We start from the raw sequence: 56,889 nt of genomic DNA on the forward strand, positions 1-56,889 counted from the left end.
TCCCGGCGAACCTGGATGCCGATACCTTCGATCTGCATTGAGGGCCAATCGCGGGGCAAGTCGCATCGGCGCACCGCCGCTCCCACGATTCTGTGGGAGCGGGCTTGCCCCGCGATGCTTTCAGGCTTCAGTACACATCTCGCCGATACCGGCCGTCCTCGATCAACTGCTGCACGACAGCCTCGCCCAGCATCCCCTGCAACGCTGCGTCCACCCCGGCCGCCATACCTTGCAGGCTGCCGCAGACATACACGCAAGCGCCATCCTCGACCCAGCGCTTGAACTCGGCGGCCTGCTGCAACAGCACGTCCTGCACATAGATCTTTTCCGCCTGGTCCCGCGAAAACGCCAGGTCCAGCCGTTGCAGGTCGCCGCTTTCCACCCAGCCCTGCAGCTCCTCGCCGCAAAGCAGGTCGTGTGCCCGGTTGCGTTCACCGAACAGTAGCCAGTTGCGTTGTTCGCCCTCGGCAATACGGGCCTTGAGCAGGCTGCGCAGACCGGCCAGGCCGGTGCCATTGCCGATCATTACCAAGGGCGCCGACTCGGCGGGCAAATGGAAACCGCTATTGCGACGCAGGCGTGCGCTGACGCTGCCTTCCAGCGGCAGGTATTCGGTCAGCCAGCCGGAGCCCAGGCCCAGGTTGCCATCGGCGTGGCGCTCCTGGCGCACGATCAGCTCCAGCACGCCATCGCTGGCGATGGAAGCAATCGAGTATTCACGGGCAGTCAGCGGGATCAGGGCATCGACCAGTGCCTGGGCATGCAGGCCGATCAGGTGTTCGCGGCTGACCGGCAACTGGCGGCTGGCCAGGCCCTGCGCCAAGGTTTCCTGCAGGCCATCGAGCTGCACCGAGCTGCGTGGATCGAGGCCCAGGCCGGCCAGGAAGGCATCGACGCGGGGCTGGCCGTTGCGCGGCAGGATCTCGATCAGGTCACCGGCTTCCCAGGTTGCGGGCGCTTCTGCCTGCAGGCCCAGCAGGTACACCGGCGCCCCCTGGCTGCCGGGGTTGAGCTGTTCGCGGCGCGACAGGCGCCAGTTGCCGAAGCTTGGCGGCTGCCAGGCGGCAACCGGGCGGGCGCCGGTCAGTTGCGTCAGTTCCTGTTGCCACAACTGCAGGGCGACGGGGTCGGCGTTGTCCACCTCCACCGGGCTGAAGGCGCAGCTGGCGCCACGTTCGCCGAGCCAGGCCTGGAGCCGGCGGGCGAAGCCGCAGAAGTGCGGGTACTGGCGGTCGCCCAAGGCCAGCAGGGCGTAGTCCAGGTGCTCCAGCGGCCAGGCTTGGCCCAGAACCTTGCGCTCGAAGCCACGGGCGCTGTCCGGGGCCTCGCCGTCGCCGAAGGTGCTGACCACGAACAGCGCGCGGTTGGCCTGGCGCAATTCGGTCTCGCCCAGTTCGGCCAGCGGGCGTACCTGCACCGGCAAGCCGGCGGCTTGCAGTTGGCCGGCGCTCTGCCAGGCCAGCTGTTCGGCGAAGCCGCTCTGGCTGGCGAAACCGATCAGCCAGCGGTCGCCGTCATTCGACTGCGGGGCCACCGCGCCACGTGTGGCGCGGACCTGGCGCTTCTTGCGCCGACGGTCGAGGTACAGCAGCCAGCCGGTGACGAAGAACAGCGGCATGGTCAGGCTGGCGAGGGTGACGATGATCCGCCCCGGCAGGCCGAAGTAGCTGCCCACGTGCAGGGCGTAGACGCTCTGCAGCAACTGGGCCTTGAACGACTTGTCGGTATAGCGCTCGTGACGCTTGACCTGGCCGCTGGCCGGGTCGAGGGTGAGGGTGTTGAGGGCGCGCTCGTGGTCGGCGCCCTGCAGCAGGTAGAACAGGGTCGCCGGTTGCCCGCCGGCCGGTGGCAGGCGCAGGTTGTAGGTGGACAGGCCGGGGCCTGCGGCGGCCTTGAGGTTGGTCCAGATGGCATCGTAATCGACAACAAGAGGCGGGGCGTTCTTGTCCACCTTGGGCGGGCCATGGCGACCGCCGCGGCCTTCGCCACGCTTCTGCTCGCCGGCTGCGGGCTGGTCGGCCAGCAGCCGGTTCAGGCCTTCGCGGTACCACTCGTAGGACCAGAACAGCCCGGTCAGGGCGAACAGCAGGTAGAACAGCAGGCACCAGGTGCCGAACACCGCGTGCAGGTCCCAGTTGAAGGCACGGCCTTTCTTCGCCCAGTCCAACGTCAGCCAGGTCCGCCAGTTCAGAGCCTTGCGCGGCCAGCGCAGGTACAGCCCGGACAGGCAGAAGAATATAAGCATCAGGGTGCAGGCGCCGGTGATCTGCCGGCCTGTGTCGCCCATGGCCAGGAACCGGTGCAGGTTGAGCATGAGGTTGAAGAAGCCCAGGCCGGCGACGTCACCCTTGAGCTCGCCGGTGTACGGGTCGGCATAGCGTAGCGCGCCACGGCGCTCGCCGGGGGCGGGGGTGAAGAAGATTCGCGCGGCGTTGCCCTCGCGGGTGTCGACCCAGAGCATGGAGACCTTGTCGCCTTGCGCGGCCTCGACCCGGCGGACCAGCTCGGCCGGTGGCAGCACACCTTCCTGGCGTACCTCGACCTTGAGTACCTCGGCGTTGAATGCGCGCAGCAGTTCTTCCTGGAACGACCAGATCGCGCCGGTCACGCCCATCAGCGCCAGCACCAGGCCGGCGGTGATGCCAAAGAACCAGTGCAATTGGAACAGCGTCTTCTTCACCACATCGATCACCTTGTATTGCCGCCAGGAACTGCGCGGCGTGCATTATGCCTTGATACGCAAAAGCCCCGTTCAAGCGAATGAACGGGGCCCGGGGTGCGGCTGTTTAGAAGTGCACGCTGGTGGTCAGCAACGCCGTGCGCCCCGCCGCCTGGTTGGCGAAGTGGGTGGAGTACGCCTTGTCGTAGTAGACCTCGTTGGTGAGGTTCTGCACGTTCAGCTGCAGGTCGATGTTCTTGGTCAGCTTGTAGGCGGCCATGGCGTCGTAGCGTACGTAGCTGTCGACCATGGTGGTGTTGGCCACGCTGCCGTAGACGTCATCGACATAGAAGGCGCCGCCACCGACGGTCAGCTTCGGCGTCAGCTGGTAGGTGGTCCACAGGCTGGCGCTGTTGTTCGGCGTGTTGGGCAACTGGTTGCCGTCGTTCGCCTTGCCCAGTGGGCCGCCGTCGATCTGGCGGGCCTGCATGTAGGTGTAGCCAGCGAACACCTGCCACTTGTCGGTCAGTTTGCCGCTGGCCGACAGCTCGATGCCTTGCACACGGGTTTCACCGACGTTCTCGTAGGTGTTGGTGTTGACCTGGACCCGGGCATTTTCCTTCTCGGTGCGGAACAGCGCGGCGGCCAGGGACAGGCGCTGGTCGAGCAGGTCCCACTTGGTGCCGAGCTCGTAGTTGGTGGTCTCTTCCGGCTCCATGTCACTGCCCAGCAGGTTGCCGGAACGGTCGGTGGTGTTGCCCAGCGGGTTGCCTTCGGTACCCTCGCCGAGCATGGCGCCAGGCGGCGTGGCGGAGGTGGCGTAGGACACGTAGATGCTGCCGTTGTCCGCCGGTTTCCACACCAGGCCCAGCTGGCCGGTGACGAACTCGCTGGTGTCCGAGCCTTTGGCGGGTACGCCCTTGCTGCTCACCGTGGTGCTGCCGTCGGCGTTGTAGCCACGGTAGTCGGTGTCGAAGTGGTCATAGCGCAGGCCCATGTTCAGCAGCCACTGCGGGGTCAGCTCCAGGGTGTCGAACACGTAGAGCGCGCGGGTCTTGCTGCTGGTCCTGGTGCCGGCGTAGTTGCGCGCGACGGTGCCGACCCAGTTGTCGTCCGGGTTCGGGTTGTCCAGCGAGGTGCAGCTGCCGCCACTGCCTGGGCCGGTACAGGTGAGCTTGCTGTTGGGGGTGACGGTGTAGCTCTGGCGGTCGGACTCTTCCTTGGTGAACTCGACGCCGGTGGAGAAGCTGTTCTTCAGGCCGCCCAGGTAGAACTCGCCGAACAGGTCGGTCTGGTTGGTGGTGGTGGCGGTGTTGCCCACACGGGTGTTGGCGCGACGCCAGACGCCGTTGTTGTTGACGTTGCCGGCGCTGTCGTCAGGCTGGGTCAGCACGTAGTCCTGCATGCTGTTGCCGTGGCGCAGGGTGTTCTTGATGGTCAGCGTGTCGGACAGGTCGTGCTCGATGGCGAAGGTCGCGATATCGACACGGGTCTTGCGGAAGTCGCGTCCGGTCAGACCGTAGAAGTTGTCGCTGTCACCACCGTCGACCGGTTTGTCCGGATGCGCCGAAGTCCGTGCGGTGCTGCCTGCGCGCGGCACGCTGTAGGGGATGCCGGAGTCCGGCAGGTCGTCGCTTTCGAGGTGGTAGTAGTCGAGGTTGACGCGGGTCGGCGTACCCAGGCCGAAGGCCAGCGAGGGGGCGATGCCCCAGCGGTCGTAGTTGACCTTGTCGCGGCCGGCGACGTTGCTTTCGTGGGTCATCAGGTTCAGGCGCCCGGCAACGCTGTCGCTGAACTGGTAGTTGCCGTCGAAGGTGTAGCGTTGGGTCTGGTCGCTGCCCCAGGTCCAGGCGCCGTCCAGCGAGTTGCCCAGGTGCGCGCGCTTGCTCACCAGGTTGATGGTGCCGCCCGCGGCGCCACGGCCACCGATCGCCGAGTTCGGGCCCTTGGCCACTTCCACCGATTCCACCGCGAAGATTTCCCGGGTCTGGGCACCGGTGTCGCGCACGCCGTCCAGGTAGGTGTCGCCCTGAGCATCGAAGCCACGGATGAAGGGGCGGTCGCCTTGCGGGTTGCCGCCTTCACCGGCACCGAAGGTGATCCCCGGCACGGTGCGCAGGGCATCCTGCAGGGACATGGCGTTGGTGTCCTTGATCACCTGCTGTGGGATCACGGTGACCGACCGTGGGGTGTCCACCAGCGGCGCGGTGTACTTCTGCGACGAGGCCTTGTCGACCTTGTACTCGGTGCTTGCCTGTTCGGCCTTGCCATTGACGCTGGTGGCGTCGAGGGTGATGGCGTTATTGGCGGCCGGGTCGGCGGCATAGGCCGAGGTGGCGGTGATCGCCATGCCGATGGCGGAGGCGAGCAGACGTGGTGAACTCACAGCAGATGGCACGTGACGCATTGTTGTAGACCTTCCCCAAGGTATGAAGGCCGCGGAGCATAATGTAAGTGATTGTAACGAACAATTGAGAAGCGTTTACATTCGCCATAAATTTACATTCTTTACAATTTTGCCTTACGGTTTTTACGGTCTCATCCGTCGTGCGATGGAGAAAGGGGCTTGTGGTAGGTAAAAGGGAATCAATATCATTGGCGTCCCTTTCAGTCATACCTGGTGCCGCCGCATGCTGCTTCATATTCCCGGGCTGTTCGACGCCGACGAGATCTCGCGCATCCGCGAGGCCCTGGAGCAGGCCGACTGGGCCGATGGCAAGATCACCGCGGGGTACCAGTCGGCCAAGGCCAAGCACAACCTGCAGTTGCCCGAGGGCCATGCGCTGGCCAAGGAGATCGGTGGCGCACTGATCGAGCGGCTGTGGCGCAACCCGTTGTTCATGTCGGCGGCGCTGCCGCACAAGGTGTTCCCGCCGCTGATCAACTGTTACCGCGAAGGGGGCAATTTCGATTTCCACATCGACAACGCCCTGCGCCAGCCCAAGGGCAGCCCGGAGCGGGTGCGCACCGACCTGTCCTCGACGCTGTTCCTCAGCGACCCGGACAGCTACGACGGTGGCGAACTGGTGATCCAGGACACCTATGGCGTGCGCGAGGTCAAGCTGGCCGCGGGCGACATGGTGCTGTATCCCGGCACCAGCCTGCACAAGGTCAATCCGGTCACTCGCGGGGCGCGCTATGCGGCGTTCTTCTGGACCCAGAGCCTGGTGCGCGAGGACAGCCAGCGCACCCTGCTGTTCGAGATGGACAACGCGGTTCGCCAGCTTACCGCCGATGTGCCCGGGCATCCGTCGCTGCTGCAACTGACCGGCACCTATCACAACCTGCTGCGCCGCTGGGCCGAGGTCTGAGCCGTGTCCTATCAGTTGCGACGTGAGGATGTGGTGGATGTGGCCGGGTTGCAGGCGATGCTCGAACACAGCCCGGGCCAGGCCGCCCAGGCGATCCTGGCAGCGGCGGGGCAGGGAGTGGTCGAGGCGCAGTCGTTGCTCGGGCAGATCCTGCTCGATGGGCGCGGTATCGAAGAGGATGCCAGCGTGGCCCGTCGTTGGTTCGCCATCGCCGCCCAGGGCGGCAGCGCCATGGCCCACAACATGCTTGGCCGGTGCCTGGAGCACGGCTGGGGTGGCGAGGCGGATCTCGCACAGGCGGCCATTCACTATGCCCGTGCGGCCGACGCCGGCCTGGACTGGGGCATGTACAACCTGGCCAACCTCCTGGCCACCGGGCGCGGGGTGCCGGCCGACCAGGCCCAGGCGTTGATGTGCTACGAGAAGGCCGCGCAGCTGGGGCATGCCAAGTCGATGAACCTGTATGGGCGCTACCTGGAGCAGGGGATTGCCACCGCGCCGAGTCCTGCCCGGGCGGTGCGCTGGTATCGGCGTTCGGCCGAGGCCGGGGATTTTCGCGGGATGTTCAGCCTGGCGCTGGTGCTGGTCGAGCGCGGGGAAATCGGGGAGGCCGGGCCTTGGCTGGAGCGAGCCAGGGTCGAGGGCAACCTGAATTTCCTGCGCAGTGCGCTGGTGACGTTGCAGGGGGCGGGGCCGGCGCTGATGGCCCATGCGGCGCGCTATGCCGAGGAGATCGAACAGCGCGCTACTTGAGTATGTCTGTTCCGGTCATATCGCGAGTCAAACCCGCTCCCACGGGTATTCACCACGGGCGTGGGAGCGGCCTCGCCCCGCGATAGAATTGAAAACGGGGCCTTGCGGCCCCGTTGTGTATTACAGGTAGTAGGCTTTCAGCGGCGGGAAGCCGTTGAACTCCACCGCGCTGTAGCTGGTGGTGTAGGCACCGGTGGATAGCCAGTACAGGCGGTCGCCAATCGCCAGGTTCAGCGGCAGGCCGTACTTGTAGTTCTCGTACATGATGTCGGCGCTGTCGCAGGTCGGGCCGGCGATCACCACTTCCTCGGTCTCGCCTTTCTTCTCGGTCCAGATCGGGAACTTGATCGCCTCGTCCATGGTTTCGATCAGGCCGGAGAACTTGCCCACGTCGGTGTAGATCCAGCGCTCGACCGCGGTGCGCGACTTGCGCGCCACCAGCACCACTTCACTGACCAGGATGCCGGCGTTGGCGATCAGCGAGCGGCCAGGCTCGAGGATGATTTCCGGCAGGTCGTCGCCGAAGTCTTCCTTGAGGAAGCGGATGATCTCCTCGGCGTAGGTCTCGAGGCTGTTGGTGCGGGTGATGTAGTTGGCCGGGAAGCCGCCGCCCATGTTGATCAGCTTCAGCTCGATGCCGTCTTCTTCCTTCAGGCGCTCGAAGATCACCTTGACCTTGGCGATGGCCGCGTCCCACACGCTGATGTCGCGCTGCTGGGAGCCTACGTGGAAGGAGATGCCATAGGGCACCAGGCCCAGGTCGCGGGCGAGGATCAGCAGGTCCATGGCCATGTCGGTCTGGCAGCCGAATTTGCGCGACAGCGGCCAGTCGGCGGTGGTGGAGCCTTCGGTGAGGATACGCACGTAGACTTTCGAGCCCGGCGCGGCCTTGGCGATGTTGCGCAGGTCGGCTTCGGAGTCGGTGGCGTACAGGCGCACGCCTTTCTCGAAGAAGTAGCGGATGTCCTTGGACTTCTTGATGGTGTTGCCGTAGCTGATGCGGTCGGGGCTGACGCCACGGCCCAGCACCTTGTCCAGCTCGTAGATCGAGGCGATGTCGAAGCTCGAGCCTTTCTCCTTGAGCAGGTCGATGATCTCGACCGCCGGGTTGGCCTTGACCGCGTAGTAGACCTTGGCGAACTCGAAACCGGCGCGCAGGTCGTCATAGGCCTGGCTGATCATCTGGGTATCGATGAGTACGAAAGGGGTTTCCTGCTTGTCGGCGAACGCCTTCATCTTCTGGAAGGTGTCACGCGCAAAGTAGTCTTCGACCTGGATCGACATGCTCAAGGGCTCCATGGGCAAACTGAAAAGATAAGTGGCAGCAAACTGAACGTCCTCCGTATCCCCACTTTGGTTCGCCTACTTCCCAAGGCATGTCGCCGAAAGCAAAAAGGTCAACCGTGCCGGGAAAGGGCGGCGGGTGACCTTGCTGTCTCGTCGTCAGTACTTGAGCCGGATGGATCGTTTCCAGCATGGACGTTCGGCGCGCACTTTAGGACGTGAAAACCGCAAGATCAACAGGCAGGTCCGGGGTGTTCGTCGTGTATCGATGCCCCACCGCTGCAATAACCGACCGATGCGTGGCGTGGATGTTCCGGAAAAGGCCACAAGCGTTAAAAATTGTGGAATAGGTGGCGATCTGGTCGCGAACGGCTGATAGCTGGGTTCTTTGCATGTTGGCTGGCTTTCGCTGCGAAAGAGCCGAAGAATCGGCAGAAGACCGTTTGTCGGGGTTGTGTGGTGAACGGGGTTTTTCCGGAGAGTGTTCATATTTATGGCCACGGCGCGACGCCCGTCATTTTTTTCGAAATCGCCATAAATTTTTTGTTACCGACACCGGAAACCACCCTTGGTCGGCTTAGGCATGGGCCGATTGCCGTCCTTGATGAGAAACATTACTATTCGCGACCTCATCTGCCTCCCTGACGACCCCGAACGTGTCCGGACACAAAGGCTTCCTCGACCACTACCATGAGCTGATCGGCACCTGGACGCGCAAGCTGCGCAGTCGTCAGCAGGCCGAGGATCTCACCCACGACGCCTTTGTCCGGGTTCTGGAAAACCCGAACGAACAGGTCGAGCAGCCGCGTGCCTACCTGCACCAGACCGCCCGCAACATCGCCGTCGATGGCTTTCGCCGCGAGGACCGTCGCCAGGCACTTGAACTGGAGGCGTTCGCCGACGGCGCCGCCAATGGTTCCGACCCGGAGGCCTACGTGCATGCCCTGGAACTGGCCGACAGCGTCGAGCGGGCGCTGGCCGAGCTGCCGCTCAACTGCCGGCGGGTGTTCATCTGGCAGAAGCTCGAGGGCCTGACCCAGGCCGAGATCGCCGAGCGCATGGGTTTGACCAAGAACATGGTCGAAAAGTATATGATCCGCACGCTCCGACATCTGCGTGAGCACCTGGATGTGTCGGCCAGATGAGTCAGGAGACCCCATTGATCAGACAGCACGCGCCCGACCCTGTGGGCGAGCAGGCGGCCAGCTGGTTCGCCCGGACCCAGGAGGCGCCGCATGACAGCGCCGTGCAGCAGGCCTTGCAGGCATGGCTGGCACAGCACCCACGCCATCGCGAGGAGTACCAGCGCCTGGTACAGCTGTGGCGCGCCGCCGATTTCATCCCTCGACAACGCCTCGAAGCGCTGTGCCAGCCCGAGCCGGTGCGCCAGCTTCCACGCCGCCGTCTGCTGCGCCAGGCCTTGGCGGCCGGTGTGGCGGTGGCCGCGCTAGGGCTGGGCTGGACAGGTTGGCAGTACCAGCAGCTCAACCATCAGGACACGTTGACTACGGCCCTGGGCGAGCGGCGTCAGGTCGAACTGCCGGACGGATCACGACTGGAACTCAACAGTGCCACCCAGGTGCAGGTGATGTTCTCTTCGGGGCAACGCCATGTACGCCTGGGGGCGGGCGAGGCGATGTTCATAGTTGCCCACGACAGTGGCCGGCCTTTCGTGGTGAGCACCGCACAGGGTGAAGTCACCGTCACCGGCACCCGCTTCGATGTGCGCCAAGAGCCGAACGGCACTCGCGTGGCCGTGGAGCAGGGTTCGGTGCGGGTGCAGGGCGCGGCCGAGTCGCTGGCGCTGCTCGGTGCCGGGCAGGGTTCGCACATCGACGCCCAGGGCAAGGTCGCCGCGCCCTATGCAGTCGACGCCAATGCCGTGACCGCCTGGCGCCAGGGCAAGCTGGTGTTCGACAACGCGCCATTGAGCGAGGTGGTGGCGGAAGTCTCCCGCTACCGCGCCCAGCCGTTGCATGTGGCACCCGGCAAGGCCGCCGCGCTGCGCCTGTCGAGCACCTTCAGCACCGATGACCCGGACGCGCTGCTGCGGGCGCTGCCGAGCATCCTGCCGGTGCAGGTGAAGACCCGTCCGGATGGCTCCAGCGAAATTGTTCTGAAATAAATTCAGGTTTTTTTCCGTTCGTTCGTCTTCCCCGCCAGCTGCAACTGCCAAGCATTTCCATTTGCATGCGGTTGGCGTTTATCCCGACTCTCAGGACCCCTCGAAGACGTGAACAACAATAAGCCCCTTCTCCACCTGCGCCGCCTGGCGCTGGCCCTGGCGGTCAGCGCCGCCGCCGGCAACAGCTACGCCGACAGCATCCAGATCCAGGCCCAGCCATTGGCGGGCGCTCTCAAGCAGCTGGGCCAGCAGACCCACCTGCAACTGTTCTTCAGCCCCGAACTGGTGGACGGCAAGCAGGCTCCGGCGGTGTCCGGCAACCTGGCGCCGGAGCAGGCCCTGCAGCAACTGCTGCAAGGCAGCGGGCTGACCTTCGAGCAGTCCGCGGACACCGTGGTGGTCAAGCCGGTCCAGGCCGCCGGCAGCCTGACCACCGGCAGCCTGGAGCTGGCGCCCACCGATGTGAAGGTGGTCGGTGACTGGTTGGGCGACGCCCAGCAGAGCGTGGTGCAGAACCACCCCGGCGCCCGTACCGTGGTGCGCCGCGAAGCGATGGTGGAGAAGGGCACGATGAACGTGCGCGATGCCCTGCGCGGCATCCCCGGCGTGCAGGTGCAGGACTCCAACGGCACCGGCGGCAGCGACCTGTCGCTGAACGTCGGCGTGCGCGGCCTTACCTCGCGCCTGTCGCCGCGCTCGACCGTGCTGATCGACGGCATCCCGGCGGCCTTCGCCCCTTACGGCCAGCCGCAGCTGTCGATGGCGCCGATCTCCTCGGGCAACCTCGACAGCATCGATGTGGTGCGCGGCGCCGGTTCCGTGCGCTATGGCCCGCAGAACGTCGGCGGGGTGATCAACTTCGTGACCCGGGCGATTCCCGAGAAGGCCACCGGCGAGTTGTCCACCACCCTGGAGACTTCCCGCCATGGCGGCTGGAAGCACACCGAGTCGGCCTTCGTCGGCGGCACCGCCGACAACGGCATGGGCGTGGCGTTGCTGTACACCGGCGTGAACGGTGACGGCTACCGCAGCAGCAACAACGACAACGATATCGACGACGTGATGCTCAAGACCCACTGGGCGCCGACCGATGTCGACGAGTTCTGGCTCAACTTCCACTACTACGACGGCCGGGCCGACATGCCCGGCGGGCTGACCCAGGCCCAGTACGATCACGACCCCTACCAGTCGGTGCGTGACTACGACTACTTCAGTGGCCGGCGCAAGGATGTCTCGTTCAAGTGGTTGCGGCAGATCGACGACGCCACCCAGTTCGAGGTGCTGACCTACTACACCGACAGTTTCCGTGGCAGCGCCATCGCCGCGCGCGACATGAAGACCCTGTCGTCGTACCCGCGCAACTACCACACCTTTGCCATCGAGCCACGCCTGTCGCGGATCTTCTTTGTCGGCCCGACCACCCAGGAAGTCAGTGTCGGCTATCGCTACCTCAAGGAAGCCATGCGCGAGCAGTCCACGCGCCTGGCCCTGGTCGACAACGTGCCCACCGTCACCCCGACCTCCGACGGCCATGTGTTCCAGGACCGCAGCGGCGGCACCGAGGCCAGCGCCTACTACATCGACGACAAGATCGACGTCGGCAACTGGACCATCACCCCAGGCATCCGCTTCGAGCACATCAATACCGACTGGCGCGATCGCCCGGTGCTGGACGCCAACTACCGCCCTGTGCCGGAGAAGAATCGCAGCATCACCAGCAACGAACCGCTGCCGGCGCTGAGCGTGATGTACCACATGTCCGACGCCTGGAAGCTGTTCGCCAACTACGAGACCTCGTTCGGCAGCCTGCAGTACTTCCAGCTGGGTCAGGGCGGTACCGGCAACAACACGGCCAACGGCCTGGAGCCGGAGAAAGCCAAGACCTACGAAGTGGGTACGCGCTACGACAACGGCGGTTTCGCCGGTGAGCTGACCGCGTTCTACATCGACTTCGACGACGAGCTGCAGTACATCAGCAACGACATCGGCTGGACCAACCTGGGGGCGACCAAGCACCAGGGCATCGAGGCCTCGGTGCGCTATGACCTGGCCGGACTCGATCCGCGCCTGGAAGGCCTGTCGGTCAATGGTGGCTACACCTACACCCGCGCCACCTATGAAGGTGAGATTCCCGGCTTCAAGGGCCGCGACCTGCCGTTCTACTCGCGCCAGGTGGCCACCGCCGGGCTGCGTTACGCCGTCAACCGCTGGACCTGGAACCTGGATGCCTATGCCCAATCCAAGCAGCGCGCGCCGGGAACCGGTATGAACGCCAACGGCAGCTTCAACGGTAACTACATCACCGAGCCGAGTGCCGACGGGCAGTATGGCGATATTCCGGGGTACGTGACCTGGCATGCCCGTGGCGGCTATGACTTCGGGCCGCAGCTGTCGAACCTGAAGCTGGCGGCGGGGGTGAAGAACCTCTTCGACAAGCAGTACTTCACCCGCTCCAGCGACAACAACGCCGGGATCTATGTGGGTGAGCCGCGCACGTTTTATGTGCAGGCCAGTGTAGGGTTCTGATAGCGGTGCCACCTTGATCGCGGGGCAAGTCGCATCGGCGCACCGCCGCTCCCACGCCAGATACCGACTGGTGGACTGGCGTGGGAGCGGCGGTGCGCCGATGCGACTTGCCCCGCGATGGGTTGGCTCAGGAAATCGCTGCCTCAGCCGGCGACACGATACTGGTCTTGCCACCCCGCGACCTGCCCGAGCTCAGGTACGCCGCAATCGACTCCTGCGTCACCTCCCCCAAAAACATCCCTTCGGCATCCAGCACCGGCAACCACGCCCGGTTGAACTCGTACATCCGCGACAGCAGGATGCGCAGATGCTCGTCATGCGCCGCAGTGGCATTGAACGGCCGCAGGAAATCCCCGCACGTCCCTTGCTGGCGGTGCATGTCGCGCCGACGCACATAGCCCAGCGCCTTGTTCTGCCCATCGGTGACCACCACGTAGCGCCGGTCATGCTCGTCCAGCAGTTCCAGCGCGTCGCTCACCGGCGTTTGCGGGCTCACCGACGGCGCGTTGTCCGCGGCATCCTCGGCGCGCACCAGCAGCAGGCGCTTGAGCGTGCTGTCCTGGCCGACGAAGTTGCTGACGAAATCGTCCACCGGATGGGCCAGCAAGGTGTCCGGGTGATCCAGCTGCAGTAGCTTGCCGGCGCGGAAGATGGCGATCTTGTCGCCCAGCTTGATGGCCTCGTCGATGTCGTGGCTGACCATGATCACCGTCTTGTTCAGCGCCCGCTGCATCTCGAAGAACTCGTTCTGGATCATTTCGCGGTTGATCGGGTCGACCGCGCCGAACGGCTCGTCCATCAGCAGCACCGGCGCCTCGGCGGCCAGGGCGCGGATCACGCCGATGCGCTGCTGCTGGCCGCCGGAGAGCTCGCGTGGGTAGCGCTGCAGGTACTGCTTGGGTTCGAGCTTGATCATGTGCATCAGCTCGCGGGCGCGGTCGTGGCAGCGTTGCTTGTCCCAGCCGAGCAGGCGTGGGACCACGGTGATGTTCTCCTCGATGGTCATGTTGGGGAACAGGCCGATCTGCTGGATCACGTAGCCGATATGGCGGCGCAGGGTCACTTCGTCCAGCGCGCTGGTGTCCTCGCCATTGATGAACACCTGGCCGCAGGTCGGGGTGATCAGGCGGTTGATCATCTTCAGCGTGGTGCTCTTGCCGCAGCCCGACGGGCCGAGGAATACGCAGATTTCACCCTCGTTGACGGTGAGGCTGACCGCGTCGACGGCTTTGACGTCCTTGCCGTTGACGTTGAAGGTCTTGCTGAGGTTCTTCAGTTCGATCATGGGCGCAGTCCTTCCGGAGTCAGGGCACGTTGCAGGGTTTGCAGGAACAGGTCGGCGATGATCGCCAGCAGGCTGACCAGCACGGCGCCAACCAGCAGCATCGACATGTCGCTGCGGCTGATGGCGGTGAGGATGAGCACGCCCAGGCCACCGGCGCCGATGGTCGCGGCGATGGTCATCACGCCGATGTTCATCACCACGGCGGTGCGCACGCCGGCCAGGATCACCGGCACGGCGATGGGCAGCTCGACCATGCGCAGGCGCTGGCCGAAGGTCATGCCAATGCCGCGGGCGGCCTCGCGGATGCCCGGCTCGACGTTGGTCAGGGCCAGGTAGGTGTTGCGCAGGATCGGCAGCAGTGAATAAAGGAACACGGCGGTGATCGCCGGCAACGGCCCCAGGCCCTGGCCGAACTTCGAGTAGAACGGCAGCAGCAGGCCGAACAGGGCGATCGAGGGGATGGTCAGCAGCACCGTGGCACTGGCTTGCAGGGGGCCGGCGAACACCGGGAAGCGGGTCATCAGGATGCCCAGCGGCACACCGACGACGATGGCCAGGCCCACGGCGATGCCGACCAGGGTGATGTGCTGCCCGGTCAGTTGCAGGACTTGCGCCCAGTCGAGGTGGGCAAAGGTGTCGAGCAGGTTCATGGCTGTACCTCGCCGAGTGAATGCTCACGCAGGAATGTCGCGGCGACCACGGTCGGGCTCTGATGCTCGACATCGACCTGGGCGTTGAGCTTGCGCATGGTCTGGTCGTCGAGCTGACTGGCCAGCGGTTCGAGCAGCGTGGCCAGTTGCGGGTGGGCGTCGAGCACCGCCTTGCGCAGCACGGGCGCCGCGGTGTAGTCGGGGAAGTAGTGCTTGTCGTCTTCCAGCAGCTTGAGGTCGAAGGCGTCCAGGCGCCCGTCGGTGGTGTAGACCAGGCCGGCGAACACCTGGTTGTTGCGCATCGCGGTGTAGACCAGACCGCCATCCATCTGGCGGATGTTGCGCCGGTCCAAGGGCAGCCCGTACATCTCGCGCAGGCCGACCAGGCCATCGGGGCGGTTAGCGAATTCGGTGTCCAGGGCCACCAGGTGGTTGCGGGCGGGCTCGTCACGCAGCACCTGGTTGAGATCGCTGATGGTGTTGACCTGCGGGTAGGCCGCGGCGACCTGCCTGGGCAGCCCCAGTGCGTAGGTGTTGCTGAACTTCGACGGAGTCAGCCAGACCAGTCCTTTCTTCGCATCGAGTGCCTTGACCCGGGCATAGGTGGCTTCGGCGCTGGGCATGCGTTCGTCGATATGGTTGTAGGACACCATCGAGACCCCGGTGTATTCCCACATCAGGTCGAGCTGACCGGTTTCCTGGGCCTGGCGGGCGATGTTGCTGCCAAGACCGGCGGTCACCCGCACGTCGAAGCCGTTGGCGCGCAGGTACTGGGCGGTGATTTCGGCGAGCACGGTCTGTTCGGTGAACACCCGGGCGCCGATGCGGATCAGCGGCTTTTCCGCTGCCTGGGCAAAACCTGCGCATAGCAGGGCCGCGCCCAGCAACAGGGCGATTGTCTTCTTCATGGTTTCCCTCTCGTTATCGGGCCAGGCCACGTTCCAGCCAGCGCTTGCTGGAGAAACTCACCAGCGCGTCGAGCGCCAGGGCCAGCAGCGCGGTGCACGCGGCACCCAGCAACAGCTGCGGCTGGTTGTTCAGGGCAATGCCTGGGAAGATCAGGCTGCCCAGGCTGTTGGCGCCGATCAGGAACGCCAGCGGTGCGGTACCGACGTTCAGCGCCAGGGCCACGCGCACCCCGCCGACGATGATCGGCACGGCATTGGGCAGTTCCACCTGCCACAGCTGCTGGCGCGGGGTCATGCCGATGCCGGTGGCGGCTTCCTTGAGCGAGGCGGGGACGTTTTTCAGGCCCTCGTAGGTATTGCGCACGATGGGCAGCAGGGAGGCGAGGAACAGCGCGAAGATCGCGGGACTGGCGCCAATGCCCAGGATACTCAGGGCGATGGCCAGGACGGCCAGGGGAGGGATGGTGTTGCCAACGTTGAAGAACTGCATGAAGCGTTCGGCCTTGTCGACCCGGTGCGGTCGACTCAGGGCAATGCCGGCGGGGATGCCCACGGCCAGCGCCGCCGCCATCGAAGCCAGCACCAGGACCAGGTGCGCTTGCAGGTAGAACCCAAGATCGTCGCGGTAGCGGTCGATCGTGTCGATGCCGATCCAGTGGACCAGCAGGGCCAGGATGACGAGCACGGCGGCCCATCCCAACAGCCCTTTTCCGTAGCGTGCAGCCACAGGCGGACTCCTTTTTTATAGTCGGCGATCACACCCCCGTGCGGCCGGCCATTCCTGGCGGCGGGCAGCGTGGTCGCGAGCAGCAGCCCGATGCGCGGCATCAGGCCATGAGCCGAACCCCGTCGGGCTCGTGAAGCAGGTGAAACCAGCCCTGAACCGAAGCGGGTTGCAGGGGAGTGGACGTCTCCGTGGAGGGAAAGGTTCCCATCTGGGGCGGCATTTGGCCAGTGCTAATCACTGGCATGTAGGAAGCTTCACGCGAAAATCAAGCGTGAATATTACGTTGAGACGTTGAAGTACCTGCTATCGAGGCATCTTGCAGATGTTCAGAATTTCTTCTCGAATAATCTCGACATGCGCTTGAGGGAATATTCCCTTGGAGGTATTTTAATGGGGTGGTCTATTGGAATGTGCCGGGAGTTCAATGCCGAGCTACAGGTGTTGACCGAGGTGGTACAGGATGAATTGCTGGCGCAGCTTCATCTGCTCAAGCATTTTGGCCCCGCATTGGGGCGTCCGCATGTGGACACGCTGAAGGGCTCGAGGCATTCGAACATGAAAGAGTTGAGGTTCAACGCAGATGGCGGTGTATGGCGAGTCGCATTCGCTTTCGATCGTTCGCGCTCTGCGTTGTTGCTCGTTGCGGGGGACAAGGCTGGTATCAATGAGCGTAGATTTTATGGAAGCCTGATTACCCGTGCCGATGAACGGTTTGATCGACATTTGTCCAGAGGTTGAGAAATGTACAAGACGCTTGAAGACGTGATGAACGAGCTGACGCCTGAGCGCAGGGCAAGAATCGAGGAGCGTGGTCGCGAACTGGTTCGTGAGGAAATGACGCTTCAGGCCTTGCGTAAACAACTCGAAATCACCCAAGAAAGCATGGCCGAGCGCCTCGACGTTCGTCAGGGCAATGTTTCCAGGTTCGAGAACCGTAGCGATATGTTGATCTCTACGTTGCGTGACTATTTGGAAGCCATGGGGGGAAGACTGGAGCTGGTCGTTCATCTGCCTGGCCGAGCTCCTATAACCATCGAGGGGCTAGCCGGCGATTCGCTTGTCGATGGTTAACCAATGCGGCAGGGGCGAATTGGGTCGAACCGTTGGGGCTTGTTTTGGCCTGACGCCCGACTTCAGGTATGATATCGCCCCTTTTTGAATCCCCAGTCAGGCGATTTCCCATGACCAACCAGGCCGCCGAAGTCGCGAAGCGCCGCACTTTCGCAATCATTTCCCACCCCGACGCCGGTAAGACCACCATCACCGAGAAGCTCCTGCTGATGGGCAAGGCGATCTCCGTCGCGGGTACCGTGAAGTCGCGCAAGTCCGACCGCCACGCCACCTCCGACTGGATGGAAATGGAGAAGCAGCGCGGCATCTCCATCACCACCTCGGTGATGCAGTTCCCCTACCGCGAGCACATGATCAACCTGCTCGACACCCCCGGTCACGAGGACTTCTCGGAAGATACCTACCGCACCCTGACCGCGGTGGACTCGGCGCTGATGGTGCTCGACGGCGGTAAGGGTGTAGAGCCGCGCACCATCGCCCTGATGGACGTCTGCCGCCTGCGCGACACGCCGATCGTCAGCTTCATCAACAAACTCGACCGTGACATCCGCGACCCGATCGAACTGCTCGACGAGATCGAGGCGGTCCTGAAGATCAAGGCCGCGCCGATCACCTGGCCGATCGGTTGCTACCGTGACTTCAAGGGCGTGTACCACCTCACCGGCGACTACATCGTCGTCTACACCCCGGGCCACGGCCACGAGCGCACCGAAGCCAAGATCATCCAGAACCTGGATTCCGACGAGGCCCGCGCGCACCTGGGCGACCAGTATGATTCGTTCGTCGAGCAACTGGAGCTGGTGCAGGGTGCCTGCCACGAGTTCAACCAGGACGAGTTCATCAACGGCCAGCTGACTCCGGTGTTCTTCGGTACCGCCCTGGGCAACTTCGGTGTCGACCATGTGCTCGACGCGGTCGTCGACTGGGCGCCGCGCCCGCTGGGCCGGGTGGCCCATGAGCGTACCGTGGAGCCCGTGGAAGAGAAGTTCACCGGCTTCGTGTTCAAGATCCAGGCGAACATGGACCCGAAACACCGCGACCGCATCGCCTTCATGCGCATCTGCTCGGGCAAGTACGAGAAGGGCATGAAGATGCGCCATGTGCGGATCAACAAGGACCTGCGCATCGGCGATGCGCTGACCTTTTTCTCCTCCGAGCGCGAGCAGCTGGAAGAGGCCTACGCCGGCGACATCATCGGCCTGCACAACCACGGCACCATCCAGATCGGCGACACCTTCACTGAAGGCGAGGCGCTGGGCTTCACCGGTATCCCGCACTTCGCCCCGGAGCTGTTCCGCCGCGTGCGCCTGAAGGACCCGCTGAAATCCAAGCAGCTGCGCCAGGGCCTGCAGCAGCTGGCCGAAGAGGGCGCCACCCAGGTGTTCTTCCCTGAGCGCAGCAACGACATCATCCTCGGCGCAGTCGGTGTGCTGCAGTTCGATGTGGTCGCCAGCCGCCTGAAGGAAGAGTACAAGGTCGAGTGCGCCTATGAGCCGATCACCGTCTGGTCGGCGCGCTGGATCAGCTGCGATGACAAGAAGAAGCTCGAGGAATTCCAGACCAAGGCCATGGAGAACCTGGCCATCGACGGTGGCGGTCACCTGACCTACCTGGCCCCGACCCGGGTCAACCTGTCGCTGATGGAAGAGCGCTGGCCGGACATCAAGTTCCGCGCGACCCGCGAGCATCACTGATTCTTAAGGCCCGAGCCTGACTCTGTGGGAGCGGGCTTGCCCCGCGATAGCGCCAATCCAGGCAGAGGTAATGCCTGATCGGACGCTATCGCGGGGCAAGCCCGCTCCCGCGAATGTTTCTAGTTCCCCGCTTTTATGCTGGTCCAGATCCGCGTCCTGATCCGGTCGATCTTCGCCGGCATTGCCTCCAGGGCATACAACTTGCCCATCACATCCGCGCTCGGATAGATCATCGTGTTGCCCTTCATCGCCGGGTCCACCAGCCCGTCAGCCTGCTGGTTGCCATTGGCGTATTGCACGAAGTTGCTGATGTTCGCCATCACTTCCGGCTGCAACAGATAGTTCATGTAGGCGTACCCGGCCTTCTCGTTGGGCGCATCGGCCGGCATGGCGACCATGTCGAACCACATCGGCGCGCCTTCCTTCGGAATCGAGTAGCCCACCTTCACCCCGTTCTTCGCCTCCTCGGCACGGTTCTTCGCCTGCAGCACGTCACCCGAGAAGCCCACCACCAGGCACACGTCGCCATTGGCCAGGTCGCTGGTGTACTTCGAGGAGTGGAAGTAGCTGATGTACGGTCGCACCTTCATCAGCAACGCCTTGGCCTTGTCGTAGTCCGCCGGGTTCTGGCTGTGGTGCGGCAGGCCCAGGTAGTGCAGGGCGATCGGCAGCAGCTCGGGGCCGTTGTCCAGCACCGCCACACCGCAGCTCTTGAGCTTGGAGAGGTATTCGGGCTTGAAGAACAGGTCCCACGAATCGATGGGCGCGTTGTCGCCGAGCACCGCCTTGACCTTGTCGATGTTGTAGCCGATGCCGGTGCTGCCCCACAGGTAGGGGAAACCGTACTGGTTGCCCGGGTCGTTCACCTCCAGCGCCTTGAGCAGCACCGGGTTGAGGTTCTTCCAGTTCGGCAGCTGCGACTTGTCCAGTTTCTTCAGGGCCTTGCCCTGGATCTGCCGGGCCATGAAGTGGTTGGAAGGGAACACCACGTCGTAGCCGGAGTTGCCAGTCATCAGCTTGCCGTCGAGGGTCTCGTTGCTGTCGAACACATCGTAGGTGGGCACGATGCCGGTGGCTTGCTGGAAGCTCTTCAGGGTGTCCGGGGCGATGTAGCTCGACCAGTTGTAGATCTTCACCGAGTCGGCGGCGCCGGCGACGCTTGCGGCCAGCATCAGGGGGGCGAGAAGGAGTGTGCGCATGTCGGGGTTACCTTGCTTTGTCTGTTGTTATCGAAGGCAGGCGATCAGCGGATCAGAAAATCAGGACGTAGGTCTTGCGCACGGTCTCCTGGATATCCCAGGTGCCGAGGCTGTTGGCCGGTAGCATCAGGGCGTCTCCGGCTTCTATGAGCAGCGGCTCGCCGCCGTCTGGGGTGAAGGTGCAGCGGCCCTTGATGAAGTGGCAGAACTCCTGTTGCACGATCTGCCGCCGCCAGCGCCCCGGGGTGCACTCCCAGATCCCGGTCTCGACGCCGTCATTGCGTTCGACGCAAGTGACCGAGGTGACCGCGACCGGCTCGCCGAGGGGCACGGCGACCGGGGTGGAGCTGTCCAGGATGGCGCTGTCGGTGTGCTTGAACTGGGTGATGCTCATGACCGGTGGATCCTGTGTGGTGATGAAGGGAAGTCAGTGCATGAAGCCTTCCATGAAGTCGGCCAACCCGCTGGCCAGGCGCCGCCGCCAGGGGGCGCTGGCCGGGTTGGCGAGGGTCCGGTCCTCGTGGACGAAACTCTGGATGATCGCGTTGTAGCCCAGCCAGCGGCAGGGCTCCGGTGGCCAGCTGGCCAGGCTCGACAAGGGACGGTTGTCGTGCACCCAGGGCTGGGCGGTGAGCGCGTTGTGCTGGCCAAGGATCAGTGCCGCCAGGGTGCGTCCGCCCAGGTTGGTGGCGCCGACGCCTTCGCCGCCGTAGCCGCCGGACAGGGCGATGCCGCGCTGGCGATCGCACAGCATGTGCGGGCGGAAGCGCCGGGCCATGCCCAGGTTGCCGCCCCACGAGTGGGTGATGCGCACGTGCTTGAGCTGCGGGAACAGTTCGCCGAACAGGTAGCGGCGCAGTTCGACTTCGTTGTCGGTGAGGGTGAAGTCCTCGCGCAGGCGACCGCCGAAGCGGTAGCCACCCCGGGCGCCGAACACCAGGCGGTTGTCGGCGCTGCGCTGGCCATAGGTGACCTGGCGGCTGTTTTCGCTGAAGGCCTGGCCCTGGCTCAGGCCGATCTGTTCCCAGGTCGACTCGGGCAGCGGTTCGGTGGCCACCAGCAGGCTCTGCACCGGCAACTGGTGCCGCCCGAGCGGTGGCAGGCTGGCGGCGTAGCCTTCGACGGCCGGCACCACCCAGTGGCTGCGGATGCGTGCCAGCGGGGTGCGCACTTCGCCGGTCTGCCAGTCGATGGCCGGGGTGTTCTCGTAGATCGGCACGCCCATGGCCTCGACCGTCCGCGCCAAACCTCGCACCAATCTGGCCGGTTGGATCGTGGCCACATGCGGGCTGTAGAGGGCGCCGTAGGGGTTGCTCACCTTCAACTGGGCATCCAGCTGTTCGGGGCGCAGCCAGCGGTAGTCGTCCTCGTTCATGCCCTGGCGGTAGAGGTCATCGAGCCAGGCGCGCAGGCTGCGCTCCTGTTCCGGGTAGCGAGCGGCGCAGTACAGCACCCCGCCCTTGCGGTAGTCGCAGGCGATGCCTTCGCGCAGCAGCACGTCTTGGACTTCGTCGGGGATGCCGTGCAGCAGGTCGATGCTTTCACGCCGCTGCTGCGGCGAGAGCGTGGCGAGCAGGCAATCCTCGCCCAGCAGGTTGCCCATCAGCCAGCCGCCGTTGCGCCCGGAGGCGCCGAAGCCGGCGATGTTGGCCTCGATCACCGCGATGTTCAGCTGCGGCGCCTGGCGCTTGAGGTAATAGGCGGTCCACAGGCCGGTGTAGCCGGCGCCGATGATGCACACATCGAGGTCCAGGTCCTGGCGCAGGGCGGGGCGAGCGCACAGGGGCTCGTCGAGCTGGTCCATCCACAGGCTGATCGTGCGCAGGGGTTGCATCGGGTCGGGCTCCACATCCGGTCAAGGTCTGTGGACGATCCTAGTGAAGCGCCGGTGGGGCTGTCTTACGTGCGTGCACGCAGGGAAATTTGCTTGAGGTAGGCCTTGGGCGACAGGCCGGTGTGTTCGCGAAAGCATTTGTAGAAGGCCGACAGCGAGTTGAAGCCGGCGTTGAACGCCAGTTCGTCGATGGGCGCACGCACACTGCCGGCGCCGAGGCTGGCCATGAGGTGTTGCAGGCGTGCCTGGTTGACGTAGCGGTAGAAGCTCTGGCCGAGCACCTGGTTGAGCAGGTAGGAGATCTGGTTGCGGCTGTAGCCGCTTTCGTCGGCGACCTGCTGCAGGTCGAGTTCCGGGTCGAGATAGGGGCGTTGGGCCTGGAAGTAATGCTCCAGGTCCTGGGCCATGGTCGACAGCTGGCGCGGTGACAGGCCCAGGCGGCTGGTGGCCGGACGCGGGCCGCCCGGCAGCCTGGCGTTGCCGCCCTGGCGTACCAGGGTGGCGTATTCGTTGACCCGCCAGATCAGCCCGTCCCTGACCGTGATCGCTTCGCTGGACTGGAACGCCACCAGCCCGTCGCCACCCTGGACCGTGACCTGGTACTGGATGAACGCGGTGCAGCCGTCGACGCGGATGCGGTCGCTGTGAACGATGTCCTCGCCGGCTTCATGGGGCAGGCAGGCGCGCACGTAGTCACGCAGCTCGTCGAAGCCGAGCACGCGGTTCTGGAAGAAATCGTGGTACTGGATGTCCGGGTGGTAGAGCGCCATCACCCCGTCCAGGTCGCGATGCTTCCAGCACAGGTGGTAGCGCATGACGGTGTCGGCGGTGAGCGGGGTCTGCCCGGGGCCGTCGGGGAGGGGAGTGGCGGTCATGGGCTCGATAGTGCATTGCAGAAAACCCAGGCGCAAGGCCACGGATCCGGCATTTTGCACGGTTTTCCCGAGCAGTTACCGGCTAAGGGCTTGATTCATTTGAATGTAATTTTTTGATACAGCTGGCATGGGCGCTGCACCTCTTTTGATCAACACCGAACGAGGAGAACGGCCATGCGCTCGATACTGCTGTGGATGATTGGGGTGCCGATTCCGGTGATCATCCTGATCTGGTTCTTCATGCATTGAAGCAATCGCGGGGCAAGCCCGCTCCCACGAAAGCCGTATTGGCCTCGTGGGAGCGGGCTTGCCCCGCGATGAAGGTTACGTTGGTCTAGAGGAACTGCTCGGCATAGTGGCAAGCCACCTGCCGCGTACTCACCTGCCGCAACGCCGGTACTTCCTTGGCGCAACGCTCGGTGGCATGCGGGCAGCGTTTGTGGAACGCGCAACCATCCGGCGGATTCAACGGGTTGGGCAGCTCACCGGCAATACGGATCTTCGGCTTCAGCGGATCCGGATGGATCGCCGGAGTCGCCGACAACAGCGCCTGGGTGTACGGGTGCAGCGGCTTCTCGTAGATATCTTCCTTAGGCCCCATTTCCGCCGGTCGCCCCAGGTACATCACCAGCACCTGGTCGGCCACATGGCGCACCACCGCCAGGTTGTGGGAGATGAACACGTAGGCGGTGTTGAACTCCTTCTGCAGGTCCATGAACAGGTTCAGCACCTGGGCCTGGATCGACACGTCGAGGGCGGAGGTGGGTTCGTCCGCCACAAGCACCTTGGGTTGCAGCATCATCGCCCGGGCCAGGGCGATACGCTGGCGCTGGCCGCCGGAGAACATGTGCGGGTAGCGCTGATAGTGCTCGGGGCGCAGACCCACCTGCTCCATCATCTTCTGCACTTTCTCGCGGCGCTCGGTCTTGCTCAGCGAGGTGTTGATCAGCAGCGGCTCGGCGAGCTGGTCGCCGATCTTCTGCCGTGGGTTGAGCGAGGCGTAGGGGCTCTGGAACACCATCTGCACGTCGCGGCGCAGTTGCTTGCGCTGGTCCTTGCTGGCGCCCTTGACCTCATGGCCGGCGATCTGCAGCGAGCCGGAGGAGGGTTCCTCGATCAGGGTCAGGGCACGGGCCAAAGTCGATTTGCCACAGCCGGACTCACCGACCACGGCCAGGGTCTTGCCGGCCTCCAGTTCGAACGACACGCCGTTGAGCGCGCGGACCAGCGCATGGCCCTTGAACATGCCGCGAGAGACTTCGTAGTGGCGGGTCAGCTCACGAGCGGAAAGAACGACGGCCATCACGCCACCTCCTGGTTCAGCGGATAGAAGCAACGCACCAGGCTGTGGGCCTGGGGATCGAGGGCCGGACGCTGCCGGCGGCAGTTTTCCTGGACATAGGGGCAGCGCGGCGACAGCAGGCAGCCCTGCGGACGGTCATAGCGGCCAGGAACGATGCCGGGCAGGGTGGCCAGGCGCTCGGCGCCAATGCTGTGCTCGGGGATGGCCGCCAGCAGCGCTTCGCTGTACGGGTGGGCGGGGATGTCGAACAGCTCCGGCACCTGGCCGACTTCGACGGCCTGGCCCGCGTACATCACGCATACGCGCTTGGCGGTCTCGGCGACCACGGCCAGGTCGTGGGTGATGAGAATGAGCGCCATGTTGCGCTCCTTCTGCAGGTTGACCAGCAGCTCCATGATCTGCGCCTGGATGGTCACATCCAGGGCCGTGGTCGGTTCGTCGGCGATCAGCAGCTTCGGTTCGCCGGCGATGGCCATGGCGATCGCCACGCGCTGGCTCATACCGCCGGACAGCTGGTGCGGGTAGGCGTCCAGGCGGCTTTCGGCGGCCGGGATCTCGACCTTCTTCAGCAGTTCCAGGGCACGCTGGCGCGCGGCCTTGCCTTTCAGACCGAGGTGCTGGCGCAGCACTTCCTCGATCTGGTAACCAACGGTGTAGCTGGGGTTGAGCGCGGTCATCGGGTCCTGGAAGACCATGGCGATGTCCTTGCCCACCACCTTGCGGCGCTGGCGGCCGCTGAGCTTGAGCATGTCGATGCCGTCGAAGTTGAGCACGTCGGCGGTGATGCGCCCGGGGGCGTCGATCAGGCCCATCAGGGCCATCATGGTGACGGACTTGCCGGAGCCGGACTCGCCGACGATGGCGAGGATCTCGCCGGCGTCCACGCTCAGCTCGAGGCCGTCCACCACGGGCACGGCATTGGCGTCGCCGAAGCGCACGTTCAGGTTGTTGATCTGCAACAGTGACATGGCGTTCTCCTCAGGCGGCATTCTTGAGTTTCGGGTCCAGCGCGTCGCGCAGGCCGTCGCCCATCAGGTTGATTGCCAGCACACTGAGCAGGATGGTCAGGCCGGGCAGGCTCACCACCCACCAGGCGCGCTCGATGTAGTCGCGGGCCGAGGCCAGCATGGTGCCCCACTCGGGGGTCGGCGGCTGGACGCCGAGGCCGAGGAAGCCCAGGGCGGCGGCGTCGAGGATCGCCGAGGAGAAGCTCAGGGTGGCCTGGACGATCAGCGGCGCCATGCAGTTGGGCAGCACGGTGACGAACATCAGGCGTGGCAGGCCGGCGCCGGCCAGGCGCGCGGCGGTGACGTAGTCGCGGTTCAGCTCGCCCATCACCGCGGCGCGGGTCAGGCGCACGTAGGAGGGCAGCGAGACGATGGCGATGGCGATCACCGTGTTGATCAGGCCAGGGCCGAGGATGGCGACGATGGCCACGGCCAGCAGCAGCGACGGCAGGGCCAGCATCACGTCCATCAGGCGCATGATCGAGGGACCGAGGATCTGCGGGAAGAAGCCGGCCAGCAGGCCCAGCAGGATACCCGGGATCAGCGACATCACCACCGACGACAGGCCGATCAGCAGCGACAGGCGGGCGCCCTGGATCAGGCGCGAGAGCAGGTCGCGGCCCAGTTCGTCGGTGCCGAGGATGAACTGCCAGGTGCCGCCTTCGAGCCACACCGGCGGGGTGAGCAGAAATTCGCGGTACTGCTCGCTGGGGTTGTGCGGTGCGACCCAGGGGGCGAACAGGGCGCAGAACACCACCAGGGTCATGAAGGCCAGGCCGGCCACCGCGCCCTTGTTGCGCGAGAAGGCCTGCCAGAACTCTTTGTACGGCGAGGGGTAGAGCAAGCTTTGGTCAACCACGCTGGGCGGGGTGACAGATTTCGGAATCGGGCTGGTCATGGCGGAGTCCTCAGCGCTGATGACGGATGCGTGGGTTGGCCAGGCCGTAGAGGATGTCCACGACGAAGTTGACCAGGATCACCAGGCAGGCGATCAACAGGATGCCGTTCTGGACCACGGGGTAGTCACGGGCACCGATGGCCTCGATCAGCCATTTGCCGATGCCCGGCCAGGAGAAGATGGTTTCGGTGAGCACGGCGCCGGCCAGCAGCGTACCGACCTGCAGGCCGAACACGGTCAGCACCGGGATCAGTGCGTTGCGCAGGCCGTGGATGAACACTACACGGGACGGCGACAGGCCCTTGGCGCGGGCGGTACGGATGTAGTCCTCGCGCAGCACTTCGAGCATCGACGAACGGGTCATGCGGGCGATCACCGCCAGCGGGATGGTACCCAGCACGATGGCCGGCAGGATCAGGTGCATCACCGCGTCCTTGAACGCGCCTTCCTCGTCGCTGAGCAGGGTGTCGATGAGCATGAAGCCGGTTTTCGGCTCGATGTCGTAGAGCAGGTCGATGCGCCCGGAGACTGGCGTCCAGCCCAGGCTTACCGAGAAGAACATGATCAGGATCAGGCCCCACCAGAAGATCGGCATCGAGTAGCCGGCCAGCGAGATGCCCATCACCCCGTGGTCGAACAGCGAGCCGCGCTTGAGCGCGGCGATCACCCCGGCCAGCAGGCCGATGACCCCGGCGAACAGCAGGGCGGCCATGGCCAGCTCCAGCGTTGCCGGGAACAGGGTGAGGAATTCGTTCCATACGCTCTCACGGGTGCGCAGGGATTCGCCGAGGTCGCCCTGGGCGAGCTTGCCGACATAGTCCAGGTACTGGGCCGGCAGCGGTTTGTTCAGGCCCAGGCGCTCCATGGCCTGGGCGTGCATTTCTGGGTCGACACGGCGTTCGCCCATCATCACTTCGACCGGGTCGCCGGGAATCAGGCGTATGAGCGCGAAGGTCAGCAGGGTGATACCGAAGAACGTCGGGATCAGCAGACCCAGGCGTCGGGCAATAAAACTCAACATTGTCAGGGGTACCTCATCAGCCGGTAACGGCAGTGCCGCCGGGGCCTCTTGCACAAGGTCCGGCGGCTGTTGTTGTTCTACTTCACCTTGGTGGTGGCGAAGTTGTTGTTGGTCAGTGGGTTGATCACATAGCCTTCGACGTTCTCGCGCATGGCGGTGAACATTTTCGGGTGGGCCATGCTGATCCACGGCTGGTCTTCATCGTACACCGCCAAAGCCTCGTTATAGAGCCTGGCGCGCTCGTCGTTGTCGATCACTTCGCGGGCGCGGGTGATCAGGTCCTGGAATTTCTGGTTGCACCAGCGCGCATAGTTCTCGCCGCTCTTGACCGCATCGCAGCTGAGCATCGGCGTGAGGAAGTTGTCCGGGTCGCCGTTGTCGCCGGCCCAGCCCGCCGACACCAGGTCGGCCTCGCCCTTCTTGGCGCGACGCAGCATCTCGGCCCATTCCATCACGCGGATGTCGAGCTTGATGCCGATCTTGGCCAGGTCGGACTGGAGCATTTCGGCCGACAGACGCGGGTTGGGGTTGGTCGGACCACCGCCGTTGCGGGTGAACAGGGTGATCACCGTGCCTTCCGGCACGCCGGCTTCCTTGAGCAGGGCTCGGGCCTTGTCGAGGTCGTGGGGCGGGTTCTTGTTGTCGGTGTTGTAGCCGATCATGGTCGGCGGGTACGGGTTGACGCCCGGCAGCGCGTTGCCCTTGCCGAACAGCTGGTCGACGTGGGTCTGGCGGTCGAAGGCCATGTTGATCGCCTTGCGCACGCGCACGTCGCTCAGGTACTTGTGCTGGGTGTTCATCGAGATGTAGCCGGTGACCAGCGCCTCGATCTCGGCGACCTTGAGTTTCGGATCGGTCTTGATGCCCGGCACGTCGTCAGGCTTGGGATACAGGGCGATCTGGCACTCGTTGGCGCGCAGTTTCTGCAGGCGCACGTTGCTGTCGGTGGCGATGGCGAAGATCAGCCCGTCGGCCGGTGGCTTGCCGCGGAAGTAGTCCGGGTTGGCCTTGTAGCGAACCTGGGCATCCTTGCTGTAGCGCTGGAACACGAACGGGCCGGTGCCGACCGGCTTGCTGTTGAGGTCGGAGGTTTTGCCGGCCTTGAGCAGCTGGTCGCCGTACTCGGCGGAGTAGATCGAGGTGAAGGCCATGGCCAGGTCGCGCAGGAAGGGCGCTTCCGGGCGGGTCAGGGTGATCACCACGGTGTGGTCGTCGGTCTTCTCGACCGACTTGAGCAGGTCCTTGAAGGCCATGCTCTCGAAATAGGGGTAGCCGACGCTGGTCTTGTCGTGCCACGGGTGGTCTTTCTTCAGCTGGCGGTTCAGGCTCCACAGCACGTCATCGGCGTTGAAGTCGCGGGTCGGGGTGAAGTAGTCGGTGGTGTGGAACTTGACGCCTTCGCGCAGGTGGAAGGTGTAGACCAGCCCGTCGGGGCTGACTTCCCAGCTCGTGGCCAGGGCCGGCTGGATCTCGGTGGTGCCGGGCTTGAAGTCGACCAGGCGGTTGAAGATGGCCTCGGCCGTGGCGTCGGCGGTGACGGCGGTGGTGTACTGGACAATGTCGAAGCCTTCCGGGCTGGCTTCGGTGCACACCACCAGCGGCTTGGCCGCCAGATTCGATGCGGCGCCCAGGATGACGGCTGCCAAGGCAGCACGTAGCGGTAGCATTTTCATGGAACCTCCCTGCAGTGCTAGTTCCAGCGTAGCCGCCACGGCCCGTGGGGAGTCGGGCCGTGGCGCCAACGGTCAGAGGATGTTGAACGGAATGGTGGTGACGACGCGGAACTCGTCGAGGCTGCCGTCGCTCTGCGCCTTGCTCGCACGGTGGGCGGTATAGGTGGCGCGGATGGTGGTGTCCTTCAGCATGCCGCTCTGTACCGCGTAGCTGGTGCCGATGCCCCACTCGTAGTGGTTCTCGCCGTCCTGGCCACGGACGTCATAGGCGGTGCCCTTGTAGTGGGTACCGTCGATGTCCCAGCCGCGGGCGTTGTAGACGTTGAACTTCAGGCCCGGCACGCCATACGGCGCCATGTTCAGCACATAGCTGATCTGCAGGGATTTTTCGTTCGGGCCGTTGAAGTCCGACAGCAGGGAGTTGGCCAGGTAGATGCCGTTGGTTTCGTGCAGGTAGTCGAAGTACTCGTTGCCGTTGACCTGCTGCCAGGAGGCGGTGAGGGTGTGAGCCTGGTGGGTCAGGCCGAACGACAGGCTGTAGGTGTCGTTGTCGATCTCGCCCATCTTCTTGCTACCTTCGTCCACGGTCTTGTAGTAGTTCAGACCGGTGGTCAGGCTCAGCACCGCGCTGTCACCCAGCACGTGGTTGGCGCCGAAGTAGTACTGGTTCCAGAAGTCCTCGACCTTGGTGGCGTAGAGGCTGGTGGTCAGGCTCTTGAGCGGCTGGTAGTTGATGCCGACGGTGCTGGCGCGGTCGGTTTCCACACCGTTGCCGTATTCGCTGCGGAACTTGCTCAGGCTCTGCTCGGTACGCGGCGAGACGCGGTCGAAGGTACCCACGTCGAACGACAGGTTCTCGAACTCGGCGCTGTGCAGGAACGCGCCCTGGAAGCTCGAAGGCAGCGCACGGTTGCCGATATAGGCGATCATCGGCGTGTCCACCGACTGGCGGCCCACGGTCAGCGTGGTGTTGGAGATGCGCGCCTTGACGTTGCCCAGGCCCATCTTGCTCCACTGGCCGATCGGATCGCCGTCGCTGTGGGTCAGCGTACGGTTGTTCGGGCCGGCCACGGCGGCGCGGCCCTGCTCGAGGGCGATGGCGTTGTAGGCCGCGGCCTCGACGGCGAAGCCCACGGTGCCTTCGGTGAAGCCCGAGCTGTAGTTGAGGATGGTGCCCTGGACCCAGTTGTCACGGCTGTGGGTGTCGTGGCGGGTGCCGTCGCTCTTGTAGTACTTCCACAGCGGCGCGCGGGTGGCGCGTTCGCGGGCGTACCAGTTGCGGGTGCTGCCGGACAGGCTCTGGCCATCGATGAAGCCCTTGGCCTCGGCCTGCTCACTGCTGGACTTGAGCGCGATCGGCACGAAGTCCTGGCTCATCGGTTCGGCCTGGGCGAGGGCGCAGAAGGCGCCCACGGACAAGGCCAGTGCGGTGGTGGTGGTACGAATCAACATGAAAGCTCCCTGATATTTTTTTAGTTATCACCCGACCTCGTGGGCCGGGCTTGTCACGGTGACGCGGTACTGCAGTGTCTGCCTTGGGGTTGCCAGGCAAATCCGGGCTGCACGCGGGCGCGGGAGTGGGTCGCACTCCCGGCCGGGCAATGCAGGGTCAATCGATGCTGACGCCGGAGAAAACGTTGCGTCCGAAGGGGCTGACCTTGAAGTCTTTCACGCTGATGCTCAGCGGCTGGTTGACCGTGGAGTGCGCGACCGGGGTGATCGGCACCTGTTGCTTGAGACGTTGCTGGGCTTGTTCGTAGAGGCTGGTGCGCTGGTCGCGGTCGGTGACCTGCTTGGCTTTCTTGACCAGGGCGTCGTACTGCGTGTCGCACCACAGCGAGTAGTTGTTGCTGCCGATGGCGTCGCAGCTGAACAGCGTGCCCAGCCAGTTGTCCGGGTCGCCGTTGTCGCCGGTCCAGCCGATCAGGGCGATATCGTGCTCGCCGTTCTTCATGCGCTTGAGGTATTCACCCCACTCGTAGCTGACGATGCGCACCTTGAAGCCGAGCTTGCTCCAGTCGGCCTGGAGCATTTCGGCCATCAGCTTGGCGTTGGGGTTGTAGGGGCGCTGTACCGGCATGGCCCACAGGGTGATCTCGGTACCCTCCTTGACCCCGGCCTGCTTGAGCAGTTGCTTGGCTTTTTCCGGATTGTAGGGCGCGTCCTTGATCGACTTGTCATAGGACCATTGGGTTGGCGGCATGGCGTTCGATGCGGCCTGGCCGGCGCTCTGGTAGACCGCACCGATGATCGCTTTCTTGTTCACCGCCATGTCCATGGCCTGGCGCACCTCCAGTCGGTCGAATGGCGGGTGCTGGGTGTTGTAGGCGATGTAGCCGAGGTTGAAGCCGGGCTGGGTCATCACCTGCAGCTGCTTGTCGGTCGAGAGCGCGGGCAGATCGGCGGGGCGTGGGTGCAGGGTGATCTGGCATTCGTTCTTGCGCAGCTTCTGGATACGTACCGAGGGATCGACGTTGATGGAGAAGATCAGGTTGTCGATCTTCACCCGGTCCGGCGCCCAGTAGTCCTTGTTGCCCTTGAAGCGGATTTGCGAGTCCTTCTGGTAGCGCTGGAACACGAATGGGCCGGTGCCGATGGGCTTCTGGTTGATGTCGCTGGCCTTGCCGCCGGCCAGCAGGTGCTCGGCGTACTCGGCGGAGAGGATCGAGGCGAAGGCCATGGCGATGTTCTGCAGGAACGCGGCGTCGACCTTGTTGAGGGTGAAGACCACGGTCAGCGGGTCGGTCTTCTCGACGCTGGCGATGTTCTTGTCCAGGCCCATGCTGATGAAATACGGGAATTCGGTGGGGTAGGCCTGGCGGAAGGGGTGGTTCTTGTCGAGCATGCGGTTGAAGGTGAACAGCACGTCGTCGGCGTTGAAGTCGCGGGTCGGCTTGAAGTCCTTGTTGGCATGGAACTTCACCCCGGGGCGCAGGTGGAAGGTGTATTTCAGGCCGTCCTCGGACACCTGCCAGTCGGTGGCCAGGCCCGGCTGCACGGCGGTGCCGCCACGCTCGAACTCGACCAGGCGGTTGTAGATCGGCTCGGCGGCGTCGTTGTCGGTGGCCGCGGTGTACTGGGCGGTGTCGAAGCCCGCCGGGCTGCCCTCGGAGCAGAACACCAGGTTGTTGGCGAGGCTCGTCGGAGCCTGGCTCAGCAGGCCGAGGGCAAGCAGGGTGGAACACAGTGTGGTCAGGCGCATGGCAGATCCTTTGTCCGTCTTCTTCGGGCCGCGACAGGCAAAACGCGGCTGCAACATCCCGGTCCTGACGATAGGTGCGCCAGAATGCGGGAGCCAGGGTTCGCTACTGATTTGGGTGCGGGAGCGTTCCGGCGAGCGTGAGGGAATTGCCCTACGTATCGCCTGGTCGTGTCATCGCCCCGCCGGCAAACCCCGGCGGGACGATCACGGCCGTTACTTGTCCACGCTGACCCCGTAGAAGGAATTCAGGCCGAAGGGGCTGATCTTGAAGTCCTTCACGGACGTGCTCATTGGCTGATACACGGTGGAGTGGGCGATCGGGGTGATCGGCACCTGCTCCTTGAGGATGTGTTGCGCCTGCTTGTACAGCTCGGTGCGCTTGGCCTGGTCGGAGGTCGCCTTGGCCTGCTTGATCAGGTCGTCGTAGGGCTTGTAGCACCACTTGGAGAAGTTGTTGCCGCTCATGGCGTCGCAGCTGTACAGGGTGCCGAGCCAGTTGTCCGGGTCACCGTTGTCGCCGCTCCAGCCGATCAGCATGGCGCCTTGCTCGCCGCCCTTGGAGCGCTTGATGTACTCGCCCCATTCGTAGCTGACGATCTTGGCCTTGATGCCGACCTTGGCCCAGTCCGATTGCAGCATCTCGGCCATCAGCTTGGCGTTGGGGTTATACGGACGCTGCACCGGCATGGCCCACAGGGTGATCTCGGTACCTTCCTTGATGCCGGCTTCCTTGAGCAGCTGTTTCGCTTTCTCAGGGTCGTACTTGGCGTCCTTGATCGTGGTGTCGTAGGACCACTGGGTCGGCGGCATGGCGTTTTCCGCCAGCTGGCCGGCGCCCTGGTACACCGACTCGATGATCTGCTGCTTGTTGACGGCCATGTCCAGGGCTTCGCGAACCTTGAGCTGGGCCAGCGGGTTGGCGTCGTTGCTGCCCTTGACCTTGTCCATCACGTTGTAGGCGATGTAGCCGAGGTTGTAGCCAGGCTGATCGGGCATCTGCAGTTTCTTGTCCTGCTTGAGCGGCGCGATGTCGGCCGGGCGCGGGAACAGGGTGACCTGGCATTCGTTCTTCTTGAGCTTCTGCATGCGCACCGAGGCGTCGGTGCTGATGGCGAAGATCAGGTTGTCGATCTTGACGTCCTCGGGCTTCCAGTAGTCCTTGTTGCCCTTGTAGCGGATCTGCGCGTCCTTCTGGTACTTGCTGAACACGAACGGGCCGGTGCCGATCGGCTTCTGGTTGATATCGGCGGCCTTGCCCTGCTTGAGCAGCTGGTCGGCGTATTCGGCGGACTGGATCGAGGCGAAGCTCATGGCCAGGTTCTGGATGAACGCGGCATCGACGTCGTTGAGGGTGAACTTCACGGTGTGGTCATCGACTTTCTCGAGCTTGGCGATGTTCTTGTCCATGCCCATGTCGGTGAAGTACGGGAATTCGGTGGGGTAGGCCTTGCGGAAGGGGTGGTCCTTGTCGAGCATGCGGTTGAAGGTGAACAGCACGTCGTCGGCATTGAACGCACGGGTCGGCTTGAAGTACTCGGTGGTATGGAACTTCACGCCTTCGCGCAGGTGGAAGGTGTAGGTCTTGCCGTCATCGGAAACCTCCCACTGGGTAGCCAGGCCCGGAATGACCTTGGTACCGCCGCGCTCGAACTGGGTCAGGCGGTTGAACATGGTTTCGGCGGAGGCGTCAAAGTCGGTCCCGGTGGTGTACTGGCCAGGGTCGAAACCGGCCGGGCTGCCTTCGGAGCAGAACACCAGATTGGTCGCGGCGTGGGCGAACGGTGCGCCGGCTAGCAAGCCTGCGCCAACCAGGAACGGAATGACTGCGTGTTTGAGCATGGTGGCCTCATTGTTGTCATTTTTCGAATTGAGGCGGCCTCGTGAGCCGACCTGCGGATACTTATGCAGGGGGTGTTCCCAATGCAACACTCAGCGGGATGGTTGGCGCCCAAATAGTGGTACGGACGTACATGGATGTCGCATCCATATAACTTTGGCGAATGTTGATCGTTTGCGCGGGAGAAAAGGGCGGAAATTACAAGATATTTCGCACTTTATGTGACAAGCAGACGCACCCGTTTGGTGCGTAGGAAAGGTCTGAAACTGCTGTCCGAGACGCTTTACGCGACCCGGACATCCAGTTGGAGGGGTCAGGGGACCTGGACTTCGATCAGGCCATCGGCACTCATGCTGACTTCGCTGGTGCCCGCCTCGATATCCGGCGCTGGTGCGGCCTCGTCGGCGGCGCCCTTGGCCATCATCGCCATCGGTGCGCTGCGCAGGTACGGACGTGGGTAGCCGCTGCTGTTGAGGTTCAGGCTGACCACCTTATAGCCTTTGCCGCCCAGGGCCTCGGTGGCCAGCTGGGCGCGGGCCTTGAAGGCGGCGACGGCGTCCTTGAGCAGCTCGTCCTCATTGGACTTGCGCGTGGCCGGGGCGATGGAGAAGTCCATGCCGCCCATTTTCAGGTCCTGCAGCAGCTCGCCGGTGAGCTTGGACAGGGCCGGGAAATCGGCGCCTTCCAGGCGCAGCTCGGCGCGCTCGCGCCAGCCGGTGATCTTCTGGCCCTTGGTGTCGTAGATCGGGTAGCTGTTGCGGCTGCCCTGGCTGATCTTCACATCCTTGACCTGGCGGGCCTGCTGCACGGCCTTGTTCATGGTCTCGGTGATCTCTTTGGCGAGCTTGCCCGGGTCGCTGTTCTGGGCTTCGCTGTACAGCGTCACGACCATCAGGTCGCGCGCCACTTCCTTGCTGACTTCGGCGCGTAGCGACACCTGGTTGTAGCGAGGCTCATCGGCCGCCAGGGCCGGCAGGCTGGCGAGCATGCCGCAGGACAGGGCAACGGCGGCGGCGCCGCGACGGGAAATGTGCATGTGGAGCTCCTTGGCAAGGTAAGGCGTGGATGAGGACATCCGTTCCACGCATGGCCTATCAGACCGGCAACAGTGTAGTGGGTTCAAAAATGCCATCATGAGTCTGTGACAAAGTGTGGCGCTTTGCCGCATCGCTGCAGCGAGGCGCCCGGCTTCGGTATACTCCAGCCGATTTTCCTGGAGCACTCATTGGGAGAGCTCATGCTCGCCGTCGCACAACCGTTGTCCGCTACACGCCAGAACCTCTGGCGCCTGACCTTCATCCGCATTCTCGTGCTGGCGGCCCAGGCCGGCTCCGTGGGCGTGGCCTACTGGACCGAGCTGCTGCCGTTGCCGTGGTTCTCGCTGGCGGTGACGCTGGCGCTGTCGTCGCTGCTGTGCGCGTTCACCGCCCTGCGCCTGCGCCTGTCGCTGCCGGTCACCGAGCTCGAATACGCCCTGCAATTGGCCTGCGATCTGCTGATCCACAGTGCCCTGCTTTATTACTCGGGTGGTTCGACCAACCCCTTCGTCTCTTATTACCTGGTGCCGCTGGCGATCGCCGCGGTCACGCTGCCATGGATCTACTCGCTGGTGCTCTCGGGCATTGCCCTGGTGGCCTACAGCTTGCTGCTGGTGCAGTACTACCCGCTGGAAACGCTGCCGCTGGCCCGCGACACCATGCAGGTCTATGGCATGTGGCTGAGCATCGCCCTCGCCGCGGGGGTGATCACCTTCTTCGCCGCGCGCATGGCCGAGGAGCTGCGTCGGCAGGAGAACCTGCGCGCTGAACGCCGTGAAGAAAGCCTGCGCGACGAGCAGCTGCTGGCTGTGGCCACCCAGGCCGCTGGCGCCGCCCATGAGCTGGGCACGCCGCTGGCGACCATGAGCGTGCTGCTCAATGAAATGCGCCAGGATCACGCCGACCCCCTGTTGCAGGAAGACCTGCAGATCCTTCAGGACCAGGTCAAACTGTGCAAGGAAACCTTGCAGCAACTGGTGCGCGCCGCCGAGGCCAACCGGCGCCTGGCGATCATCGAGCAGGACGTCACCGCCTGGCTGGACGAGGCGCTCAACCGCTGGCACCTGATGCGCCCCGAGGCCAGCTACCGCTTCCAGCGCCTGCGCGATGGCGTGGTGCCGCGGTTGACGCCGCCGCCGGACCTGACCCAGGCGCTGCTGAACTTGTTGAACAACGCCGCCGATGCCTGCCCGGACGACCTGGAGGTGCGCCTGGACTGGGACGCCCAGGACATCGTCATCAGCATCCGCGACCATGGCCCCGGCGTGCCGCCGGCCATCGCCGAGGCGATCGGCAAACCCTTCATTACCACCAAGGGCAAAGGCTTCGGCCTGGGCCTGTTCTTGAGCAAGGCCAGCGTGACGCGTGCGGGCGGTTCGGTGAAACTCTATAGTCATGAGCAGGGTGGCACCCTGACCGAATTGCGCCTGCCCCATGGCAAGCGAGGAGATGCAAGATGAGCGAAGAAAACCAGGTCGAAGGCGAAGAACTGCCGCACCTGCTGCTGGTGGATGACGACGCCACCTTTACCCGGGTGATGGCCCGGGCCATGGCCCGTCGCGGGTTCCGCGTCAGTACCGCGGGTTCCGCCGAGGAAGGCCTGAAACTGGCCGAGCAGGACCTGCCGGACTACGCCACGCTGGACCTGAAGATGGAAGGCGACTCTGGCCTGGTGCTGCTGCCCAAGCTGCTGGAGCTGGACCCGGAGATGCGGGTGGTGATCCTGACCGGCTACTCGAGCATCGCCACGGCGGTCGAGGCGGTCAAGCGCGGGGCCTGCAACTACCTGTGCAAGCCGGCGGACGCCGACGATGTGCTGGCGGCGCTGCTCTCGGAGCACACTGACCTGGATACCCTGGTGCCGGAAAACCCGATGTCGGTGGATCGCCTGCAGTGGGAGCACATCCAGCGGGTGCTGAGCGAGCACGAGGGCAACATCTCCGCCACGGCGCGGGCGCTGGGCATGCACCGGCGCACGCTGCAGCGCAAGTTGCAGAAGCGCCCGGTGCGGCGCTGAAGTCCACTGGGGGCGCTGCGCGCCCCATCGCCGGCAAGCCGGCTCCCACAAGGATCACCGATGCCCTGTGGGAGCCGGCTTGCCGGCGAAAGGGCCGCAAAGCGGCCCCGCCTTCTATCAGGCTTTCACCCCCGAGCGGTCAACCCGCACCGCCAGCTGCCCAGCCCCCGATGGCGCATCGAACGCTACCTGTCCCCCAGCCGGCACTTTCGCCCGGCCAATCACCTTGCCGGCACGCAGCAACTCCAGCGGCATGCCTTCCATCGACTGGCCCGAAGCCAGTTCCAGTTTGATCTTGATATTCATCGGTGACCTCCTTGTCACGCGTTGCGATCGATATAGAGCGTGGTCTTGCCGTCCAGGCTGGCGATCAGTTCCGGTGAACCGCCGCGGAACTGGCGGAACAGGTTGCGCCCGCGCTGCTTGCCGTCGGCCGGTACCTGCACACTCGGGTGGAACTGGTCGGTGAGTTCGACATAGGCGCTCCATGGGCCGATGTACGACTCGTTGAGCCGGTCGGTGACGCTGAAGGCGTAGCGCACCGCGTTGCCCCGCTGCCAGTTCAGGCCATCGGGCTCGCGGCGCTCCCAGCCGGTGATCGCCGGTGAGGCGGCCGGGGCATCGATGAAGCCGGTAGGCTTGTTCGGCTTGTAGTCCTTGAGCAGCAGGTAGGTGCTCCAGCCCCACCAGTCGCCGATGCGGTTGCGGTCGTTGAGGTCGTTGACATCCTTGCGCCGCAGCACGGTCTTGCCGTCCTGGAAGTACAGCGGGGCGAAGTTGCCGGGCACCAGATCCTGCTCGGCGGCCCGCAGGTCGGGCGCCAGGCGCAGCGCCGAGAAGTCCTTCGCCGCCGGTGCGCGGCCTTCGGCGAAGGCCTGGAACACCTCGTCGGCCGAACGTTGCACGGCGCGGTCCACCTGGCGACGGTTGGCCACATCGACGCTGTCGAAGTAGCGCTTGTCGCCGTAGGCGCGCCATTGCTCGCCTTCGGCATTGCGCACGGCCAGGCCGTACTTGCTGTCCTCGTCGTGCATGAAGCGCGAGATCAGCGAGCCGACGTCACTCGGCGTGACGGTATCGGCCAGGGCCTTGCGCGGCACCCGCAGGTGGCCGGCGGAGAACAGGTCGGTGAGGAAGTGGTCGGCGAAGGCGTTCATCGCGTAGGCCAGTTGCAGGTCGCGCTCCTCGCCGCTGGCGCGGGCTTTCAGCGCCTGCTGCAGGGCGGCGGCGTGGCCGGCCTGGTAGGCCGCCAGCGCCCAGGGGCCGAAGTGATCCCAGTTGCTGGCGGCCAGTTTCAGGTAGCGGCCCAGGGGGAACAGGTCGGAGGCGAAGCTGCCGCCCCCGGTGATGCGGTTCCAGCGCGCCGACAGGCTGTCACCCAGCGCGTCATAGGCCTCGTGGGGCTGACGGCCGTCCTTGATGGCCTGGTTGGCGGCGCCGATTTCTTCCTGCATGACCGCAAGGATCTGTTCGGCTTCCGCCTTGGCTGCCGGCAGGCGCGCCAGGGAATCGAAGGCCTGGGTGAAGCGATCGACCCGTTCGGCGTCGTTGGCGCCATCGGCGATCGGGTGATCGGGCAAACCGTAGAAGTCGCCGCCCAGGGCGATCACCTGGCCATAGGTCAGGCTCAGGCCGTTGGGCAACGGCAGCGGCGACTGGTGGGCGGGGATACCCGGTTGACCCGCCTCAAAGCGCAGCAGGGTGTTGTCGCCGATGGCGGTGTGTTCGCCGCCTTCGAAGAACAGCTCCGGCCCGCGCCGTGCGGAGGGGCCGCGAGCCGGTGGCGGCGCAAGGCGGTGGTACTTGACGGTGTGATGGCCATGCATGACCAGCATCAGATGGCTGTCGGTGCCGGGCAGGGCGACGCCCTGTTCCTCGAACAGTTGCTCGAGGTCGGCGACCACCAGCGTTGCCTGGGCCTTCGCGGCCGCAGGCATTGTGTGCATTCCTGACATGATTTGCTCCTTGCAATGTCCGGATAATCCATTTTTATACTGTATGTATATACAGTAATCCGTACTATATTCAGGAAAATTCCTACGTCAAGACCTCTTTGTGCGGGTATCTGGCTGCTGTGGCGGGCGCAAGTCCGCTGGCACTCACGTATGATTGCGCCCCTGACGGTATTTCCCGGGAACACGTTGCATGCTTGCCCTTCTCATCCAGACACTGAACATCACGGCCCCTGTGTTCGCCATGCTGTTCATGGGCGTGCTGCTCAAGCGCATCCGCTTGATCGACGACAACTTCAACCGGGTCGCCTCGAAGCTGGTGTTCAACGTGTGCATGCCGGCGCTGCTGTTCCTCGGCATCTACCACGCCGACCTGGCATCCGCGGTGAAGCCCGGGGTGATCCTCTACTTCGTGGTTGCGACGCTGGCGTGTTTCGGCCTGGCCTGGGGCCTGGCGATCTGGCGCTGCCCGCGGGCGGACCGGGGCGTCTACACGCAGGGCGCGTTTCGCGGCAACAACGGCGTGATCGGCCTGGCACTGGCGGCCAGCCTGTATGGCGACTACGGTATATCCCTCGGCGCGGTGCTGGCCGGGCTGGTGATCCTCCTGTACAACTCGCTGTCGGCGGTGGTCCTGGCGGTGTACAGCCCGGACCTGAAATCCGACCCGTGGAGCATCTGCAAGAGCATCCTCAGCAACCCGTTGATCATCAGCGTGCTGCTGGCCACGCCCATGGCCTACGGCCAGGTGCCGCTGCCCAACTGGCTGCTGACCTCGGGGGACTACCTGGCGCAGATGACCTTGCCGCTGGCGTTGATCTGCATCGGCGGCACCCTGTCACTGGCGGCGCTGCGCGACAGTGGCCGGCTGGCCATCGACGTCAGCCTGGTGAAGATGGTCTGGCTGCCGGTGCTGGGAACGCTTGGCGCCTGGTTGTGCGGTTTTCGCGGTGCCGAGCTTGGCATCCTGTTCCTCTACATCGGCAGCCCCACCGCGGCGGCCAGTTATGTGATGGCGCGGGAGGCCAACGGCAACCATGAGCTGGCGGCGTCGATCATCGTGATCACCACGCTGATGGCCGCAGTCACCACGAACATCGGGATTTTCTTCTTGCAATGGGGTGGATGGATTTAGTCCATTGCAAGCAAAACCAATAACACTGCCTCACCTAAAGGACACTTCATGCAAGACCAGAGCACGCCCGAGCGCTTGCAGCGCGGGCTGAAGAATCGCCATATCCAGCTGATCGCGCTGGGCGGGGCCATCGGCACCGGGCTGTTCCTGGGCATCGCCCAGACCATCCAGCTGGCCGGCCCGTCGGTGTTGCTGGGCTACGCCATCGCCGGCCTGATGGCCTTCCTGATCATGCGCCAGCTGGGCGAGATGGTGGTCGAGGAGCCGGTCGCCGGCAGCTTCAGTCACTTCGCGCACCAGTACTGGAGCGAGTTCGCCGGTTTCGTTTCGGGCTGGAACTACTGGGTGGTCTACGTGCTGGTCGGCATGGCCGAGCTCACTGCGGTGGGCATCTACGTGCAGTACTGGTGGCCGGATTTCCCCACCTGGGCCACGGCGGCGATCTTCTTCGTGGTGATCAACGCGATCAACCTGAGCCAGGTGAAGGTTTACGGCGAAATGGAGTTCTGGTTCGCCCTGGTCAAGGTGGTGGCGATCGTCAGCATGATCGGTTTCGGTGCCTGGCTGCTGACCAGTGGCCACGGTGGGCCGGATGCCAGCGTCGCCAACCTGTGGCAGTACGGTGGCTTCTTCCCCAATGGCGTCACCGGGCTGATCATGGCCCTGGCGGTGATCATGTTCTCCTTTGGTGGCCTGGAGCTGGTGGGCATCACCGCCGCCGAGGCGGCCAACCCGCGTGAGAGCATCCCGAAGGCCACCAACCAGGTGGTCTATCGCATCCTGATCTTCTACATCGGCGCGCTGGCCGTGCTGCTGTCGCTGTATCCGTGGCAGAAGGTGGTGCAGGGCGGCAGCCCGTTCGTGATGATCTTCCACGAGCTGGACAGCGACCTGGTTGCGACCATCCTCAACGTTGTGGTGCTGACCGCCGCGCTGTCGGTCTACAACAGCTGCGTGTACGCCAACAGCCGCATGCTGTTCGGGCTGGCCACGCAGGGTGACGCGCCGCGCCAGCTGCTCAAGGTCAGCCGTCGTGGTGTGCCGCTCACTGCGTTGGGCGTGTCGGCCTTCGCCACTGGCCTGTGCGTGGTGATCAACTACCTGATGCCGGGCGAGGCCTTCGGTCTGCTCATGGCTTTGGCGGTGTCGGCGCTGGTGATCAACTGGGCGAGCATCAGCATTACCCACCTGAAGTTCCGCAAGGCCAAGCTGGCGGCGGGTATCCAGCCGTTCTACCGGAGCCTGGGGCATCCGCTGACCAACTACCTGTGCCTGGCGTTCATTGTGTTGATCCTGGTGGTGATGTACCTGACGCCGCCGATTCGTATTTCGGTGATGTTGATTCCGGCGTGGATTGCTGTGTTGTGGGTGGCGTTCCGGATCAAGAAGGCGCGGCAGGCCTGATTTTATCTAGTTCGGTTTCGGGATGTTCATGACGTCCTGAAACCGAGCAGGCTTGGATGGCGTATTATGGTCATTCAAGGTTGTTTTCAATCTCTCGGTTGCCATCGCAGGCAGTCAACACATTGCCAATTATCTAACCTCCAACTTCGCATCTCTTGATCTTGATCTTGATCTTGATCTTGCTGTTGCTTCTAAGTGCGCGATAGTTCAGGCGACGCCAATTGCGACTTCAGGAGGCCGAGCGGAGTTCTTGCGAAGGGAGGTGACGGGCATGGATGCCCGTCAAGCGCTGCGCCCCAGGATGGGGCGTTCAGCGCGGTCCTCCCGGGAGCAAGAACGGAGCGAGGGAACCCCGGAGCGAAGCGTAGGGGCCGGATGAATGGAGCGAGGATTTTTTGGTTCCTTTTTGATCCTTCAAAAAGGGACCCGCCGTAAGGGCGGAAAGGTGACTCTGCGTCACCATCGCAAATGAATGCGCATATAACTTTTAAAACAAACTATTTAAAAGTCAAAGTCAAAGTCAAAGTCAAAGTCAAAGACGGTCGGCGTCGGTTTTTATTGTTGTAAGCGCATTCATTTGCGATGGCGACGCAGAGTCACCTTTTCGCCCTTACGGCGAGTCACTTTTTGTCAAACGCCCGGAGCGCCGGCCGGACAAAAGTAACCAAAAAACGCTGCGCTCCATTCATCCGGCCCTACGCTTCGCTCCGGGTCCCCTCACTACGGCCTTGCTCCCGGGAGGACCGCGCTGCAGGGCCCATCCTGGGCCCCAGCGCTTGACGGGCATCCATGCCCGTCACCTCCCTCCGCAAGGCCTGCGTTCGGCCTCCTGAAGTCGCGAAGGTACGGGCGGCGCCTGGACTGGCGTAGCTGTCGCTAGCAGGCTTGGGAGTTAATCTTAAGGCCTGCGTTCGGCCTCCTGAAGTCGCGAGGTCACGGGCGGCACCTGGGCTGGCGCAGCTGTCGCTAGTGGACGGGGTGGTTAATCTTCTGATCGCCAAGCTGTATGGACCACCCACATGGGTTACACAGTAGTTCACCCACATAGGTAACAGTCACGAGGCCAGGGCGCCCGCCCTTAATCGCTAGAACTCGCCTGATAGCTATCAATGACTTCCTGCGCCGCCCGAAACGCATCGATCGCCGCCGGCACCCCGGCATACACCGCACAATGCAGCAGCGCCTCGCGGATCTCCTCAACGGTGCAACCGTTGTTAAGCGCCCCGCGTACGTGCCCCTTGAGCTCCTGCGGGCACTTGAGCGCGGTCAGGGTGGCCAGGGTGATCAGGCTGCGGGTCTTCAGCGGCAGCCCGTCACGGGCCCAGACACTCCCCCAGGCATGCTCGTTGACGAAGTCCTGCAGCGGTTGGGTGAACGCGGTCGCATTGCCCAGGGCGCGATCGACGAAGGCATCGCCCATCACCTGGCGACGAATGCTCTCACCAGTCTGTTTCGTGTCAGCCATGTTGTTTTCCTTAGTGTTGGCGGCGCCAGGCCCGAGCCGTGGTGTACAGCAGCACGACCCCGAGCACGGGCATCACATAGAACAGCATCAATCGTTCAAGGCGTCCGGCCAGCGGCATGCCGGTGGTGAAGGCCACCACATGCAGCCCGTAGGCCAGGTACAGGCACAGGAACACCAGGCCTTCGGCGCGGGTGACCCGGTAGCCGGAATAGAACACCGGCAGGCACAGGGCGGCGACACCGAGCATCACTGGCAGGTCGAAGTCCAGGGCGTTGGGTGAGATCGACAAGGGCTCGGGAGTGATCACCGCCGTGAGCCCCAGCACCGCCAGCAGGTTGAACAGGTTGCTGCCGATCACCGTGCCCACGGCGATCTCCCGTTCGCCGCGCAGGGCCGCGATCAGCGCGGCGGCCAGCTCCGGCAACGAGGTGCACACGGCCACCACGGTCAGGCCGATGATGCGTTCGGACAGGCCCAGGTCAGTGGCCACCTCGACCACCGCCTCGAGCAGCAGGTGCCCGGCAAGGCTCAGAAGGCCCAGGCCCACGACGATCTGTAACAGCGCACCGCTCCAGAAGCGCAGCGGGCTGGCATGCAGGGTGCTCGGCGCAGGGTAGGTACGGGCGTAGTGGCGTGACTGATGCCAGAGCATGGCCAGGTAAGCCAGCAGGCCGAGCAGCAGCAGGCAGCCTTCCAGGCGCCCCAGTTGGCCGTTGAGCGCGAGCAGGTACACCAGGGCGCTGGCCAGGATCATCAGCGGGATGTCCAGGCGCACCAGCTGGCGCGACACGCGCAGCGGAATGATCAACGCCGCCAGGCCGAGAATCACCAGCACGTTGAAGATGTTGCTGCCCACGACACTGCCCAGCGCCACGTCCGGTGCGCCCTGGTAGGCGGCCTGCAGGCTCACGGTCAGCTGTGGCGCGGTGCTGCCGAAGGCCACCAGGCTCAGGCCGATGATCAGCGGGCGCACATGCAGGCGGCCGGCCAGGCGCAGCGCGGCGCGCACCAGCAGTTCGGCGCCGATGATCAGCAGCACGAGGCCCAGGCCCAGTTGCAGCAGGCTGAAGGCGGGGAGGGTGGCCAGGTCGAAAATGGCGAGGGCTCCAGTCAGGTCAATCGCTCAGACCTTGTACCCGGACTCGCGCGGTTCCGCTACGGAGCATGCCGATTTTTTCTGCGGCGGCGCGTGACAGGTCGATCAGCCGGCCACGGGTATGCGGGCCGCGGTCGTTGATGCGCACCACGACGCTGCGCTGGTTGGACAGGTTGGTGACCAGTACCCGGCTGCCGAAAGGCAGGCTGCGGTGGGCGGCGGTGAGGCCGTGCTGGTTGAAGGGTTCGCCGCTGGCGGTGCGTTTGCCGTGGTGGCGGGAGCCGTAGTAGGAGGCGGTGCCGGTCTGGTCGTAGCCGCGTGGGTCGATGTCATGGCTGGCGCAGCCGGCCAGGAGCGAGAAGAGGGTGAGGGAGGTGATGGCGCGTCTTAGCAAGTCGGATGCTCCGCTGTTGCCGCTGATCATCGCGGGGCAAGCCCGCTCCCACTGGCGTGGGAGCGGGCTTGCCCCGCGATCGGGATCACCCTTCGAGCTTGGCCTTGAGCAATTGGTTCACTTGCCCCGGGTTGGCCTTGCCTTTAGAGGCCTTCATCGCCTGGCCGACGAAGAAGCCGAACATCTTGCCGCGCTTGGCCTCATCGGCGGCGCGGTACTGTTCGACCTGTTCGGCGTTGGCGGCGAGCATTTCGTCGAGCATCTTGTCGATTGCGCCGGTGTCGGTGACCTGCTTGAGGCCGCGGCTGGAGATGATGCCGTCGGCATCGCCTTCACCGGCGGCCATGGCCTCGAACACGGTCTTGGCAATCTTGCCGCTGATAGTGTTGTCGCGGATGCGCAGCAGCATGCCGCCGAGGTGCTCGGCACTGACCGGCGACTGGTCGATCTCGACACCCAGCTTGTTCAGCAGGCTGCCCAGCTCGACCATGACCCAGTTGGCGGCCAGCTTGGCGTCGCCGCCGATCTTCACCACCTGCTCGAAGTAGTCGGCCTGCTCGCGGCTGGAGGCCAGCACGTTGGCGTCGTAGGCCGACAGGCCGTACTGGCTCTGGAAGCGCTCGACCTTCTGCGGTGGCAGCTCCGGCAGGGCGGCACGCACGCTGTCGAGGAAGCTCGGCTCGATGACCACCGGCAGCAGGTCAGGGTCGGGGAAGTAACGGTAGTCGTTGGCTTCCTCCTTGCTGCGCATGGAGCGGGTCTCGTCCTTGTTCGGGTCGTACAGGCGGGTTTCCTGCACCACCTTGCCGCCGTCCTCGATCAGGTCGATCTGGCGCTGGATCTCGCTGTTGATCGCCCGCTCGATGAAGCGGAACGAGTTGACGTTCTTGATCTCGCAGCGGGTGCCGAACTCGGTCTGGCCTTTCGGACGGATCGAGACGTTGCAGTCGCAGCGCAGCGAGCCTTCGGCCATGTTGCCGTCGCAGATGCCCAGGTAGCGCACCAGGGCGTGGATGGCCTTGACGTAGGCCACCGCCTCTTTGGCGCTGCGCATGTCCGGCTCGGAGACGATCTCCAGCAGCGGCGTGCCGGCGCGGTTCAGGTCGATGCCGGTGGCGCCGTTGAAGTCTTCGTGCAGGCTCTTGCCGGCATCTTCTTCAAGGTGCGCGCGGGTCACGCCGATGCGCTTGATGGTGCCGTCTTCCAGGGCGATGTCCAGGTGGCCCTTGCCGACGATCGGCAGGTCCATCTGGCTGATCTGGTAGCCCTTGGGCAGGTCGGGGTAGAAGTAGTTCTTGCGCGCGAACACGTTGCGCGGGCCGATCTCGGCATCGATCGCCAGGCCGAACATGCACGCCATGCGCACGGCTTCCTGGTTGAGCACCGGCAGCACGCCGGGCATGCCCAGGTCGACCAGGCTGGCCTGGGTGTTCGGCTCGGAGCCGAAGGTGGTGGCGCTGCCGGAGAAGATCTTCGACTGGGTGGCGAGCTGGGTATGAATCTCCAGCCCGATCACAACTTCCCATTGCATGTGTGAACTCCTCAGAAGCCGTTGGGGGCGCGGGTGTGCCAGTCGGTGACTTGCTGGTAACGGTGCGCGATGTTGAGCAGGCGGCCTTCCTGGAAGTACGGGGCCAGCAGTTGCACGCCCACCGGCAGGCCGTCGACGAAGCCGGCCGGCATCGACAGGCCTGGCAGGCCCGCCAGGTTGGCGGTGATGGTGTAGAGGTCTTCAAGGTACTCGGCGACCGGGTCGCCGGCCTTGGCACCGATCTTCCAGGCTGGGTTCGGCGTGGTCGGGCCGATGATCACGTCGACCTCCTCGAAGGCGGCCATGAAGTCGTTCTTGATCAGGCGGCGGATCTGCTGCGCCTTGACGTAGTAGGCGTCGTAGTAGCCGGCCGACAGGGCGTAGGTGCCGACCATGATGCGGCGCTGCACTTCGGCGCCGAAGCCTTCGCCACGGGAGCGCTTGTACAGGTCGGTGAGGTCCTTGGGATCCTCGCAACGGTAGCCGAAGCGCACGCCGTCGAAACGCGACAGGTTGGAGGAAGCCTCCGCCGGAGCGATCACGTAGTACGCCGGAATGGCGTGTTGCATGTTCGGCAGGCTGATTTCCTTGACTACCGCGCCGAGCTTCTCCAGCTCCTTGACGCTGGCCTGGACCAGGTCGGCGATGCGCGGGTCGAGGCCGGCGCCGAAGTATTCCTTCGGCAGGCCGATGCGCAGGCCTTGCAGCGAGGCGTTCAGGTTGGCGCTGAAATCCGGCACCGGCTCGTCGACCGAGGTCGAGTCCTTGGCGTCGAAGCCGGCCATGCCTTGCAGCAGCAGGGCGCAGTCCTCGGCGGTGCGGGCCAGCGGGCCGCCCTGGTCGAGGCTCGAGGCGTAGGCGATCATGCCCCAGCGCGACACGCGGCCGTAGGTTGGCTTGAGGCCGGTGAGGTTGGTCAGCGCCGCCGGCTGGCGGATCGAGCCGCCGGTGTCGGTGCCGGTGGTGGCCGGCAGCAGGCGCGCGGCCACGGCGGCGGCCGAGCCACCGGACGAGCCGCCCGGCACATGCTCGAGGTTCCATGGGTTCTTCACCGCGCCGTAGTGGCTGGACTCGTTGGCCGAGCCCATGGCGAACTCGTCCATGTTGGTCTTGCCCAGGGTGACCATGCCGGCCTCGGCCAGCTTGGCGACCACGGTGGCGTCGTACGGTGCGGTGAAGTTGTCGAGCATCTTCGAGCCGCAGCTGGTGCGCACGCCGTTGGTGCAGAACAGGTCTTTATGGGCGATCGGCGCGCCGAGCAGCGCGCCGGTCTCACCGGCGGCGCGACGGGCGTCGGCGGCGCGCGCCTGCTCCAGGGCCTGGGTTTCGGTGATGGTGATGAAGCTGTTGAGCTGCGGGTCGAGCTGCTTGATGCGCGACAGCAGGGCGCCGGTCAGTTCTTCCGAGGAGAACGACTTGTCGGCGAGGCCACGGGCGATCTCGGCCAGAGTAAGTTGATGCATGGCAGGCGCTATCCCTTAATCGATGACTTTCGGAACCAGGTACAGACCGTTCTCGGTCGACGGAGCGACGGCCTGGTAGCGGTCGCGCTGGTTGCTTTCGGTGACCTGGTCGGGACGCAGGCGCTGGGTGGTCTCCAGCGGGTGGGCGAGGGGTTCCACGCCGGTGGTGTCGACGGCTTGCATCTGGTCGACCAGCCCGAGAATACTGTTCAAGGCATCGGTGGTGCGTGGCAATTCGCCTTCATTCAGGCCCAGGCGGGCCAGATGGGCGATCTTTTCCACGTCGGAGCGTTGAAGCGCCATGGGGATCTCCAGGAAAACGACAGACGGAATGAGTCCGCAAATGAGGAACATGCTGGGATTCTGGCGGTCAAAGGGCCGCGATCATCGGCAGGCATGCTCGGAAAAACAGCCAATTTAACATATTGGCTCCTTGCCCAAAATCCCTGCCATTGTTAGAGTTTGCCGCACTTTTTTACCCACGCTTTCCCCAGGGTCACTTTCCCATGTTCAAGAAACTGCGTGGCATGTTTTCCAGCGATCTGTCCATCGACCTGGGTACTGCCAACACCCTTATTTACGTGCGTGAGCGCGGTATCGTCCTGAATGAGCCCTCGGTGGTTGCCATCCGTACCCACGGCAACCAGAAAAGCGTCGTTGCAGTCGGGACCGAAGCCAAGCGCATGCTGGGCCGTACCCCCGGCAACATCGCGGCCATTCGCCCGATGAAGGACGGCGTGATCGCCGACTTCAGCGTTTGTGAAAAAATGTTGCAGTACTTCATCAACAAAGTGCACGAAAACAGCTTCCTGCAGCCCAGCCCTCGCGTGCTGATCTGCGTGCCGTGCAAGTCGACCCAGGTCGAGCGCCGTGCCATCCGTGAGTCGGCCCTTGGCGCCGGTGCCCGCGAAGTGTTCCTGATCGAAGAACCAATGGCTGCCGCCATCGGTGCCGGCCTGCCGGTCGAAGAGGCCCGCGGCTCGATGGTCGTCGACATCGGTGGTGGTACCACCGAAATCGCCCTGATCTCGCTCAACGGCGTGGTCTACGCCGAGTCCGTGCGCGTCGGCGGCGACCGCTTCGACGAAGCCATCGTCACCTACGTGCGCCGCAACTACGGCAGCCTGATCGGCGAATCCACCGCCGAGCGCATCAAGCAGGAAATCGGTACCGCCTACCCGGGCGGCGAAGTGCGCGAAGTCGACGTCCGTGGCCGCAACCTGGCCGAAGGCGTACCGCGTGCCTTCACCCTGAACTCCAACGAAGTGCTCGAAGCGCTGCAGGAATCTCTGGCGACCATCGTCCAGGCGGTCAAGAGCGCCCTGGAGCAGTCGCCGCCCGAGCTGGCCTCGGACATCGCCGAGCGTGGCCTGGTGCTGACCGGTGGTGGCGCGCTGCTGCGCGACCTGGACAAGCTGCTGGCCCAGGAAACCGGTCTGCCGGTGATCGTCGCCGAAGACCCGCTGACCTGTGTCGCCCGCGGCGGTGGTCGTGCGCTGGAGATGATGGACAAGCACGCCATGGACCTGCTCTCCAGCGAGTGATCGCTGTGCAGTAGCATCCTCAGGTTTACAGGTGGCACGCACAGTGCTACCTGTATGCGCTGTGCTGGCGCCCGCCCGGGCGCCGTTTCCGTCAACCCGCAGCAGGCCGGTGCATTGCCCCATGTCCCATGACCTCCTGAGTCGTCCACGAGGAACGGCCCATTAAACCGCTTTTCTCCAAGGGCCCCTCGCTGGGCGTTCGCCTGCTCGTGCTGGTAGTGATGTCGGTCGCGCTGATGGTGGTCGATTCGCGTTTCGACCTGCTCAAGCCGGTGCGCAGCCAGATGGGCCTGGTGCTGATGGAATCCTACTGGATCACCGATCTGCCACAGCGCATGTGGCAGGGCGTGGCTGGCCAGTTCGGCAGCCGCACCGAGCTGATCGCCGAGAACGAGAAACTCAAGACCGAGGCCCTGCTGTTGCAGGGGCGCCTGCAGAAGCTGGCGGCCCTGACCGAGCAGAACGTGCGCCTGCGCGAGTTGCTCAACTCCTCGGCGCTGGTCAACGAGAAGGTCGAGGTCGCCGAGCTGATCGGTGTCGACCCCAATCCCTTCACCCACCGCATCCTGATCAACAAGGGCGAGCGCGACGGCGTGTTCCTCGGCCAGCCGGTGCTCGATGCCCGTGGCCTGATGGGCCAGGTGGTCGAGCTGATGCCATACACCTCGCGGGTGCTGCTGCTCACCGACACCACCCACAGTATTCCGGTGCAGGTCAACCGCAACGGCCTGCGCGCCATCGCCAGCGGCACCGGCAACCCGGAGCGCCTCGAACTGCGCCATGTGGCCGACACCGCCGACATCAAGGAAGGCGACCTGCTGGTCAGCTCCGGCATGGGTCAGCGCTTCCCGGCCGGTTATCCGGTGGCCACGGTCAACGAAGTGATCCACGACTCCGGCCAGCCGTTCGCCATCGTCCGTGCCATCCCGACCGCCGCGCTCAACCGCAGCCGCTACATGCTGCTGGTGTTCAGCGACCGGCGCACCCCGGAAGAGCGCGCCACCGAGGCGGCGATCGCCCAGGAAGAGGCCGACCGCCAGGGCGCTGGCCACACTCCGCCAGCGGCCACGCCCGCGACACCCGCGCCGGCCCATGCCGCGCAGCCCGCGCCTGGCACCGCTCCCGCGGCTGCGCCAACGACGGCCAGCCCGGTGCCGGCGCAACCGGCCGCCGCGCCCGCCCAACCCCGGAGACAATAATGGCCAGCACCCGTAGCAGAAACGGCTGGGCCATCTGGCTGACCTTCGCCATCGGCCTGTTGCTCAGCGTCTCGCCCATGCCGCAGTTCATGGAAGTGTTCCGGCCTATGTGGCTGGCCCTGCTGCTGGCCTTCTGGACCCTCGCCGTGCCCGGCAAGGTCGGCATGACCACGGCATTCCTGCTCGGCCTGGCCGAGGATGTGCTGTACGGCACCCTGCTCGGCCAGAATGCCCTGATCCTCACCCTGATCACCTTCCTGGTGCTGTCGTTGCAGCAGCGCCTGCGCATGTTCCCCATGTGGCAGCAGAGCCTGGTGATCCTGGTGATCTTCGGCATCGCCCAGCTGATCCAGCTGTGGCTGAGCGCGCTCACCGGCAATCGTCTGCCGACCCTGGCCCTGGTCTGGTCGGCGGTGATCAGCGCCTTGCTCTGGCCCTGGGTGAGTTTCGCCCTGCGCGGCCTGCGCGTTCGCCTGCACATTCACTGACGACCCGCCGCCACTGACAGGGAGATGTCCATATGACTCAGCTGTACCTGGCCTCCGGCTCGCCGCGTCGGCGTGAACTGCTGACCCAGATCGGCGTGCCGTTCACCGTCGTCAGCGCACCCATTGATGAAACCCCGCTGCCGGGCGAAGCACCGGCGGCCTATGTCGAGCGCCTGGCCCAGGCCAAGGCCGTGGCGGGCTTCGCCCACACCGACGGCGCTGGGGTGGTACTGGGCGCCGACACCACCGTGGTGCTCGATGGCCAGATCCTCGGCAAACCGGAGAACCGCGAGCAGGCGCTGGCCATGCTCGGCGACCTGTCCAAGCGCGAGCACCAGGTGCTCACCGCCGTGGCGCTGACCGACGGCCAGCGCAGCATCAGCCGCTGCGTCAGCACCACCGTGCGTTTTCGCACCATCTCCTTCGAGGAAGCGCTGCGCTACTGGGACAGCGGCGAACCGGTCGACAAGGCCGGCGGCTATGCCATCCAGGGCCTGGGCGCGGTGTTCGTCAGCGCTATCGAGGGCAGCTACTCGGCGGTGGTTGGCCTGCCCCTGAGCGAGACTGCCGAGCTGCTCGAGCAGTTCGCCATCCCTTGTTGGCAGCAGCAAGAGGATACGACACCGCGCTAGCCAGCCATCCTGCAGCGATCCATCATTACCCGAGACCTTTGACGAGAGCCTGCCATGAGTGAAGAGATCCTGATCAACATCACCCCGATGGAGTCACGCGTGGCGGTGGTGGAGAACGGCGTCCTGCAGGAGGTGCACGTGGAGCGCACCCAGCGCCGTGGCATCGTCGGCAACATCTACAAGGGCAAGGTGGTGCGGGTCCTGCCGGGCATGCAGGCGGCGTTCGTCGACATCGGCCTGGAGCGGGCGGCGTTCATTCATGCCTCGGAGATCTCCCAGCGCGAAGGCTCGGCGGTGGAGAACATTACCGCGCTGGTGCACGAAGGCCAGGCGCTGGTGGTTCAGGTCACCAAGGACCCCATCGGCAGCAAGGGCGCGCGCCTGACCACCCAGCTGTCGATTCCGTCGCGCTACCTGGTGTACATGCCGCGCAGCAGCCATGTCGGCATTTCCCTGAAGATCGAGGAAGAAGCCGAACGCGAGCGCCTCAAGCAGGTGGTCACCGACTGCATGGCCCAGGAAGACATGAAGGACGCCGGCGGATTCATCCTGCGCACCGCCGCCGAGGGCGCCCGCGCCGAGGATATCCTCCAGGACATCCGCTACCTGCGCCGCCTGTGGGAGCAGATCGGCTCGCAGATCAAGACCTGCGGTGCGCCCGTGGTCATCTACGAGGACCTTGGCCTGGCCCTGCGCACCCTGCGCGACCTGGTCAACCCCAAGATCGAGAAGATCCGCATCGACTCGCGGGAAACCTTCCAGAAGACCACGCAGTTCGTCGCCGAGCTGATGCCGGAGATCGCCGATCGCCTGGAGCATTACCCCGGCGAGCGGCCGATCTTCGACCTGTATGGCGTGGAGGACGAGATCCAGCGCGCCCTGGAGCGCAAGGTGCCGCTCAAGTCCGGTGGCTACCTGGTGGTCGACCCGGCCGAGGCGATGACCACCATCGACGTCAACACCGGGGCGTTCGTCGGCCATCGCAACCTCGAAGAGACCATCTTCAAGACCAATCTCGAGGCCGCCACCGCCATTGCCCGGCAACTGCGCCTGCGCAACATCGGCGGGATCATCATCATCGATTTCATCGACATGGAAGATGAAGAGCACCAGCGTCAGGTCCTGCGCACCCTGGAGAAGCAGCTCGAACGCGACCATGCCAAGACCAACATCATCGGCATCACCGAGCTGGGCCTGGTGCAGATGACCCGCAAGCGCACCCGCGAAAGCCTCGAGCAGGTACTGTGCGAGCCCTGCGCGGCGTGCCAGGGGCGCGGCAAGCTGAAAACCCCCGAGACGATCTGTTACGAAATTTTCCGCGAGATCCTGCGCGAGGCCCGCGCCTATCAGGCCGAGGGCTATCGGGTACTGGCCAACCAGAAGGTGGTTGACCGCCTGCTCGATGAAGAATCGGGCAACGTCGCCGAACTGGAGACGTTCATCGGGCGAACCATCCGCTTCCAGGTGGAGTCCATGTATTCCCAGGAACAATACGATGTGGTGCTGCTCTGACCTTCGCTAATGGCGGTCGCCCCATGGACGGGCTGGCAAAGCGCTATTCACCGGCCATAGTTAAGGGACGACTTGGAGGGCCATGGCCATGGAACGTCTGACCCGCGTTCTGGGCGCCTTGACCCGCTGGGGGCTGGGAATCTGCGCCCTGCTGGCGGTGCTGGTGGCGCTGTATGTCAGCCTCGGTCGGCAACTGGTACCGCTGGTCGCCGAATACCGCGCCGACGCCGAGCTCAAGGCTGAACAGGCCTTGGGCATGCCCGTGCACGTCGGTGCCCTGGAAGGGCGCTGGAGTGGACTGGCGCCGGTGTTGCGCGTGCGCGACTTGCAGCTTGGCGAAGGCAAGGCAGCCTTGCGCCTGGACGACGTCAAGCTGGTGCCCGACCTGTGGGCCAGCCTCAAGGCTCGCGAAGTGCGCCTGGCGCGCATCCAGCTCAGCGGGCTGCAACTGATCCTGCGCGAGAGCGAGCAGGGCGCCTGGACCCTCGAAGGCCTGCCGCAGAAGGATGATGCGCCGCTCGATCCGGCCGATGCGCTCAAGCGCCTGCGCCAACTGGGGCGGATCGATGTGTTCGACAGCCAGGTCACCCTGCATCCCTGGCAACGCGATCCCCTGACCCTCACCTATGTCAGCCTGGGATTGCAGGCCGGGGCGTCGCGCCAGAGCGTCGACCTGCGCGCCACGCTGCCTGATGGCCAGCCCTTGGCCCTGAGCCTGAACAGCCGCGCCACCGCGAAGGCCTGGCGCGACGGCCGCGTGCAGGCCTACCTGAGCCTGCCGCAAAGCGATTGGGCGCGCTGGCTGCCGCCGCAGCTGCTGGGCCAGTGGCAGGCCGACACCCTGCGTGCCGGTGGCGAGTTCTGGATCGACTGGAGCAAGGGGCAGTTGCAGCAGGCGATGGTTCGTCTCAACGCCCCGCAGCTCAAGGGTGCCTACACCGGGCGCAAGGCCATCACCTTGGACAACCTGGCCCTGTCGGCCTGGTTCCAGCGCCAGGACCAGGGCTTTGACGTCGTCGTCGACTCCCTGGCCATGAGCCTGGGCAAGACCCGTTGGGAGTCGCACCTGCAACTGGCGCAGCGCCCTGGTCAGAGCCCGGCCGAGGAAAGCTGGCAGGTGCAGGCGGACCGCCTCGGCCTGACCCCGCTGACCCCGGTGATCGACGCCCTGGCGCCGTTGCCGGACAAGCTGATGACGGTGGTCGACGCGCTCAAGGTGACCGGTGCCCTGCGCAACGTGCGCCTGGACATCCGTCCCAAGGCCGAGGGCGACCAGCGCCTGCAGTTCGCCGCCAACCTGGAGAAAGTCGGTTTCGACGCCTATCACGGCGCGCCGGCCGCCGGCAACGTCAGCGGCGCCATCAGCGGTGACCTCGGGCACGGAGAACTGCGCCTGGATACCCAGGCCTTCATGCTGCATCTGTATCCGATCTTCGGCAAACCCTGGCATTACCCGAAAGCCAACGCACGGCTGACCTGGACCCTGGACAAGGAAGCCTTCACCCTGGTCGCTCCCTACATCAAGGTGCTGGGCGACGAGGGCAAGATCGCTGCGGATTTCCTGATTCGCATCCACTTGCAACCGGGCCATGAAGACTACATGGACCTGCGCGTCGGCCTCACCGAGGGCGACGGTCGCTACACCGCCAAGTACCTGCCCGAGGTGCTCAGCCCGGCCCTGGACGAATGGCTGCGCAGCGCCATCGTCAAGGGCAATGTCGACGAGGGTTACTTCCAGTACCAGGGCTCGCTGCATCACAACGCGCCGCCCCATGCCCGAGATATCAGCCTGTTCTTCAAGGTCCACGACGCCGCGCTGGATTTCCAGCCGGGCTGGCCGCAGGTGCAGCAGGTCGACGGCAATGTCTACATCGAGGACACCGGCGTGCGCATCCAGGCCCGCAAAGGGCTGTTGCTGGACACCCAGGTCAGCGATGTCAGCGTCAACATTCCCCATGTCGAGGGCGACCAGCACAGCCACCTGTTCCTCGATGGCGACTTCGACGGCAGCCTCGGCGATGGCCTGAAGATCCTCAAGGAAGCGCCGATCGGCACGGGCGAGATCTTCGCCGGCTGGGAAGGTGAAGGGCCGCTCAAGGGCAAGGTCAAGCTGGATATCCCCCTGGTCCGCGGGCAGCGGCCCAAGGTGCTGGTGGACTTCGCGACCCACGACGCGACCCTGAAAGTGGCGCCGCCGAGCCTGGAACTGACCCAGCTCAAAGGCGACTTCAGCTTCGATTTCGACAAGGGCCTGAGTGGCAAGGACATCAGCCTGCACGCCTTCGGCAAGCCGGTGACCGCGCAGATCACCGCCGAAGGGCAGGGTGGGCAAATCCAGACCCGCATCAACGCCAATGGCCAGGTCGGCCTCAAGGCCCTGACCGACTGGTTGCAGTACCAGCAACCGCTGCCCGTCTCTGGCGAGCTGCCCTATCAACTACAGGTGACGCTTGGCAGCCGCGACAACCGTTTGAGCGTCAGTTCCTCGCTCAAGGGGCTGGCCATCGACTTGCCAGCGCCGTTTGGCAAGGCCGCCGGGGAAATACGCGACAGTCGCTTCGGCCTGACCCTGCAAGGCCCCGAGCGGCGCATCGATGCCAGCTACGCCGACCTTGCCCGCTTCGCCTACGCCGCGCCCGCCGACAAGCTGGCTCAGGGGCGTGGCGAGCTGCTGCTGGGCACGGGCGAAGCCAGCCTCCCCAGCGGCCAGGGCCTGCGTGTGCGTGGCCGGCTTGAGACCCTGGACCTGGCCCCCTGGCAGCAACAGATGGAGCGCCTGGCCGGCAAGGATCCGGGCGGCAGCGCCCGGCAGAACCTGCAGAGCGTGGACCTGAGCATCGGCCAGCTCAAGGCCTTCGGCATGGACCTCAACCAGGCGGTGATCCGCCTGATGCGCGGCGGCCCGGCCTGGGACCTGCGCCTGGACAGCAGGGAAGTCATCGGCAACGCGCGTATTCCCGATGCCAAGGCCACGCCCATGAACGTCCGCCTGCAGAGCCTGCGCCTGCCGCCGGCCGACCCGAATGAAGCCCAGGACGAGAACGCGCCGGATCCATTGGCCGGGGTCGACCCGCGCAAGGTGCCGCCGCTGGACCTGACCATCGACAAGCTGTACCGCGGCGACGACCTGTTCGGCAGTGTCAACCTGAAGCTGCGCCAGACCGCCAAAGGCATGGCCATGAGCGATGTCGACCTGGACCTCAAGGGCCTGCACATTGATGGTAGCGGTGGCTGGGAAGGCGAGCCGGGCAGCAGTTCGAGCTGGTACAAGGGCCGGCTGGATGGCAAGAACCTGGGTGATGTGCTCAAGGCCTGGGGCTTTGCGCCCACGGTCACCAGTCGCGACTTCCGCATGGATGTGGACGGCCGCTGGCCGGGCTCGCCGGCCTGGGTCAGCCTCAACCGTTATTCCGGCAGCCTCGACGCGGCCTTGCGCAGCGGCCAGTTCGTCGAGGTCGAGGGCAGCGCCCAGGCCTTGCGGGTGTTCGGGCTGCTCAACTTCAACTCCATCGGCCGGCGCCTGCGCCTGGACTTCTCCGACCTGTTCAGCAAGGGCCTGGCCTATGACCGGGTCAAGGGGCTGCTGGTGGCCAGCGAAGGGGTCTACGTGACCCGTGAGCCGATCACCGTCACCGGGCCGTCGAGCAACTTCGAGCTCGACGGCACCATGGACTTCGTCCGTGACCGGGTCGATGCCAAGCTGCTGGTGACGCTGCCGGTGACCAACAACCTGCCGCTGGCCGCGCTGATCGTCGGCGCGCCGGCGATCGGCGGCGCGTTGTTCCTGGTCGATCGGCTGATCGGGGACCGGGTGGCGCGTTTCGCCAGTGTGCACTATCGCGTCGAAGGTCCGGTCAAAGAGCCTAAAATCACCTTTGTGAAACCTTTCGACAAATAACCCGGGGTGGTCATGACGTCAGCTGTGATCCAGATGGTCAGCCAGGACGATGTGCTGGCCAACCTGCAACGTGCCACGGCACTGCTCGAGCAGGCCGCCGCCGGTGGCGCGCGCCTGGCGGTGCTGCCGGAGAACTTTGCCGCCATGGGCCGGCGCGATGCCGCGGCCATCGGTCGGGCCGAGGCGCTGGGTGAGGGGCCGATCCTGCCATGGTTGAAACGCACCGCCCGCGACCTCAGGTTATGGATAGTCGCCGGTACCTTGCCGCTGCCGCCGGTTG

The 56,889-nt window shown here is 64.7% G+C and carries 48 protein-coding genes (2 of these 48 running past the window's edge); 20 read left to right on the forward strand and 28 right to left on the reverse strand.

What is annotated here, in order from left to right; all coding sequences use genetic code 11:
- Positions 1-41: the final stretch of an amidohydrolase gene (locus HU751_RS19865; protein WP_050704052.1), read on the forward strand. It extends 751 nt beyond the left edge of the window; the window shows 41 of its 792 coding nt (coding positions 752-792); its start codon lies off the left edge, out of view; it ends in the stop codon at positions 39-41.
- Between the two features lie 86 nt (positions 42-127).
- Here the strand turns inward: HU751_RS19865 and HU751_RS19870 are convergent, their stop codons facing one another.
- Entirely contained in the window at positions 128-2,683 is a 2,556-nt protein-coding gene (locus HU751_RS19870) for a PepSY domain-containing protein (protein ID WP_186733526.1), read from the reverse strand.
- 103 nt (positions 2,684-2,786) lie between these two features.
- Entirely contained in the window at positions 2,787-5,066 is a 2,280-nt protein-coding gene (locus HU751_RS19875) for a TonB-dependent receptor (protein ID WP_186733527.1), read from the reverse strand.
- 223 nt (positions 5,067-5,289) lie between these two features.
- On the opposite strand from HU751_RS19875, the gene HU751_RS19880 reads away from it, so the two are divergent.
- Positions 5,290-5,970, forward strand: coding sequence for a Fe2+-dependent dioxygenase (locus HU751_RS19880; RefSeq protein WP_186733528.1), 681 nt, complete (start codon positions 5,290-5,292; stop codon positions 5,968-5,970).
- 3 nt (positions 5,971-5,973) lie between these two features.
- The gene (locus tag HU751_RS19885; protein ID WP_186733529.1) at positions 5,974-6,723 is read left to right on the forward strand and encodes a tetratricopeptide repeat protein; all 750 of its coding nucleotides are present in this window, start codon (positions 5,974-5,976) and stop codon (positions 6,721-6,723) included.
- A gap of 120 nt (positions 6,724-6,843) precedes the next feature.
- Here the strand turns inward: HU751_RS19885 and HU751_RS19890 are convergent, their stop codons facing one another.
- Positions 6,844-8,007, reverse strand: a complete 1,164-nt coding sequence (locus HU751_RS19890) for a type III PLP-dependent enzyme (protein WP_028689608.1) — start codon at positions 8,005-8,007, stop codon at positions 6,844-6,846.
- A gap of 656 nt (positions 8,008-8,663) precedes the next feature.
- On the opposite strand from HU751_RS19890, the gene HU751_RS19895 reads away from it, so the two are divergent.
- The 3 genes from HU751_RS19895 to HU751_RS19905 all read left to right on the forward strand — a co-directional run bounded on the left by HU751_RS19895 (position 8,664) and on the right by HU751_RS19905 (position 12,658).
- Complete coding sequence (locus HU751_RS19895) at positions 8,664-9,152, forward strand: sigma-70 family RNA polymerase sigma factor (RefSeq protein WP_134689971.1); 489 nt, start codon at positions 8,664-8,666, stop codon at positions 9,150-9,152.
- A 17-nt stretch (positions 9,153-9,169) separates the two neighbouring features.
- Positions 9,170-10,132: a FecR family protein gene (locus HU751_RS19900; protein ID WP_186733555.1), complete on the forward strand. Its 963-nt coding sequence runs from the start codon at positions 9,170-9,172 to the stop codon at positions 10,130-10,132.
- Between the two features lie 108 nt (positions 10,133-10,240).
- Complete coding sequence (locus tag HU751_RS19905; protein ID WP_186733530.1) at positions 10,241-12,658, forward strand: TonB-dependent siderophore receptor; 2,418 nt, start codon at positions 10,241-10,243, stop codon at positions 12,656-12,658.
- Between the two features lie 127 nt (positions 12,659-12,785).
- Here the strand turns inward: HU751_RS19905 and HU751_RS19910 are convergent, their stop codons facing one another.
- The 4 genes from HU751_RS19910 to HU751_RS19925 are packed head-to-tail and all read right to left on the reverse strand — an operon-like array spanning position 12,786 to position 16,228.
- Positions 12,786-13,943, reverse strand: a complete 1,158-nt coding sequence (locus HU751_RS19910; RefSeq protein WP_186733531.1) for an osmoprotectant ABC transporter ATP-binding protein OsmV — start codon at positions 13,941-13,943, stop codon at positions 12,786-12,788.
- The gene (locus tag HU751_RS19915) at positions 13,940-14,593 is read right to left on the reverse strand and encodes an ABC transporter permease (RefSeq protein ID WP_186733532.1); all 654 of its coding nucleotides are present in this window, start codon (positions 14,591-14,593) and stop codon (positions 13,940-13,942) included. The genes HU751_RS19910 and HU751_RS19915 overlap by 4 nt, the downstream gene beginning before the upstream one ends.
- The gene (locus HU751_RS19920) at positions 14,590-15,501 is read right to left on the reverse strand and encodes a glycine betaine ABC transporter substrate-binding protein (protein WP_186733533.1); all 912 of its coding nucleotides are present in this window, start codon (positions 15,499-15,501) and stop codon (positions 14,590-14,592) included. Before HU751_RS19920 ends, HU751_RS19915 begins: the two co-directional genes overlap by 4 nt.
- Positions 15,502-15,514: 13 nt before the next feature.
- Entirely contained in the window at positions 15,515-16,228 is a 714-nt protein-coding gene (locus HU751_RS19925) for an ABC transporter permease (RefSeq protein WP_186733534.1), read from the reverse strand.
- 291 nt (positions 16,229-16,519) lie between these two features.
- On the opposite strand from HU751_RS19925, the gene HU751_RS19930 reads away from it, so the two are divergent.
- The 3 genes from HU751_RS19930 to HU751_RS19940 all read left to right on the forward strand — a co-directional run bounded on the left by HU751_RS19930 (position 16,520) and on the right by HU751_RS19940 (position 18,993).
- The gene (locus HU751_RS19930) at positions 16,520-16,966 is read left to right on the forward strand and encodes a type II toxin-antitoxin system RelE/ParE family toxin (protein WP_225933336.1); all 447 of its coding nucleotides are present in this window, start codon (positions 16,520-16,522) and stop codon (positions 16,964-16,966) included.
- Positions 16,967-16,969: 3 nt separating this feature from the next.
- Positions 16,970-17,299: an XRE family transcriptional regulator gene (locus HU751_RS19935; RefSeq protein ID WP_186733535.1), complete on the forward strand. Its 330-nt coding sequence runs from the start codon at positions 16,970-16,972 to the stop codon at positions 17,297-17,299.
- Between the two features lie 110 nt (positions 17,300-17,409).
- Entirely contained in the window at positions 17,410-18,993 is a 1,584-nt protein-coding gene (locus tag HU751_RS19940) for a peptide chain release factor 3 (protein ID WP_186733536.1), read from the forward strand.
- A gap of 119 nt (positions 18,994-19,112) precedes the next feature.
- Here the strand turns inward: HU751_RS19940 and HU751_RS19945 are convergent, their stop codons facing one another.
- The 13 genes from HU751_RS19945 to HU751_RS20005 form a co-directional block, all read right to left on the reverse strand.
- Positions 19,113-20,192: a polyamine ABC transporter substrate-binding protein gene (locus HU751_RS19945; protein ID WP_186733537.1), complete on the reverse strand. Its 1,080-nt coding sequence runs from the start codon at positions 20,190-20,192 to the stop codon at positions 19,113-19,115.
- 52 nt (positions 20,193-20,244) lie between these two features.
- Complete coding sequence (locus HU751_RS19950; RefSeq protein ID WP_186733538.1) at positions 20,245-20,586, reverse strand: cupin domain-containing protein; 342 nt, start codon at positions 20,584-20,586, stop codon at positions 20,245-20,247.
- 33 nt (positions 20,587-20,619) lie between these two features.
- Entirely contained in the window at positions 20,620-22,026 is a 1,407-nt protein-coding gene (locus tag HU751_RS19955; protein WP_186733539.1) for an NAD(P)/FAD-dependent oxidoreductase, read from the reverse strand.
- Positions 22,027-22,091: 65 nt separating this feature from the next.
- Entirely contained in the window at positions 22,092-22,901 is an 810-nt protein-coding gene (locus tag HU751_RS19960) for a helix-turn-helix domain-containing protein (protein WP_186733540.1), read from the reverse strand.
- Positions 22,902-23,235: 334 nt separating this feature from the next.
- Positions 23,236-24,204 carry a peptide ABC transporter ATP-binding protein gene (locus tag HU751_RS19965; RefSeq protein ID WP_186733541.1) on the reverse strand — a complete coding sequence of 323 codons (969 nt, stop codon included), beginning with the start codon at positions 24,202-24,204 and terminating at the stop codon, positions 23,236-23,238.
- Positions 24,204-25,172, reverse strand: coding sequence for an ABC transporter ATP-binding protein (locus HU751_RS19970; protein ID WP_028689621.1), 969 nt, complete (start codon positions 25,170-25,172; stop codon positions 24,204-24,206). The genes HU751_RS19965 and HU751_RS19970 overlap by 1 nt, the downstream gene beginning before the upstream one ends.
- Positions 25,173-25,182: 10 nt before the next feature.
- The gene (locus HU751_RS19975; protein WP_186733542.1) at positions 25,183-26,109 is read right to left on the reverse strand and encodes an ABC transporter permease subunit; all 927 of its coding nucleotides are present in this window, start codon (positions 26,107-26,109) and stop codon (positions 25,183-25,185) included.
- Between the two features lie 10 nt (positions 26,110-26,119).
- On the reverse strand, positions 26,120-27,130 hold the full coding sequence (locus HU751_RS19980; protein ID WP_028689623.1) for an ABC transporter permease subunit: 1,011 nt from the start codon (positions 27,128-27,130) through the stop codon (positions 26,120-26,122).
- 77 nt (positions 27,131-27,207) lie between these two features.
- Positions 27,208-28,803 carry an ABC transporter substrate-binding protein gene (locus HU751_RS19985; RefSeq protein WP_186733543.1) on the reverse strand — a complete coding sequence of 532 codons (1,596 nt, stop codon included), beginning with the start codon at positions 28,801-28,803 and terminating at the stop codon, positions 27,208-27,210.
- Between the two features lie 72 nt (positions 28,804-28,875).
- On the reverse strand, positions 28,876-30,255 hold the full coding sequence (locus tag HU751_RS19990) for an OprD family porin (RefSeq protein WP_186733544.1): 1,380 nt from the start codon (positions 30,253-30,255) through the stop codon (positions 28,876-28,878).
- Between the two features lie 157 nt (positions 30,256-30,412).
- Positions 30,413-32,005, reverse strand: a complete 1,593-nt coding sequence (locus tag HU751_RS19995) for an ABC transporter substrate-binding protein (protein ID WP_186733545.1) — start codon at positions 32,003-32,005, stop codon at positions 30,413-30,415.
- 213 nt (positions 32,006-32,218) lie between these two features.
- A complete protein-coding gene (locus HU751_RS20000; protein WP_186733546.1) occupies positions 32,219-33,844 on the reverse strand; it encodes an ABC transporter substrate-binding protein in 1,626 nt (541 codons plus the stop codon).
- Positions 33,845-34,155: 311 nt separating this feature from the next.
- A complete protein-coding gene (locus tag HU751_RS20005; protein WP_050704071.1) occupies positions 34,156-34,878 on the reverse strand; it encodes an SIMPL domain-containing protein in 723 nt (240 codons plus the stop codon).
- 201 nt (positions 34,879-35,079) lie between these two features.
- On the opposite strand from HU751_RS20005, the gene HU751_RS20010 reads away from it, so the two are divergent.
- Together HU751_RS20010 and HU751_RS20015 are read left to right on the forward strand one after the other, a co-directional pair.
- On the forward strand, positions 35,080-36,339 hold the full coding sequence (locus HU751_RS20010) for an ATP-binding protein (protein WP_186733547.1): 1,260 nt from the start codon (positions 35,080-35,082) through the stop codon (positions 36,337-36,339).
- Entirely contained in the window at positions 36,336-36,896 is a 561-nt protein-coding gene (locus tag HU751_RS20015) for a response regulator transcription factor (protein ID WP_028689629.1), read from the forward strand. Before HU751_RS20010 ends, HU751_RS20015 begins: the two co-directional genes overlap by 4 nt.
- Positions 36,897-37,013: 117 nt before the next feature.
- Here HU751_RS20015 and HU751_RS20020 read toward each other — a convergent pair whose 3' ends face one another.
- Positions 37,014-37,202, reverse strand: coding sequence for a hypothetical protein (locus tag HU751_RS20020; RefSeq protein ID WP_186733548.1), 189 nt, complete (start codon positions 37,200-37,202; stop codon positions 37,014-37,016).
- A gap of 14 nt (positions 37,203-37,216) precedes the next feature.
- Positions 37,217-38,851, reverse strand: a complete 1,635-nt coding sequence (locus tag HU751_RS20025; protein WP_186733549.1) for a phospholipase — start codon at positions 38,849-38,851, stop codon at positions 37,217-37,219.
- A gap of 190 nt (positions 38,852-39,041) precedes the next feature.
- Between HU751_RS20025 and HU751_RS20030 the strand changes: the two genes are divergently transcribed.
- Both HU751_RS20030 and HU751_RS20035 read left to right on the forward strand, forming a co-directional pair.
- Complete coding sequence (locus HU751_RS20030) at positions 39,042-39,983, forward strand: AEC family transporter (protein WP_186733550.1); 942 nt, start codon at positions 39,042-39,044, stop codon at positions 39,981-39,983.
- 48 nt (positions 39,984-40,031) lie between these two features.
- Positions 40,032-41,387 (forward strand): amino acid permease, encoded by a 1,356-nt coding sequence (locus HU751_RS20035; RefSeq protein ID WP_186733551.1) that lies wholly within the window; start codon positions 40,032-40,034, stop codon positions 41,385-41,387.
- A gap of 1,078 nt (positions 41,388-42,465) precedes the next feature.
- Here the strand turns inward: HU751_RS20035 and HU751_RS20040 are convergent.
- The 6 genes from HU751_RS20040 to gatC all read right to left on the reverse strand — a co-directional run bounded on the left by HU751_RS20040 (position 42,466) and on the right by gatC (position 47,639).
- A complete protein-coding gene (locus HU751_RS20040) occupies positions 42,466-42,852 on the reverse strand; it encodes a carboxymuconolactone decarboxylase family protein (RefSeq protein ID WP_186713841.1) in 387 nt (128 codons plus the stop codon).
- A 10-nt stretch (positions 42,853-42,862) separates the two neighbouring features.
- The gene (locus HU751_RS20045; protein WP_186735153.1) at positions 42,863-43,906 is read right to left on the reverse strand and encodes a calcium/sodium antiporter; all 1,044 of its coding nucleotides are present in this window, start codon (positions 43,904-43,906) and stop codon (positions 42,863-42,865) included.
- Positions 43,907-43,967: 61 nt separating this feature from the next.
- Positions 43,968-44,372 (reverse strand): septal ring lytic transglycosylase RlpA family protein, encoded by a 405-nt coding sequence (locus tag HU751_RS20050; protein WP_437181056.1) that lies wholly within the window; start codon positions 44,370-44,372, stop codon positions 43,968-43,970.
- Between the two features lie 55 nt (positions 44,373-44,427).
- Positions 44,428-45,873: an Asp-tRNA(Asn)/Glu-tRNA(Gln) amidotransferase subunit GatB gene (gatB, locus tag HU751_RS20055; protein ID WP_110735697.1), complete on the reverse strand. Its 1,446-nt coding sequence runs from the start codon at positions 45,871-45,873 to the stop codon at positions 44,428-44,430.
- An 11-nt stretch (positions 45,874-45,884) separates the two neighbouring features.
- The gene (gene gatA, locus HU751_RS20060; protein WP_186735145.1) at positions 45,885-47,336 is read right to left on the reverse strand and encodes an Asp-tRNA(Asn)/Glu-tRNA(Gln) amidotransferase subunit GatA; all 1,452 of its coding nucleotides are present in this window, start codon (positions 47,334-47,336) and stop codon (positions 45,885-45,887) included.
- Between the two features lie 15 nt (positions 47,337-47,351).
- Positions 47,352-47,639, reverse strand: a complete 288-nt coding sequence (gene gatC, locus HU751_RS20065) for an Asp-tRNA(Asn)/Glu-tRNA(Gln) amidotransferase subunit GatC (protein WP_028689639.1) — start codon at positions 47,637-47,639, stop codon at positions 47,352-47,354.
- Positions 47,640-47,842: 203 nt separating this feature from the next.
- Here gatC and mreB point away from each other — a divergent pair, with 203 nt between their 5' ends.
- The 7 genes from mreB to HU751_RS20100 form a co-directional block, all read left to right on the forward strand.
- Positions 47,843-48,880, forward strand: coding sequence for a rod shape-determining protein MreB (mreB, locus tag HU751_RS20070; RefSeq protein WP_003255163.1), 1,038 nt, complete (start codon positions 47,843-47,845; stop codon positions 48,878-48,880).
- Positions 48,881-49,101: 221 nt separating this feature from the next.
- Positions 49,102-50,079, forward strand: coding sequence for a rod shape-determining protein MreC (mreC, locus tag HU751_RS20075; RefSeq protein WP_437181057.1), 978 nt, complete (start codon positions 49,102-49,104; stop codon positions 50,077-50,079).
- Positions 50,079-50,567, forward strand: a complete 489-nt coding sequence (gene mreD / locus HU751_RS20080; RefSeq protein ID WP_028689641.1) for a rod shape-determining protein MreD — start codon at positions 50,079-50,081, stop codon at positions 50,565-50,567. Before mreC ends, mreD begins: the two co-directional genes overlap by 1 nt.
- Positions 50,568-50,599: 32 nt before the next feature.
- On the forward strand, positions 50,600-51,199 hold the full coding sequence (locus HU751_RS20085) for a Maf family protein (protein WP_028689642.1): 600 nt from the start codon (positions 50,600-50,602) through the stop codon (positions 51,197-51,199).
- A gap of 54 nt (positions 51,200-51,253) precedes the next feature.
- Positions 51,254-52,711, forward strand: a complete 1,458-nt coding sequence (gene rng / locus HU751_RS20090) for a ribonuclease G (protein ID WP_050704083.1) — start codon at positions 51,254-51,256, stop codon at positions 52,709-52,711.
- 82 nt (positions 52,712-52,793) lie between these two features.
- A complete protein-coding gene (locus tag HU751_RS20095) occupies positions 52,794-56,609 on the forward strand; it encodes a YhdP family protein (RefSeq protein ID WP_186735143.1) in 3,816 nt (1,271 codons plus the stop codon).
- A gap of 12 nt (positions 56,610-56,621) precedes the next feature.
- On the forward strand, positions 56,622-56,889 hold the 5' portion of the coding sequence (locus HU751_RS20100; protein WP_186735141.1) for a carbon-nitrogen hydrolase family protein. It continues 584 nt past the right edge of the window; only the first 268 of its 852 coding nucleotides appear in the window; the start codon lies at positions 56,622-56,624; the stop codon falls past the right edge of the window.

This window comes from Pseudomonas peradeniyensis (genome assembly GCF_014268935.2).
Lineage (GTDB): Bacteria > Pseudomonadota > Gammaproteobacteria > Pseudomonadales > Pseudomonadaceae > Aquipseudomonas > Aquipseudomonas peradeniyensis.

What these genes read in the sequence shown, in the direction of transcription:
- HU751_RS19875 (WP_186733527.1), bottom strand. Translation starts at nt 5,066, where the DNA reads ATGCGTCACGTGCCATCTGCTGTGAGTTCACCACGTCTGCTCGCCTCC.
- HU751_RS19880 (WP_186733528.1), top strand. Translation starts at nt 5,290, where the DNA reads ATGCTGCTTCATATTCCCGGGCTGTTCGACGCCGACGAGATCTCGCGC.
- HU751_RS19890 (WP_028689608.1), bottom strand. Translation starts at nt 8,007, where the DNA reads ATGTCGATCCAGGTCGAAGACTACTTTGCGCGTGACACCTTCCAGAAG.
- HU751_RS19910 (WP_186733531.1), bottom strand. Translation starts at nt 13,943, where the DNA reads ATGATCGAACTGAAGAACCTCAGCAAGACCTTCAACGTCAACGGCAAG.
- HU751_RS19915 (WP_186733532.1), bottom strand. Translation starts at nt 14,593, where the DNA reads ATGAACCTGCTCGACACCTTTGCCCACCTCGACTGGGCGCAAGTCCTG.
- HU751_RS19920 (WP_186733533.1), bottom strand. Translation starts at nt 15,501, where the DNA reads ATGAAGAAGACAATCGCCCTGTTGCTGGGCGCGGCCCTGCTATGCGCA.
- HU751_RS19935 (WP_186733535.1), top strand. Translation starts at nt 16,970, where the DNA reads ATGTACAAGACGCTTGAAGACGTGATGAACGAGCTGACGCCTGAGCGC.
- HU751_RS19940 (WP_186733536.1), top strand. Translation starts at nt 17,410, where the DNA reads ATGACCAACCAGGCCGCCGAAGTCGCGAAGCGCCGCACTTTCGCAATC.
- HU751_RS19945 (WP_186733537.1), bottom strand. Translation starts at nt 20,192, where the DNA reads ATGCGCACACTCCTTCTCGCCCCCCTGATGCTGGCCGCAAGCGTCGCC.
- HU751_RS19950 (WP_186733538.1), bottom strand. Translation starts at nt 20,586, where the DNA reads ATGAGCATCACCCAGTTCAAGCACACCGACAGCGCCATCCTGGACAGC.
- HU751_RS19955 (WP_186733539.1), bottom strand. Translation starts at nt 22,026, where the DNA reads ATGCAACCCCTGCGCACGATCAGCCTGTGGATGGACCAGCTCGACGAG.
- HU751_RS19960 (WP_186733540.1), bottom strand. Translation starts at nt 22,901, where the DNA reads ATGACCGCCACTCCCCTCCCCGACGGCCCCGGGCAGACCCCGCTCACC.
- HU751_RS19965 (WP_186733541.1), bottom strand. Translation starts at nt 24,204, where the DNA reads ATGGCCGTCGTTCTTTCCGCTCGTGAGCTGACCCGCCACTACGAAGTC.
- HU751_RS19970 (WP_028689621.1), bottom strand. Translation starts at nt 25,172, where the DNA reads ATGTCACTGTTGCAGATCAACAACCTGAACGTGCGCTTCGGCGACGCC.
- HU751_RS19975 (WP_186733542.1), bottom strand. Translation starts at nt 26,109, where the DNA reads ATGACCAGCCCGATTCCGAAATCTGTCACCCCGCCCAGCGTGGTTGAC.
- HU751_RS19980 (WP_028689623.1), bottom strand. Translation starts at nt 27,130, where the DNA reads ATGTTGAGTTTTATTGCCCGACGCCTGGGTCTGCTGATCCCGACGTTC.
- HU751_RS19985 (WP_186733543.1), bottom strand. Translation starts at nt 28,803, where the DNA reads ATGAAAATGCTACCGCTACGTGCTGCCTTGGCAGCCGTCATCCTGGGC.
- HU751_RS19990 (WP_186733544.1), bottom strand. Translation starts at nt 30,255, where the DNA reads ATGTTGATTCGTACCACCACCACCGCACTGGCCTTGTCCGTGGGCGCC.
- HU751_RS19995 (WP_186733545.1), bottom strand. Translation starts at nt 32,005, where the DNA reads ATGCGCCTGACCACACTGTGTTCCACCCTGCTTGCCCTCGGCCTGCTG.
- HU751_RS20000 (WP_186733546.1), bottom strand. Translation starts at nt 33,844, where the DNA reads ATGCTCAAACACGCAGTCATTCCGTTCCTGGTTGGCGCAGGCTTGCTA.
- HU751_RS20005 (WP_050704071.1), bottom strand. Translation starts at nt 34,878, where the DNA reads ATGCACATTTCCCGTCGCGGCGCCGCCGCCGTTGCCCTGTCCTGCGGC.
- HU751_RS20010 (WP_186733547.1), top strand. Translation starts at nt 35,080, where the DNA reads ATGCTCGCCGTCGCACAACCGTTGTCCGCTACACGCCAGAACCTCTGG.
- HU751_RS20015 (WP_028689629.1), top strand. Translation starts at nt 36,336, where the DNA reads ATGAGCGAAGAAAACCAGGTCGAAGGCGAAGAACTGCCGCACCTGCTG.
- HU751_RS20020 (WP_186733548.1), bottom strand. Translation starts at nt 37,202, where the DNA reads ATGAATATCAAGATCAAACTGGAACTGGCTTCGGGCCAGTCGATGGAA.
- HU751_RS20025 (WP_186733549.1), bottom strand. Translation starts at nt 38,851, where the DNA reads ATGTCAGGAATGCACACAATGCCTGCGGCCGCGAAGGCCCAGGCAACG.
- HU751_RS20030 (WP_186733550.1), top strand. Translation starts at nt 39,042, where the DNA reads ATGCTTGCCCTTCTCATCCAGACACTGAACATCACGGCCCCTGTGTTC.
- HU751_RS20035 (WP_186733551.1), top strand. Translation starts at nt 40,032, where the DNA reads ATGCAAGACCAGAGCACGCCCGAGCGCTTGCAGCGCGGGCTGAAGAAT.
- HU751_RS20040 (WP_186713841.1), bottom strand. Translation starts at nt 42,852, where the DNA reads ATGGCTGACACGAAACAGACTGGTGAGAGCATTCGTCGCCAGGTGATG.
- HU751_RS20050 (WP_437181056.1), bottom strand. Translation starts at nt 44,372, where the DNA reads ATGATCAGCGGCAACAGCGGAGCATCCGACTTGCTAAGACGCGCCATC.
- gatB (WP_110735697.1), bottom strand. Translation starts at nt 45,873, where the DNA reads ATGCAATGGGAAGTTGTGATCGGGCTGGAGATTCATACCCAGCTCGCC.
- gatA (WP_186735145.1), bottom strand. Translation starts at nt 47,336, where the DNA reads ATGCATCAACTTACTCTGGCCGAGATCGCCCGTGGCCTCGCCGACAAG.
- gatC (WP_028689639.1), bottom strand. Translation starts at nt 47,639, where the DNA reads ATGGCGCTTCAACGCTCCGACGTGGAAAAGATCGCCCATCTGGCCCGC.
- mreB (WP_003255163.1), top strand. Translation starts at nt 47,843, where the DNA reads ATGTTCAAGAAACTGCGTGGCATGTTTTCCAGCGATCTGTCCATCGAC.
- mreC (WP_437181057.1), top strand. Translation starts at nt 49,102, where the DNA reads ATGTCGGTCGCGCTGATGGTGGTCGATTCGCGTTTCGACCTGCTCAAG.
- mreD (WP_028689641.1), top strand. Translation starts at nt 50,079, where the DNA reads ATGGCCAGCACCCGTAGCAGAAACGGCTGGGCCATCTGGCTGACCTTC.
- HU751_RS20085 (WP_028689642.1), top strand. Translation starts at nt 50,600, where the DNA reads ATGACTCAGCTGTACCTGGCCTCCGGCTCGCCGCGTCGGCGTGAACTG.
- rng (WP_050704083.1), top strand. Translation starts at nt 51,254, where the DNA reads ATGAGTGAAGAGATCCTGATCAACATCACCCCGATGGAGTCACGCGTG.
- HU751_RS20095 (WP_186735143.1), top strand. Translation starts at nt 52,794, where the DNA reads ATGGCCATGGAACGTCTGACCCGCGTTCTGGGCGCCTTGACCCGCTGG.